Annotated in this window: 43 protein-coding genes (2 of these 43 only partly in view); 10 read left to right on the forward strand and 33 right to left on the reverse strand. The window is 49.3% G+C overall.

The window, feature by feature from the left end; genetic code table 11:
* Positions 1-729 carry the 3' portion of an AraC family transcriptional regulator gene (locus tag DFQ01_RS03720; RefSeq protein ID WP_110042536.1) on the forward strand. Its footprint begins 96 nt before the window's first position, so 729 of the gene's 825 nt are visible here — the last part of the coding sequence; the start codon falls outside the window, past its left edge; it ends in the stop codon at positions 727-729.
* Between the two features lie 74 nt (positions 730-803).
* Here the strand turns inward: DFQ01_RS03720 and DFQ01_RS03725 are convergent, their stop codons facing one another.
* On the reverse strand, positions 804-1,418 hold the full coding sequence (locus DFQ01_RS03725; RefSeq protein WP_110042537.1) for an SGNH/GDSL hydrolase family protein: 615 nt from the start codon (positions 1,416-1,418) through the stop codon (positions 804-806).
* Between the two features lie 222 nt (positions 1,419-1,640).
* Here DFQ01_RS03725 and DFQ01_RS03730 point away from each other — a divergent pair, with 222 nt between their 5' ends.
* Positions 1,641-2,633 carry a hypothetical protein gene (locus tag DFQ01_RS03730; protein WP_110042538.1) on the forward strand — a complete coding sequence of 331 codons (993 nt, stop codon included), beginning with the start codon at positions 1,641-1,643 and terminating at the stop codon, positions 2,631-2,633.
* Between the two features lie 76 nt (positions 2,634-2,709).
* Here the strand turns inward: DFQ01_RS03730 and DFQ01_RS32080 are convergent, their stop codons facing one another.
* The 6 genes from DFQ01_RS32080 to DFQ01_RS03755 form a co-directional block, all read right to left on the reverse strand.
* The gene (locus tag DFQ01_RS32080) at positions 2,710-2,874 is read right to left on the reverse strand and encodes a CLC_0170 family protein (protein WP_425452352.1); all 165 of its coding nucleotides are present in this window, start codon (positions 2,872-2,874) and stop codon (positions 2,710-2,712) included.
* A 68-nt stretch (positions 2,875-2,942) separates the two neighbouring features.
* Complete coding sequence (locus tag DFQ01_RS03735; protein WP_245946508.1) at positions 2,943-4,088, reverse strand: Ger(x)C family spore germination protein; 1,146 nt, start codon at positions 4,086-4,088, stop codon at positions 2,943-2,945.
* A 55-nt stretch (positions 4,089-4,143) separates the two neighbouring features.
* Positions 4,144-5,265, reverse strand: coding sequence for a GerAB/ArcD/ProY family transporter (locus DFQ01_RS03740; RefSeq protein ID WP_110042540.1), 1,122 nt, complete (start codon positions 5,263-5,265; stop codon positions 4,144-4,146).
* Position 5,266: 1 nt separating this feature from the next.
* Positions 5,267-6,889 carry a spore germination protein gene (locus DFQ01_RS03745; protein ID WP_110042541.1) on the reverse strand — a complete coding sequence of 541 codons (1,623 nt, stop codon included), beginning with the start codon at positions 6,887-6,889 and terminating at the stop codon, positions 5,267-5,269.
* 134 nt (positions 6,890-7,023) lie between these two features.
* Positions 7,024-10,620: an FIMAH domain-containing protein gene (locus DFQ01_RS03750; RefSeq protein WP_245946509.1), complete on the reverse strand. Its 3,597-nt coding sequence runs from the start codon at positions 10,618-10,620 to the stop codon at positions 7,024-7,026.
* A 168-nt stretch (positions 10,621-10,788) separates the two neighbouring features.
* Positions 10,789-12,015, reverse strand: a complete 1,227-nt coding sequence (locus DFQ01_RS03755) for an MFS transporter (protein ID WP_110042543.1) — start codon at positions 12,013-12,015, stop codon at positions 10,789-10,791.
* A gap of 151 nt (positions 12,016-12,166) precedes the next feature.
* On the opposite strand from DFQ01_RS03755, the gene DFQ01_RS03760 reads away from it, so the two are divergent.
* The gene (locus DFQ01_RS03760) at positions 12,167-13,042 is read left to right on the forward strand and encodes a LysR family transcriptional regulator (protein WP_110042544.1); all 876 of its coding nucleotides are present in this window, start codon (positions 12,167-12,169) and stop codon (positions 13,040-13,042) included.
* A gap of 72 nt (positions 13,043-13,114) precedes the next feature.
* On the opposite strand, the gene DFQ01_RS03765 is transcribed toward DFQ01_RS03760, so the two are convergent.
* Both DFQ01_RS03765 and DFQ01_RS03770 read right to left on the reverse strand, forming a co-directional pair.
* The gene (locus DFQ01_RS03765; protein WP_217490345.1) at positions 13,115-14,566 is read right to left on the reverse strand and encodes an RICIN domain-containing protein; all 1,452 of its coding nucleotides are present in this window, start codon (positions 14,564-14,566) and stop codon (positions 13,115-13,117) included.
* Between the two features lie 275 nt (positions 14,567-14,841).
* Complete coding sequence (locus DFQ01_RS03770; protein ID WP_245946538.1) at positions 14,842-16,290, reverse strand: SulP family inorganic anion transporter; 1,449 nt, start codon at positions 16,288-16,290, stop codon at positions 14,842-14,844.
* A gap of 428 nt (positions 16,291-16,718) precedes the next feature.
* On the opposite strand from DFQ01_RS03770, the gene DFQ01_RS03775 reads away from it, so the two are divergent.
* The 3 genes from DFQ01_RS03775 (at position 16,719) to DFQ01_RS03785 (ending at position 20,256) form a co-directional block, all read left to right on the forward strand.
* Complete coding sequence (locus tag DFQ01_RS03775) at positions 16,719-18,368, forward strand: type 2 periplasmic-binding domain-containing protein (protein ID WP_174812563.1); 1,650 nt, start codon at positions 16,719-16,721, stop codon at positions 18,366-18,368.
* A gap of 91 nt (positions 18,369-18,459) precedes the next feature.
* Positions 18,460-19,350, forward strand: a complete 891-nt coding sequence (locus DFQ01_RS03780; protein ID WP_110042547.1) for an ABC transporter permease — start codon at positions 18,460-18,462, stop codon at positions 19,348-19,350.
* A gap of 15 nt (positions 19,351-19,365) precedes the next feature.
* The gene (locus DFQ01_RS03785) at positions 19,366-20,256 is read left to right on the forward strand and encodes a carbohydrate ABC transporter permease (protein ID WP_110042548.1); all 891 of its coding nucleotides are present in this window, start codon (positions 19,366-19,368) and stop codon (positions 20,254-20,256) included.
* A gap of 118 nt (positions 20,257-20,374) precedes the next feature.
* On the opposite strand, the gene DFQ01_RS03790 is transcribed toward DFQ01_RS03785, so the two are convergent.
* The 13 genes from DFQ01_RS03790 to DFQ01_RS03850 all read right to left on the reverse strand — a co-directional run bounded on the left by DFQ01_RS03790 (position 20,375) and on the right by DFQ01_RS03850 (position 40,427).
* On the reverse strand, positions 20,375-21,619 hold the full coding sequence (locus DFQ01_RS03790; protein ID WP_110042549.1) for an ABC transporter substrate-binding protein: 1,245 nt from the start codon (positions 21,617-21,619) through the stop codon (positions 20,375-20,377).
* A gap of 13 nt (positions 21,620-21,632) precedes the next feature.
* Complete coding sequence (locus tag DFQ01_RS03795) at positions 21,633-23,402, reverse strand: sensor histidine kinase (RefSeq protein ID WP_110042550.1); 1,770 nt, start codon at positions 23,400-23,402, stop codon at positions 21,633-21,635.
* 42 nt (positions 23,403-23,444) lie between these two features.
* The gene (locus tag DFQ01_RS03800) at positions 23,445-25,049 is read right to left on the reverse strand and encodes a response regulator (protein WP_110042551.1); all 1,605 of its coding nucleotides are present in this window, start codon (positions 25,047-25,049) and stop codon (positions 23,445-23,447) included.
* Positions 25,050-25,217: 168 nt separating this feature from the next.
* Positions 25,218-26,285: a rhamnose ABC transporter substrate-binding protein gene (rhaS, locus tag DFQ01_RS03805; protein ID WP_110042552.1), complete on the reverse strand. Its 1,068-nt coding sequence runs from the start codon at positions 26,283-26,285 to the stop codon at positions 25,218-25,220.
* Between the two features lie 69 nt (positions 26,286-26,354).
* Complete coding sequence (locus DFQ01_RS03810) at positions 26,355-27,344, reverse strand: ABC transporter permease (protein WP_110042553.1); 990 nt, start codon at positions 27,342-27,344, stop codon at positions 26,355-26,357.
* A 3-nt stretch (positions 27,345-27,347) separates the two neighbouring features.
* Complete coding sequence (locus DFQ01_RS03815) at positions 27,348-28,394, reverse strand: ABC transporter permease (RefSeq protein WP_110042554.1); 1,047 nt, start codon at positions 28,392-28,394, stop codon at positions 27,348-27,350.
* Positions 28,391-29,926, reverse strand: a complete 1,536-nt coding sequence (locus DFQ01_RS03820; RefSeq protein WP_110042555.1) for a sugar ABC transporter ATP-binding protein — start codon at positions 29,924-29,926, stop codon at positions 28,391-28,393. The genes DFQ01_RS03815 and DFQ01_RS03820 overlap by 4 nt, the downstream gene beginning before the upstream one ends.
* A 187-nt stretch (positions 29,927-30,113) precedes the next feature.
* On the reverse strand, positions 30,114-31,748 hold the full coding sequence (locus DFQ01_RS03825; RefSeq protein ID WP_110042556.1) for a response regulator transcription factor: 1,635 nt from the start codon (positions 31,746-31,748) through the stop codon (positions 30,114-30,116).
* A gap of 30 nt (positions 31,749-31,778) precedes the next feature.
* Entirely contained in the window at positions 31,779-33,593 is a 1,815-nt protein-coding gene (locus tag DFQ01_RS03830) for a sensor histidine kinase (protein WP_110042557.1), read from the reverse strand.
* Entirely contained in the window at positions 33,583-34,632 is a 1,050-nt protein-coding gene (locus tag DFQ01_RS03835) for an autoinducer 2 ABC transporter substrate-binding protein (protein WP_110042558.1), read from the reverse strand. The genes DFQ01_RS03830 and DFQ01_RS03835 overlap by 11 nt, the downstream gene beginning before the upstream one ends.
* A gap of 169 nt (positions 34,633-34,801) precedes the next feature.
* Positions 34,802-36,808, reverse strand: a complete 2,007-nt coding sequence (locus tag DFQ01_RS03840; RefSeq protein ID WP_110042559.1) for a beta-galactosidase — start codon at positions 36,806-36,808, stop codon at positions 34,802-34,804.
* A 209-nt stretch (positions 36,809-37,017) separates the two neighbouring features.
* Positions 37,018-38,616, reverse strand: coding sequence for a response regulator (locus tag DFQ01_RS03845; RefSeq protein WP_110042560.1), 1,599 nt, complete (start codon positions 38,614-38,616; stop codon positions 37,018-37,020).
* A 5-nt stretch (positions 38,617-38,621) separates the two neighbouring features.
* Positions 38,622-40,427 (reverse strand): sensor histidine kinase, encoded by a 1,806-nt coding sequence (locus DFQ01_RS03850; RefSeq protein WP_110042561.1) that lies wholly within the window; start codon positions 40,425-40,427, stop codon positions 38,622-38,624.
* Between the two features lie 256 nt (positions 40,428-40,683).
* Here DFQ01_RS03850 and DFQ01_RS03855 point away from each other — a divergent pair, with 256 nt between their 5' ends.
* The 4 genes from DFQ01_RS03855 to DFQ01_RS03870 all read left to right on the forward strand — a co-directional run bounded on the left by DFQ01_RS03855 (position 40,684) and on the right by DFQ01_RS03870 (position 45,482).
* On the forward strand, positions 40,684-42,021 hold the full coding sequence (locus DFQ01_RS03855; RefSeq protein WP_110042562.1) for an ABC transporter substrate-binding protein: 1,338 nt from the start codon (positions 40,684-40,686) through the stop codon (positions 42,019-42,021).
* 72 nt (positions 42,022-42,093) lie between these two features.
* Positions 42,094-42,984: a carbohydrate ABC transporter permease gene (locus tag DFQ01_RS03860; protein WP_110042563.1), complete on the forward strand. Its 891-nt coding sequence runs from the start codon at positions 42,094-42,096 to the stop codon at positions 42,982-42,984.
* A gap of 12 nt (positions 42,985-42,996) precedes the next feature.
* Positions 42,997-43,821: a carbohydrate ABC transporter permease gene (locus tag DFQ01_RS03865; protein ID WP_110042564.1), complete on the forward strand. Its 825-nt coding sequence runs from the start codon at positions 42,997-42,999 to the stop codon at positions 43,819-43,821.
* Between the two features lie 23 nt (positions 43,822-43,844).
* The gene (locus DFQ01_RS03870; protein ID WP_110042565.1) at positions 43,845-45,482 is read left to right on the forward strand and encodes a glycoside hydrolase family 43 protein; all 1,638 of its coding nucleotides are present in this window, start codon (positions 43,845-43,847) and stop codon (positions 45,480-45,482) included.
* A 79-nt stretch (positions 45,483-45,561) separates the two neighbouring features.
* On the opposite strand, the gene DFQ01_RS03875 is transcribed toward DFQ01_RS03870, so the two are convergent.
* The 11 genes from DFQ01_RS03875 to DFQ01_RS03925 form a co-directional block, all read right to left on the reverse strand.
* Positions 45,562-45,882 carry a WGxxGxxG family protein gene (locus tag DFQ01_RS03875; protein WP_110042566.1) on the reverse strand — a complete coding sequence of 107 codons (321 nt, stop codon included), beginning with the start codon at positions 45,880-45,882 and terminating at the stop codon, positions 45,562-45,564.
* Positions 45,883-46,100: 218 nt separating this feature from the next.
* The gene (locus DFQ01_RS03880; protein ID WP_110042567.1) at positions 46,101-46,670 is read right to left on the reverse strand and encodes a DUF2231 domain-containing protein; all 570 of its coding nucleotides are present in this window, start codon (positions 46,668-46,670) and stop codon (positions 46,101-46,103) included.
* A gap of 100 nt (positions 46,671-46,770) precedes the next feature.
* Positions 46,771-47,604, reverse strand: a complete 834-nt coding sequence (locus DFQ01_RS03885; RefSeq protein WP_110042568.1) for a M56 family metallopeptidase — start codon at positions 47,602-47,604, stop codon at positions 46,771-46,773.
* A gap of 3 nt (positions 47,605-47,607) precedes the next feature.
* Positions 47,608-48,024 (reverse strand): BlaI/MecI/CopY family transcriptional regulator, encoded by a 417-nt coding sequence (locus DFQ01_RS03890; protein WP_425452353.1) that lies wholly within the window; start codon positions 48,022-48,024, stop codon positions 47,608-47,610.
* Between the two features lie 161 nt (positions 48,025-48,185).
* Positions 48,186-48,803, reverse strand: coding sequence for a GNAT family N-acetyltransferase (locus tag DFQ01_RS03895; protein ID WP_110042798.1), 618 nt, complete (start codon positions 48,801-48,803; stop codon positions 48,186-48,188).
* Positions 48,804-48,916: 113 nt separating this feature from the next.
* Positions 48,917-49,987: a hypothetical protein gene (locus DFQ01_RS03900; protein WP_110042569.1), complete on the reverse strand. Its 1,071-nt coding sequence runs from the start codon at positions 49,985-49,987 to the stop codon at positions 48,917-48,919.
* 142 nt (positions 49,988-50,129) lie between these two features.
* A complete protein-coding gene (locus DFQ01_RS03905; RefSeq protein WP_110042570.1) occupies positions 50,130-51,902 on the reverse strand; it encodes an ABC transporter ATP-binding protein in 1,773 nt (590 codons plus the stop codon).
* Between the two features lie 3 nt (positions 51,903-51,905).
* Entirely contained in the window at positions 51,906-53,687 is a 1,782-nt protein-coding gene (locus DFQ01_RS03910; RefSeq protein ID WP_146216832.1) for an ABC transporter ATP-binding protein, read from the reverse strand.
* Between the two features lie 16 nt (positions 53,688-53,703).
* Complete coding sequence (locus DFQ01_RS03915) at positions 53,704-54,348, reverse strand: TetR/AcrR family transcriptional regulator (protein ID WP_245946511.1); 645 nt, start codon at positions 54,346-54,348, stop codon at positions 53,704-53,706.
* Between the two features lie 80 nt (positions 54,349-54,428).
* The gene (locus DFQ01_RS03920; RefSeq protein WP_245946539.1) at positions 54,429-55,076 is read right to left on the reverse strand and encodes a 4'-phosphopantetheinyl transferase family protein; all 648 of its coding nucleotides are present in this window, start codon (positions 55,074-55,076) and stop codon (positions 54,429-54,431) included.
* Positions 55,077-55,136: 60 nt separating this feature from the next.
* A protein-coding gene (locus tag DFQ01_RS03925) for a non-ribosomal peptide synthetase (protein WP_110042574.1) crosses the window boundary here: on the reverse strand, positions 55,137-57,671 show its 3' portion. The gene runs 1,053 nt beyond the window's last position; the window shows 2,535 of its 3,588 coding nt (coding positions 1,054-3,588); its start codon lies beyond the right edge, outside the window; it ends in the stop codon at positions 55,137-55,139.

The raw sequence follows: 57,671 nt of genomic DNA on the forward strand, positions 1-57,671 counted from the left end.
GTTCGTCCGAACGGCTACTTGTACCAATGGATTCAATGCGTGGAAGGCGAAGGCGAGCTTCAGGTGGAAGGCAAGACGCATCGAGTCAAAGAAGGGATGGTCATGCTGCTGTTCAAGGGCGTTGCCCATGAATATTACGCGATAAGCCCGACTTGGATCGTGGACTGGATCGTCTTCGACGGCCATCAGGTGGAATCGTTCTTAAAGAACGCAGCGGGGATCGCAGCATCTGGTGTGTTATACGTATCGAAACCTGATATTTTCACAGCTATCAATCAGTCCCTACTCGATATTGAGCATTCTGATATTCCGCTGCGAGGCGTTCAGAGCTCCAGCATCATCTACACGCTCTTGACGAGCATGATGCAATACACGTCCAAGCAGCCGAACAACAGCGCGACCTATTTGAATAGCAGGCTGAAGCCGCTGTTTCAATATATTGAGCAGAACATTGCAGAGCCCCTCACGCTGGACAATATGGCTGCAATCACGGACTATACGCCCCAGCATCTGTGCACGGTGTTCAAGAAATCGACGGGCATTCGAATTTTCCAATACATCAATTCCGTTCGCATGAAGAGAAGCAAGGAGCTGCTGCTGCAGCATCCTCACATGCAGGTAAAGGAAATCGCGGCGCTCGCGGGATTCGAGGATGTGAACTACTTCTGTACCGTGTTCAAGAAGCATGAGCAATTGAGTCCAAGCCAGTACAGGCAGATGCATCAGTAGAAGGATACTCGTTTATACACACAATAAAAAAAGCTTGCCGCGGTTTCGCGATAAGCTTGCAGTTAAACGTAACTCTAACCTTCCAAGCATCCTTGCAAATACCCAGCGATAAAAGCGGCCTGCGAGCAGCATACTTCCTCCGTGAAATGCACATGATCACAATACGCGCTCGTTCCGAAAATGCGAGTAAACGTATAAAGATCAACTATAGATACATCATGCGCACGCATGATGACATCCGCCGCTTCATTGTAGGCAACCACATCTTCATGAAAACGATGGAAGGACGCAGAACGGGCATTGTGGACTTCCTCAACGGCATCCGTTGTACGAACCCAGATCAAAAAGTTTGACATTTCTCGGGAAATAATGACGATTTGTTCGAGGTTGTCCCGATATTGCTGGAGAGGAACCTGCTTGTCACCCGTTGCCGGATCTGTCTTGATATCGTGCAATCCGCAGTTAATTAACAACAAGTCATAATGAACCCCTTTACGCTGTTCACCCTGCAGGTATGCAAGAACCATACTGCTGTCTCCGCCATTCGCCCCAATAGGGTTATCTAGGTTGATGAACGCATCCTCTTCTCCACGCTTGCGGTCATAATGGAATCGATGCTCGATCATTCTTTTCAAGTACGGACCATACTGAATGGATATACTGTCACCTACTACGTAAAGACTCCTCATCCTGTCCCTCCCCCTGTTAATCCCGCTTTAACTGGACTTCATATCGTCGCTATCTTATCATCGCGAATCCCGAAGGACAATCGTATTTTACCAATTTGGAAAAATGCCGCCTCACTAGAAAAACGGTCATTATGACATATACTCCAGTCCATTGTCATATAGCTGGTCACACCAAATTACTCTAGAATAAAGACATCCATTCAGAAATGAGGACATTCACTTATGACTGACATTAGGCCTTTTCTAGCCACAATACGGCGTTCGATCGCTGCACATCGAACAGGTGCAGCTGGCGGCCATCGTCGTAAGCTCTCCGATTCCGTACACGCAGCGGATTTGTACGGGACGGCAAACGCGGTCATTTTGCTATATACGCTTAATGAATTACCGATGACAGGGACGGACGAGCATCGTGACTTCGTCACTGCGCTTCAACAGTTCCAAGATCCGCACACCGGCCTGTTCAACGGCATCGGACATCACCCGCTCCACGGGACGGCCTTCGCGATCTCAGCACTGGAGCTTCTGGACAGCAAACCGTTGTATCCTCTGACCGACTTGCAGAAGCTTAAAGATCCGGCTGCTCTATATGATTTTCTAGACAACCTAAGCTGGGTCAATCAGCCTTGGGCAGAATCGCATAAAGGAGCAGGCCTCTATGCGGCAATGGTTCTCGCCGGCGAAGTAGACGCTTCTTGGGAAGAGGCTTATTTCAATTGGCTCTACGCGGAGACCGACCCGATAACCGGTTTGTGGCAGAAGGGTGCGATGCATATGGCGGGCAGCGCGCCATTGTTCCACCACTTGGCCAGCTCGTTTCATTACTTATTTAATCTCAATTACCGCAATCGGAAGATGCGGTTCCCGGATGCTTGGATTGACACCTGCTTGCAGCTGCACGCAGCGGGCGAGATTCCGTTAAAGGCAGACGCGTTGTCGTTCGTCGAGCTGGATGTGCTGTATACCTTAATCGCTGCAGGCGAACAAACCGACTATCGATCGGAGGAGCTGCGCGCCATGATCGATGGCATCTGCCATCATCTTCTGAAGAACATCGAATCGCTCTCCACAGAATCGGAGGGCGAAGTCTTCGACGATCTTCATGAGCTGTGCGGTACGACCTGTGCGCTCGCGTTGGTTCAGTCTGCGATGCCGGAGCAGGTAGATTCGGACCGTGTGCTGCTGAAGGTGCTGGATCGGCGGCCTTTTATCTAACCTAGGTATCCATACTGCTGGTTTTTACGCCAAAAGGCACTTATCTCTCGTACAAGAGATAAGTGCCTCTCATGCTTCAGAACAATACCATCCTAAGTACAAAAAAAGAAAAGGCTAACACGATATTCGTCACGCCGAGGAAAGTCGAGAACTTTTGCTCTTTGCTCATCTTCTGCTGCTTGAGCTCCGCACGATCTACGCGAAGAATCATAAGCCCCGAGAAGAGCAGCAGAGGAATCACGTAGCCGATAAAATTAACAGTATAGCCAACTAATAGGCTCAGAACGATCCCCTCCCCTCTTGACGAAGCTACTTAGCCTTCATCCCTACGCGTCTAACATTAACATCTGTCTTAATATCAAACGTTATGTCCTTATATTGCTCCTGCCATTGCTCTTTCGTCTTGACATGGGCGTTCCAATAGCGTGACTTCTTGGCTCGGATGTATTCCCCGAATCCGAAAATGTCGCTGCTATTTTCCTGTGTTTGTGCGAGAAGCAATTTGCAGGCTTTCGTGGTGCCCTCAGATAGTTTAAGCTCGATCTGACGAAGAATCTCTTCCCTATTGATGTCGAAGTCCTGATCCATCTTCTCTTCGATATTTATTTCCAGCACAATGTCGATATCAAAATGAGGATGCCCCTCCTTGATGCTTGACTTCCAACTGACATGTCGGCTCGTAGTGGAGATCATAATCAGCTTCGAAGTTCCGTCGAGTGTTATAAAAACACGATAGCCTGCCGGATTGATGCCTTTAACCGCCATGAATGTTCCGATTTGAATGGGCTTCGTTTTACCTACCATTTTGGCCCCTTTAAAGTAAGCAAGACCTTTGATTTCGATATTCTGTTCCTTCTGCAGCTCCACGTAAGGGAGATAGCCCTCTTGACCTTTCTTCGTTGAATTGCTCCAGAACGTACCGATGTAGTCTCTTGGAAACTTCCCCATCTTGATGCCTTGATCCAAAGTAGTCATCAGATATAAGGTAGGAATTCGCTCCAACTTGGGAGCCGCCTTCATCAACTTCATTGCATTCCCTTTGGCAATCATCATCCATGCCATTCGACGAACCTCGGAGTTCCGCCGAAAGAAATCATTGATGTTATCCATCCCTTTCTTCGCTACTGCCTCGGATACGATAATAACCCGCAGATGTCCAAAGAAAAGACGGCTGGAAGTTTGCTGCTGCAATCGCATGAACGCATCATCGAGCGAATGACCGAACGTATCCAGGACCCAGACGGTTTGCGACGAATCGGTCGTCCCGCCTCCGCCTTCGCCTGGACCAAGCGGGATCCTTCCGGGTAATGCGATTTGCACAGCGACATGGTAGTATCCTGATTTAGGGGAAGGGATCGCACCGCTCATATGGGTTACGGCATCATCCTCAACGCCATCGGACTTCACCGTATCAATGGATACCCCTAGAACGACCGCACGATCTTCGATTTCCAATCTGTCCCAGCAACCCGTCAATAAAGGAAGGACAAGCAAAGCTAGCATCGAAAACTTAGTGAAGGGGCTCCATAACGTTGTCACTTGGCTGATTCCCTCGTTTCTTGCGGACTAGCGAGATGATCAACAACAACCCCGGATATGCAATCGTGATGTACAATCCAACACGACCAACATCCTCGATGACGGCATAGAGCTGAATAATATTGGTTGGGAGCATCGCCAGTATGAATACAAATGGCAATAAGAATGTCGATATCGCTTTATGATCCTGCAGTCGGAACATTTCGCTAGCCATTCGAATGGTGAGAAAATAACTAGAAAGCAGCGTTGTAAATACGGCTGTAACCCAGACCGCAAGAAATGCAGCATCAAGCCGCTCCAATACATTCGCGGGCAGCGTCGTGGCTTTGGCTAATTCGAGTGTCGGCCACAGCAAATTTTTTATCTCTTCCGAACCGAAAACGCCGACTGCCGCGACCACAATCGCTACATACAAACCGCCAGCAATAAGCAATCCAACAAAACCAGCGAGCAGCGCTTTCTGCGGTTTCCTCATAGCAGGAATCACCAATGTCATAATAAACGTGCCTTGAAACAAAGCCCCGATCGTCAGAACACCTGTCAGCATATGACTTGGATCATTGCCGATGATCGGCTGCAGATTAATGAGATCCGCGTTCTTCATCGACAGCACCACGATGCCCAACCCCGGAAACAAAATCAGTGGAAAATAAAAATGGTGGAGGTAGGTGAAGGTGATAATGTTATTGCGACAGGAGAACGATGCAAGCAGCAGCATCACGATTACGGTGACTTCTACCGGCGTGCTCTTCAAAACTGACGTAACAACGACTTCGCCAAATTCCCGAGCGGCAAGCGAGGTCAATACAGCAAAGAAAACAATCGCAAACAAATTTCCGATCCAAGCAAGCCATTTGCCGATAATCACTTCGCTATATTGAATAATGGACTGGTCCGGGAACCTCATCCCAAGAATCGTAATGGCGAATAAACCCACATAGCCTACCATTAACCCAAGCAAAGTCACCAGAGGAGCGCCCGAATCTGCAGCCCGGACAGCAATGAGCGGCAGTGCGAGTACACCGACTCCGATAATCGTACTGACTTGAACCGCCGCTGATTGGATCGTCGTAATCTGACGCATATTTGACATCTCACGGATCCTCCTTGTTCGCCTTTGGACCAACTATATCGGGCTTCGTTTTCTTGATTTCATCGATGGACGCTTGGCTCATTCTTTTCTTATCCTTCGGAAGGAGGAAGGCTGGCCGTTCCGGCATCCAGGTTAGCGGTGCACGAATGAGCAAATCCTTCATCCCTTGAAAGTTGCCAGGTACTAGCGGAGTCAAATACGGCATGCCAAAGGACTTTAGCGCCAACATATGATTCGCAATCAAGATGCAGCCGATCATCACACCGTAGAGACCAAAGATGCCCGATATAATGATCAACGGAAACCGCAGCAGCCGTAGGGCGAGCGCCGCGTTATAGGCAGGTGTCGCAAAGGAACCGATTGTCGTAAGCGCGATAATGACCACTGTAATTGGGCTTGAGAATCCAGCTGCAACGGCAGCTTGTCCGATGACAAGCACACCGACAATGGAGAGCGCGCCGCCTACCTGCTGCGGAAGACGTATCGTTGCTTCACGCAGCACTTCCATTGAAATCTCAATAATAAGCACTTCAACAACGGCTGGAAAAGGAACGCCGGCTCTGCCCCCCGCAACGGCAACCGCAAATTCGGTTGGAATCAGCTCGGGGTTGAACGAAATAATCGCCACATACAAGGATGGGAATATGAGCGAGAATACAAGCGCAATTAGCCGTGCAATTCGGATTGCGCTCATGAGAAGATAACGCTCGGTATAATCTTCAACCGTCTGATAGAACTGATTGAACACCGAAGGTACGATCAGTGCTAATGGAGAGCCGTTAACGAGAATGGCCACCCTCCCCTCCAATAAGTTCGCCGCAACCTTGTCTGGCCTTTCGGTGTACTGGACTTGAGGGAAAGGTGAATGATGATTATCTTCGATGAGCTGCTCCAGGTAGCCCGAATCCAGCACCGCATCGATATCGATGACGGACAATCGGCGAAACACTTCATTGACTAGTTCAGCGTTAGCTATATCCTCTAGATAACAGACAGCTACCCTCGACTTGCTTCGGCGACCAATCTCCATCGTCTTGATTCGCAGCTCGGGGGTTAGCAGCCGGTAGCGAATCAAGGCAATATTTTTATCCAACATTTCAATAAAGCCTTCGCGAGGTCCCCGAATGACTTGCTCGGTCGCCGGCTGGTCAACCGATCGATTCTCAATGCTGCTTGTATTGATAATAATGGCCCGAGTCAGCCCATCAATAAGAACTATCGTGTTCCCCCGTAATAGTTCTTCGATGACCGCCGTATATCGGTCATCTGTATTCACCTGACTGTGATACAGCGTGTCGTTCAGAATGACGTCATGCAGCTGCTCGGTCCCAACTTTCTCAGACGGCATTTCCTTCATCAAAGGCTTTAATACATCCTGATTGACCATCGTTTGATTAATCATGCTGGAATAATAGATGAGGACAGCCGGATGCTGCGCGAATACATGGAAACGTCTGACTAATAAATCATCTTCATTCTGCATGACGCCTTGAATGACTTGAAGCGTCTCCTCCAGGGAGTTACTTATCGTTTGATCTTGAAGCTTCTCCAAGGAGGGGGATGCCGGCTGTGGTGAATTTTTCGTTCCATTGTTATTGCTTGTAAACCAGCTGTTAATCGGCATTGTTATCCCCTCCTGTATAAGTAATCTCACATACTAATATGTGGCATTTAATGATATTTATTCTTCACGCAAAAAGCTGGCACAGGTCCAAGACCCGTGCCAGCTCTAATGCTGGTGCTTATAAGAATGACTTGTTACGCCTCGGTCCACTTCGCAATCAGCGCTTGCGCATCTGCGAGGAGTACAGCCTTCACCTTGCTGTCTACGGCCTGCACCGACGTATTATTCAGGTGCTTCACGAAATCCTGCATATGCTTCGCCGCTTGATCCGGCCGATTCATGTCCAGCTTATGCTGCGCTTGATCCAGCGCATTGTGCAACTGCTGGCTCATCGAATTGTTCAAGCTGGATTGGTAACGCGCGAGCAATTGATTCATAGAATCGAGGCTCGTGGTCACGTTCAGTTGGAAGCTCTGCTGAAGCTTGTTGCCCGCTGCATCCACTACCGTAATCGCGGCGTCATAGCTGCCTGGCTTGCCGGCCAAGTCGACTATGACATCATTGCCCTTGGTCAGATCAACCGGATAGACTGTACCATCGATCACGATCTGTGCTGAAGCTGCGCCGGACAGATCGTCCGCAGCCCGGAACGTTAACAACGCGCTGTCCTCGAACGTACCTCCCTCTCCAAGCTGCTGCCCATTCACCAACAGCTCGAAGCTTGGCTGTGTCTGGTCGAGCAATACGGATACGGCATCCGACAGCGCCGATTCACCCGACAAGCTGGTGCTGCTGACTTTGTAGGAATAGTTCACCGCAGGGCTAATGCCACTATCTGTGTAGGACAGAGCATTTCCGGTATAAACCGGAGCATATGGCCCCTCGGCACTTGCCGATCTGTACAGCGTATAGGAGGTTGCTCCAACTGCTTTATCCCAAGCGAAGGATGCTGAATCCGACGTTGTTGCGGTAACTTGGAGCCCTTGGAGCGGATCAGCTGCGATCGTCAGATCGTTATCGACAATCATAATCCAGTTAATCAACGGGTCCTGTGCCGCCGTATTTCTGACCGTTACATCGATCACGCCATCCGTAACGTTAACCGTGTTTGCGTACACTTGGTTAGAGATAAACGTAATGGCTGTCTTTTTCTCACCGTTGATGTACAAATCGGCTTTACGCGATGAATTGCTCCAAATATCGTTGAAGCCTGTATAGACCGTGTACGAGCCGTTGTGTACAGCAAACTTGTAGGTCAAATCCGTCCCTGCAGCGGAGCCTGAGACATTGCCGCCATTCAAATAACGGAGCGTGCTGAATATGTCACCATCCGCAGTGCCTGCCGGGTTCGACTGTGTCCCTGTATAGCCCCAAGGCGCTGCATCGCTGGCGTTATAAGCCTGCTCCGCAACGGATTTATTGATCAGTGTCTGCTGCATATACGAAGTCATCAGGTTGTAATCGCTTGTTGCCTGCCCCCCGCTGTTGACGAAATAAACCGTCTTCTCCGGGATCGCACTGATCGTGAAACGAAGTGCTTTGTTGTTGAATGCCGTCAACTTCGCATCCAGCGTGTAGGTGCCTGGCATTGCAAACGTACTTGCCGTCACCGGCTGTGAATTAACAGACCAGGTGACCGGTGTTACAACAGAAGATGATGATCCAATTGGCGTAACCGGAATTTCGGTCGGCAGCGCAAGCGTAGAGCCCGTTGTGATGACCTCAGGCAGTTGGATATTCGCCTGTACGCCGACCATTTTGTCCAGCAAGTCCTTCGTCCAGCTGCTGTACCATTTGATCGTCATCTCGGAATCTTGACCGAACTCAATCGGCAGCCATACGTACTTCGCGGCGCCATTCGCGAACGATCCGCCGTTCCAATCGTCACCTACATAGATGAACTTGCCGTTGGCAGCATCAACCGGAATAACCGACGACGTCTGAGAGTTGAACGCCTTCTTCGGGTCGGGATCGGAGGATAACGTTCGGACGAACGGATCAGACAAGGTAGACCATGTTCCCAGCATGCTGTCCGCCACACTGTACATGTTGACGTTCGGAGTCCATCCCGTAGCGCCTGATGTTAGCAGATAATACTTCCCGTTATACTTGAATACTGCCGGAGCTTCGCGCACACCGCCCGGGAAGACGCGGATATAATCCGTACCGTACACCGCTTTATAGGACGTGTCGCGAACCGGATTGCCGCTAGCATCGACATTGCCGTCCTTATGCCAGCCAGCTACGTCCGAGTAATCGTCCAGCAGCTTGGAGATGTATAGCGTCCGGTTCTCTTCGCTGGAGTAGATCAGGTAGGCGGTGCCATCATCGTCCTTGAACAGGTTCATATCGCGCGCCATCCCTTTATCCGATGGGTAATAATCCGTCTGATCTGCCGGAGTCATATCCATCCGATAGCTTCGCTGATAGACGAACGGACCCGTAGGCGAGTCGCTGATCGCATAACCGGCCTGCGCTTTACCATAGTTCTGCGCATCGTTATCCGCACTCTTATCGCCGTCGATGTGGGCCCACATCACATACTTGTGCGTCTTCTCATTGTAGATGACTTTCGGACGCTCAACGATCCGCCCTACTCGAATGTCCGCCCATACGTTATACGTATCGGTTCTGCCCGCATAAAGCTGGGAGATGAGCGGGTCATTCGTGAAATCGTCCATCGACTTGACTAACGTCAGCGCCATGCCTTCGTCCTTCCAATTGTATAGGTCAGTAGACGAATAGACGCGAACACCTTGTCCAGGCCACACCCCATTATGGTACTCGCCGTACCAGTAATATTTGCCCGTCTGCTCATCGTACATAAAGCCAGGTCCATGCGCATCGATCACATTGCCATCGGTATCCCGCATAATCTGATCCGGCAGGAATGATGTGTTAGGCTCCATATGGAAAAGCGCCGTTCGTGCAGCGGCAAGCTTGCTCAACTGATCTCTGATCCCGCCGGTACCGATCTGGGCAGCGTCCGAGTCGATCGCAACGACTCCGTTAGACACGCTGTCTGCCCAAACTTGCGTTGCAGCCAGCGCAGCATTAGCGGATGCAATCGTACTGGAGGTGTAGTAATTCGTGCCGTCTGCATTCGTCCTCGCGATCTCCGTCTGCAAGTCCGCGATCTGAGCTTGCAGATAGGACAATGGAATCGCAGTCTGCACGGTAATCAGCCCCACCATCGGATCATGATATTGATCATAAGGAGTAGTAGAAGGCGCTTTCACCGCAACGTTCAGTTCACCGTCGGTGACATGCACTTTATAAGAATATTCGACGAGTGTCGTTTGCGGCATGCTCAGATCGCCGGAGACGTTCGTTCCTTCCAGCACAATGCTGAAGCTCCGTGCACTCCACGGGTTCTTGACGCCGACCGTTACATAATAATCGCCCGCCTCCGGCAGCTCAAAGCTGTAATTGACGGCTGTGTTAACGTTGTGCGTGCTGCCCGAATAATAACGAACAGAAGAATACTTATCGCCCGAAGTGCTTGTCCCCGTGCTCGAACCGTATCCCCACTTCTTGCCGGTTACCGAATCGGTACCATACGCCTGATCCGTTACGCTCTGGTACAAGCCCATGACATCGCCCGCGTCGGGCTCGCTTGGACTCGCGTCCGCGGCGTCGGCGTAATAATAGGTGTAATGATGAGCGGCAAGTTGTTCATCCGAGTACCCGCTTGCGGACGAATCGGCCGCTGCCGCTATCCCTGTCAAAGCCTGCGTGAAGGTGAGCGACGAGAGCAGAGGCAGCATCAAAAGCTTGGACTTCATTCTCATAAGTTCATCCCCTCTTTCCAAGTATGTATGATGGCATCCCGTACAAGCATCAGTATAGAGGGAGGGGTACGGCGAAGGGGAGTGAAGGATTGTGTGATGTCTGTCCATATTGCAGGGGCAGCCTATGAACAATTCTGACGAATGTGAACAAAAACGACAAAAGGGAGCCTAACGCCCCCCTTGTGCTGCTATTCCTGCAATGTTCTTCCTTTTTCCTGCAACCGACAGGCTCACCAATCGCTCCACTAGACAAGCTAGCATTAAGATTGTTGCGACCATCCCAACAACGCCGCCCCATCCGAAGTGGTTCCAGAATACGCCTCCCATGAACCCTGCCACGCTTGACCCTGCGTAGTAGAACAGCAGATAGAACGAAGAGGCTTGTGCGCGGCAGCCGGCCGCTAGCTGCCCAACCCATCCGCTAACGACCGCATGTGCGCCGAAGAAGCCAAACGTGAAGCAAGCAAGACCGGCGATCTTAGCGTACAACGGGGACAGGAAGGTCATCAGGCAGCCGGCGAAGGCAATGATGATTGCCATTCGTAATGTTCGAGATCGGCCAATGCGGTCCGCAAGCTTACCCATCCATGCAGAGCTGAACGTACCCGTCAAATAAACGACAAACACGAGGCCAACGATCGTCTGGCTCAAATGATAAGGCTCACCCGTCAGCAGATAGCCGGCATAGTTGTACATCGCAACGAAACCACCCATTAATAGAAAACCAAGCGCGTAAAGTTCAATGAGCGAACGGTTATGCAATGCTAGGAGCAGCTTGGTTCGAAGTTCAGCACGGGAGATGCGCTTAGGCTCGGAATGGCCGGGCTTCGGCAGGGCGCGCCAGAACCAGAGGGCGATTGCTAGATTCAGCAGACCAACGACGAGTAATGCGATGCGCCAGGAGAAACCATCCGCCAATGCACTTATGGCAATCCGTCCTGCCATCCCCCCTACCGTTGTTCCGCTGACGTACAACCCCATCGCACGGGCATTTTCCTCCGGAAGGAATTCCTCGTTGACGTAAGCCATCGCGATGGAAGGAAATCCTGCGATCAGAATCCCTTGGATCAGCCGAAGAACCAACAATAATGCGAAGCTCGGCGAGCAGGCGATCAGAACCGATAATGCCGCGGACGCCACGAGCGATACGCTCATGACCCGTTTGCGTCCCCATCGATCGGAGATGCCGGCAACGAAAGGAAGCGCTGCGGCCAAGCCGATCGTCGCAACGGACAGCGATAAACTAGATAAAGCCGGGCTGACCTGGAAGCGATCAGACAGCTCCGGCATTAGGGGCTGGGTAGCATATAGCTCTGCGAAAGTGACGAAGGCGCCTCCGAACAATGCCAGCGAGGCGCGCGTGTATTCGGGCTGGCCCGACTGAAGATACGACATATTGAACATCTCCCGAGTGAAGATTTACAGCGTAATGTAATGTAACGTCTTGACAATCTAACTGTACGCCTCCCTTATAATGATGTAAAATTTATAATATTCATCATTTCAATGCATTTTTGTAATGATAACCTCAGGGGGTATCCTCTATATGGAATGGCAGCAGATCCAATATTTCCAGACGCTTGCCCGTCTTGAACACGTCACAAGAGCAGCGGAACGCTTATCTCTCTCCCAGCCTGCACTGAGCCGCTCCATCGCTCGCTTGGAGGAAGAATTGGGCGTGCCTCTGTTCGATCGGCAGGGCAGAACGTTGAAGCTAAATCGGTACGGGCATCTATTCTTGAATCGAGCAGATCGAATCCTCTCCGAGCTCGACACCGCCAAGAAAGAACTGCAAGATATCGTTCACCCGGAGCATGGCGAAGTAGCTTTCGGCTTCCTACATACGTTAAGCGCCAGCGTTATTCCTGATTTCATCGGTGCCTTCCGCGACCGCTCCCCTGGTATCCGCTTCGATCTGAAGCAGAACCACAGTTACTCGCTGCTCAGCCATCTCTATGCGGGAGAGCTGGATCTCTGTGTAATTGCGGAACCGACCGACCCAAGGCTGCCCCTCGAATGGATTCCACTTTGGAGTGAAGAAATTTTCGCCGTACTGCCGACCTCGCATCCGTTAGCGGGCGCCGACAGTCTGTCGTTGAAGGAGCTGGAGAATGAGCCTTTTATTTTATTGAAAAAAGGGTATGCGATGCGCGACACCGTGGACCGGCTGTTCCAACAGAGCGGCATCCACCCGCGAGTGACGTTCGAAGGCGAAGAAGCCTCCACCGCTGCCGGCTTCGTGGCAGCGGGACTTGGTGTCTCCCTGCTCCCCGCAACCGGACTTGATCCGCACAAAACAAGCCAGGTTCGTGTGAACGATCCGAACAGCAGAAGAATAATCGGGCTAGCGCTGCTAGCAGGCAGGTACTTGTCTCCCGCAGCCGCTGCGCTCAAGCAGTTCACGATTGATTATTGGAAGTGAACGAAGAAGCTCACCCTTGCATTCGCAATGGTGAGCTTCTTGAGCTTCTATTAAACATTCGCTACATAACCGTTAGTTCGCCTCAACGATCTGCCACTGCTGATTGGACCCGCCGTTGTCGGTCCACGCAATTGCATTCGCCCCATCATCAAGCGAACCCGATGATATGTCAATCAGCTTGCCCGAAGCTCTGTTCTTCAGCTTATAGAACCCGCCGCCTGCATCAACCAGCTGCCAATGCTGACTGGTCCAGCCGCCATCGCTCCATTGCTCGATGATGGTACCATCATCCGTACCACCGCTTGTTAGTCCGAGAATGAGGCCGCTGTTGCGATTCTGGATTTTGTAATAACCGCTTCCGGCATCAATGAACTTCCACTGCTGGCTTGTAAGATCCCCGTCGCTCCATTGCTCGGCGTCCGCCCCTGACTCTGTCGAGCTTCCTCTTACATTCAACAGCTTGCCGCTCTTCCGGCTTACCAGCTCATAATACACATTCGTATTAATGGAGAATGGTACGCCGGTCACCGTACCTGCCGCCGCATCGATCGTCAGCTTCGGATACCAAGTCATCGACATCGTCGTTGACGTCGGGAAGCTTAACGGCAGCCATACATATCTAGACGTGTTGACTGGACCGCTCCATGCGCCTGCCCAGCGATCCCCCATATACAAGTACGAGGTCGTAGACGAGCCCTCCACCGGAATGACGTAAGTCGATTGCGACCCGTAAGTCGTGCTATCCGCCAAATTCGATAGCCCGCTCCACGTTCCCGCAATGCTGGATGCCGTCGCGTATTTCGCTTGGTTCGGAGCCCATCCCGTTGCACCGGAGGTGATGAGGAAGTACGTTGAGCCACGCTTGAACATAGCTGGCGCTTCACGGTACGAGCCAACCCACAACGTCTGAACAAGCGAATCCACGCTTAGAAAGTCAGATGACAATTTGTAAATGTTAATATCAGCGTTCACACGCGTAGCCGAGATTAGATACGCCGTTCCGTTATCGTTAAAGACCGTCATGTCACGCGAGTCATAGCCAAGCGGCTGGAAGCTGCCATGATACGTATATGGGCCTTCGATATTGGAGGAAGAGGCGACGGCGACACGAGCCTCTCCATAATCAACGCCGTTCTCTTTATGCGCCCACAACACGTACTTCTGCGTTGCGGCATTATAGATGATTTTAGGCCGCTCGATATTGGCTGTCGCGAGCTCAGCTGCAGATGATTTGGACAAAATATTCGCACGGAACTCCCAGTTCACAAGATCGGTTGAGCGATACAACGATACGTAATTCGTCCCGTCTCGGTTCTCTCCGACCCAATAATAATAGCTGCCGACCTTGATCATCCCGCCGCCATGCGCCTGAACAATCCCTCCCGACGTATCCTTGAATTGAATCGCGTTCTGCAGGCTTAACGCCGCCGCTTGCGCTGTCCCTCCCGGCGGTATCAGCCCAAGCGTAACCGTCAGACACATGATTAGTACGAGTGATACGTACAATCTTGCTCTAATCATCATTCTTCTTCCTCCTCACGATTGATTCACTCATCTAACACGAACGCTGTTACGTTTGCTTCTGCAGCCCTCCTCTCATCTGACTTTCAGCTCTACTTTTACGCAAGCCATAACGCTTAGATAAGTGAACAATCACTGCTTTTATGAAGAATCCCGTCATTCCAGGAATGAACAAATTGCAACTCCGAGAGGCAAGCCTCCTCTCTGTCACTTCACATCACGTTGGATGAACAAAAAAAAGCACGCTGGGCGCTAAACCCGAGGCGTGCTTGTTCTATTTAATGATTCATTGGCACTGCAAGGCCAACCTGCTCGATTAACTTCTTACTTTCTTCATTCAAGCCGATGACCTCGACTTTCTTATTCAACTGCTCATATTTCGCAATGGTCTTCGCGATAGCCGTAACAGCCGAATGGTCCCATACATGCGAAGAGCTGAAATCAATGACGACGGATTCCGGATCGTTGCGGAAATCGAACAAATCTACAAACTGCGTCATCGTTCCGAAGAAGAGCTGACCGGTAATGCGATAAGTTTTCTTCCCGTTGTTCATCGATGCGTGCGCCTTTATGTGTGCCAGACGCCACCCGAAGTTAAGCGCGCTCAGGATAACACCTGTAATCACACCGATCGCCAGGTCAGAGGTCGTAACAACAACCGCTACCGTAACAACCATAATAACAGCGTCGCTGCGCGGGATCTTCGTTAGTGTTCTTATAGAGTTCCAATCGAACGTACCGATCGAAACCATGAACATAACGCCAACGAGTGCCCCCATCGGAATTTGCTTCACTACATTGCCTAATACTAGGATCAAGAACAGCAGGAAGACGCCGGATACGAGCGTAGACAGACGTGAACGACCACCTGACTTCACGTTAATGACGGTTTGTCCGATCATCGCGCAGCCTGCCATCCCTCCGAACAAGCCGGAGACGACGTTCGCGATGCCTTGTCCTTTGACCTCTCTATTCTTATCACTCTTCGTTTCCGTCATTTCATCCACGATCGTTGCCGTCATGAGCGACTCTGTAATCCCTACGACCGCAAGGGCAAGCGAGATCGGCAGAATCGTCCACAGCATATCCAAGGAGAAAACAACGTCAGGAAGATGGAAGAACGGCAGCTTCTGCGTAATTGCTCCCATATCGCCAACCGTGCGCAAATCAAGGTGCAGCGAAATCGATACGATGGTCATAACGATAATCGCTACGAGTGCAGAAGGGACAGCTTTCGTTACTAGCGGCAGCAAATAAATAATCGCCAGCGTCGCCGCAACCATCACATACATGACCCAGTTCGCATCCTCGAAGCTCGGAAATTGCGCCATGAAGATAATAATGGCCAATGCATTCACGAAGCCTGTGATGACCGAATGCGGAATGAACGTGATGAACTTGCCGAACTTCACCACTCCGAGCAAATACTGAATGATACCCGTCAAAATCGTCGCTGCGAATAGATACTCGATTCCGTGCTTAGCCACTAGCGGTCCCATTAAGGAAGCCATAGCGCCAGTCGCCGCCGAAATCATCCCCATCCGACCTCCGACGATTGAAATCGTAACGGCAATACAGAATGAAGCATACAGACCGATCATCGGGTCTACGCCAGCAAGAATGGAGAACGCAATCGCCTCCGGGATCAGTGCAAGCGCAACGGTTATCCCAGACAGCAAGTCCCTTCTTACGTTGAAAAGCCAAGCATTTTTCAGTTTTTGGTACAGCAAAAAAACTCCCACTCCTTCAATCTTTATTTGTCCGCTCAGATAGGATGCAACAAAGTAAGTACGCATGACTTTCCACTCTCAGAAAAGTCGGGTCCGATAGTCAACGTTCTCCATTATACATACGATGCGTGTTTTTCTCTATATCAAATATTGGAAGGCCGGAATACGCATTATCCAAACAAGTAAAAGAAGTGAATCAATAAGTAAAGGAATTGCAAGAGCGGCTCCGCTCGCCTCCTGCTCCTTATCTGGAAGTAAAGAAAGCAAACATGACGGTAAAGAACGTTGATTTTAAACGACCAGACACCTGCACTACAATGACCCTACCGGCGATTAATCACTCAAGAAAATAGGCGAGGCAAGTTTAGACAAGCCACACAATAAGAATGGTTGATATCGCCAATTACAAGTAAATGGGGGTTCATATGGTCAAGATCAAGAAACTTACAAGTTTAGTTTTAATGGCAAGTCTGGTTATCTCGTTAGCTGCCTGCGGCAGTGATTCATCAAACAAGGATACATCCCAGTCGGAGGATCCAAATACAACATCCGAGATCGCCGATGATAACGTAGACCCTGCTTTCGGCGCCTACAAAGATACGGTTACCATTCATACCGTAACGAGCGAATCAGCTTCCGCAAGTTATCCGGAAGGCGACAATGTTACGAAGAATGAATGGATCAGAGATTATAAAGAAAAATTCAATATCAACGTCGTTACGGATTGGGTCAGTGACGAATATGATACGAAGCTCAATCTCGCGATTTCGTCCAATCAGCTTCCAGACGTCTTCCACGTCAACGCAGCTCAGCTGCAACAACTTATCGATGCCGACATGATCTATGATCTTACGGATGTATTCGACCAATACGCATCAGACCGCTTGAAGGGCTATATGCAAGCTGATGAAGACAGCTACAAATCAGGTATGCGCGATGGTCGACTGTACGGCATCCCACAAATGCACTGGGGTCTGATCGATCAACCCGACTATATCTGGATTCGAAACGATTGGAAGGAAGAGCTTGAACTTTCCGATCCGAAGACGATTGACGACGTCAAGAACATCGCGTTGAAGTTCATGGAGAAACATGGCGGTTACGGTATCGCTGTCGACCAGTCGCTCGAATATTTGAACCTGCTTGCCATCGCATGGAATGCTCATCCAGGTGTATGGATGAAAGGATCTGACGGCAAAATTGTGTACGGCTCGGTTCAACCTGAAATGAAGACCGCGCTTGCAGCTTACGCCGACTGGTATAAGCAAGGCATCATCGACCCTGATTTTGCGGTTAAAGACTTCGCTAAGATGAATGCAAACGTCGTGGCCGGCAAGGTCGGCATGCAGCCATTTTACCAATGGTGGGGCTACAATCCAGGTGTTGATACCGTTACGAATCAGGGCAAAGACGCTGTTTTCTATCCGTATTTGATTCCAACCGCTGACGGTACGCCTGCAACTCAATCGATCTTCTTCGCCAATGGCAGCTACACTGTCGTAAGCAAGAAATCCAAGAACCCTGAAGCGGTGCTTAAATTGCTCAACTACTATGCTTACATCGTTGACGAAGGGTACGGCAAGGAAAGTAAAGAGAAGCTGTCCGCTTTACTCGATAAAGACATGGCTCACGTCGTCGGGGCATTCCGCGTGCTCAATCCGAACTCCGATTATGAGCAATTTGAACATGTGACCGAAGCGCTGAAGTCCAATGACACGTCCGGTCTTACGACCAGCGGCATGTGGCAGAAGTACAACAACAGTGTAGATTTCATGAAGAACGCTACACCATCGTCGACGGGCGACTATCTGCAACAAGGTTCTCCAAAACCCGCTTACGGACTAGCCAAGCAGGTTCTGGACAATAACCAATACATTAAAACCGCACTATGGGGAGCGACACCGGAAGCGCTTATTAACTATGGTTCTACCTTGAACGATCTTCTGAAAGAAGGTTTCACCAAGATTATTATGGGCAAAGAAAGCGTCGACTACTTCGATAAGCTGGTCAAAGCATGGCAAGCTGCAGGCGGAGATGAAGCGACCCAAGCCGTTAACGAGGCATACGGAGGATAATCAGCTTGCATGAAAGGGGGGCGAGGGCAACCTCGCTCTCCTCTTTTGCATCCTCTAGACGCTTGTCCTATAGAAATGGAGGGTTTACGACATGTTACATAAACTAAGACAGCAGAAGGCCTATCATCTAATGTTGATTCCAAGCGTGCTTCTCGTATTTATTTTCAGCTACATCCCCTTTTATGGACTGGTCATCGCCTTCCAGAAATATAACCCCGGTCTCGGCTTCCACTCCCCGTGGGTCGGGTGGGACAATTTCCAACATGTATTTAACCAGCCCAACTTCGTGCGGACAATCTGGAACACTTTATATATGTCTTTCTTCAAAATCATTGGGGGCATTATCGTCCCCGTTACTTTCGCAATTCTGCTGAACGAAGTCGCTCACAGCGCTGTGAAACGTACCTTCCAGACGTTAGTTTATATCCCGAACTTCCTCTCCTGGGTTATCATGGCGGGTATTCTACTCGATATTCTAGGTTCAGACGGGATCATCAACAGCTTTCTTAGCGTTTTTGGTATAAAGCCCGTATCGTTTCTTGGCAGTCCTTCCATATTCCCTTGGACGATGATTGTCAGCGACATCTGGAAGGGCTTCGGCTTCGGGACCGTCGTCTATCTGGCTGCTTTAACGAGTATAGATCCGGGTCTGTACGAAGCGGCTCTGATCGATGGTGCAAAGCGTTGGAAGCAGACCCTTCATATTACCCTGCCGCTGCTTATGCCGACGATCGTCCTGATGTCCGTCTTATCGCTGGGCAACGTTCTGAATGCGGGATTTGATCAAATCTATAATCTTTACTCGCCGATTGTCTATCAATCTGGCGACATTATCGATACCTATGTCTACCGCCTCGGTATTCAACAAGCGCAATATTCGGTTGGCGCGGCAGTCGGCTTATTCAAATCTGTCGTATCTTGTATCATGATTGTCCTATCCTATGTACTTGCCAACAAAGTTGCCGGATATCGCATATTCTAAAGGAGGTGCTCGAATATGGTTCAAGATCGAAGTTTAAGCAGAAGAGCATTTCTAGTCTTCAACTATATCTTTCTGCTTCTAACCTCTGTCCTATGCATTTTGCCTTTTGTTAATCTCTTGGCCGTTTCCTTCAGTGGCAGCGCTGCCGTATCAGCCGGAGAAGTTGCATTCTGGCCAGTCGATTTTACGACGAAAGCCTACGAATTCGCCTTGTCGGGGGATCGATTTATTACGGCTCTCTGGGTCTCGGTGGAGCGAGTCATTCTGGGAACCGCTGTGAATTTGATCTTATTGGTACTAACCGCTTACCCCTTGTCCAAAACGAAAAGCAAGGTGATGGGAAGAAATCTGTATATGGCCTTCTTTATGATCACTATGCTGTTTAACGGCGGATTGATCCCGACATACCTAGTAGTGGTGAAGACGGGTCTCATCAACTCCATATGGGCGCTTATCCTTCCTGGGGCGTTGCCCGTATTCAGCATGATCATTCTAATGAACTTCATTCGAGGGCTTCCGGAAGAAATCGAAGAATCGGCGGTCATCGATGGCGCTGGCCCACTGCAGGTTCTAGTCCGAATCTTGTTGCCGCTTCTCAAGCCGGCACTTGCTACTGTCGGTCTATTCAGTATAGTAGGTCACTGGAATTCATGGTTTGATGGCATCATCTACATGAACGACATGTCCAAGTATCCGATACAGAGCTATCTGCAGACGCTGTTGCTCAACTTTGACGAGATCATGATGAAGTCAGGAACCGATTATACAGAGTTGTTATCCAAGATGAATGCGAGAACTGGACGAGCTGCCGAGTTGTTCCTTGGAGCGCTACCGATTCTAGCCGTTTATCCATTCCTCCAAAAATATTTCACAACCGGTCTTGTCCTCGGAAGCGTGAAGGGGTGAGCAACCCTCTATCGAGGTCTTTCTTATAAATTCTTATGAGGCAACAACAGAAGGGCTCATCGTATGTGTAAATACGATAAGCCCTTCTCGCGTTATGGAATCATGCATATTCGAAAGGTTATTTTTTTGCGGAGTCAATCACAGACTGCATTTCGTCCAGTACTTGATCCAGCGCTTCGCCTTTCAGATAACGATTGATCATTTCAAGCAGTGAAACTTGAAGGGATTCAGTCGATATAGTGTGCGGCCAATACAATGCAGCATCTTTGCTAGTAATAATACCAGCTAGCTGACGAACGACAGGATCGTCTACCTGTGCTTCCTTAATCGACGGAACCGCTAAAGCCTCTCTCGCCACTTCTTCCTGAACTTCTCTTCCGTTCATGAATGCCAGGAAGCGTTTCGCTTCTTCTGGATGTTTGGTTGCGGCACTAATCACTTTATATGAACCAACATTGAGATTCGGTACCATCTGCCCATCGCCAGGCACCATCATGAAGCCGATGCTCTGTTCCGGATTTTGCGCGATCATATCGCTAAGGTCCCAAGTTCCGTCAATGATCATCGCTGCCTTGCCTCTTCCAACCATATCGATGGACTGATCATACTTCAACGTCGTCCAATCCTCCGGTACATAACCTCTGTCAATAATCTCCTTGGTCTTCTTCATGGCATCGACAAGAATTGGATTGTTCACCTTCAGCTCACCGTTCTCCAATTTTCGGGTCCAAGAAGCATCGGCCCCATTGTTGGACATAATCGATCCGAACAGAAACTGTGGAACCCACCATTCGGAGTTAAGCGCTATAGGAATGATTCCGTGTTGTTTCAGGCTTTCGCACACCTGCAGAAATTCTGCCCACGTATGCGGTTTCTGCAATCCCAGTTCCTCAAACATTGTCTTATTGTAGAGCAGCCCGTCCGTGTGCATAACACCTGGTACGCCATACACCTTTCCTTTGATTGTTACCGCTTCCAAAGAGGAAGGAAGATAATCGCTTAGAAATTCCGAACCGGTTAAATCAAGATACACAGAATCATCAAGCCTTCGAACTTCTTCAAAAAGACTCGGTGACCAGACGTCGAACACATCTATCGGTTCTCCCCCCAATAGTCTCGTCTTCAAGCCCGCCGTGTATATGACTCTCTGGATATAATCCATCTCGATCCGGATGTCCGGGTTCTGCTTCTCGAATTCGGCAATCGCTTCTGTTTGAGCGGACCCAAGCGCAAAGCTTGTATATCGCAGCACGATAGGTTCTTGCTCATCCGCTGAATGGACATCGATTCCTCTCTGTTCGGCAACGCCACAGCCTGCAGCCAGCATCATGAACAGACATCCAGCCGCAATTTTCCATGTCATTCATGCGTCCCCCCTATCTATCGCTGCGTGTACCTTCCTCTTTGCTGATCGTAACTTCTGGCATAATAAATCGGAATACGGTTCCCTTGCTTGACTCACTCTCTACTTCAATGCCATATTGCTGTCCGAAATGAAGCTGCAGGCGGCGATTCACATTATATAATCCGATTCCCTTGCTTCCATCTTGGCGCTCTGTCCAGCTAGCCCTGAGGCTCCGAACCGTTTCTTCATCCATTCCGACTCCGTTATCCCGGACTTCGATTCTAACATGATGGCCTTCTCGATCCATCCGAAGCGTAATGATGCCGTCCTCTTCTTTCTCCGCTAATCCGTGAAAAATTGCATTCTCAACGATCGGTTGAAGAATGAGCTTAGGCATGAGAAGTTCAAACAGTTCCTCGTCGACTTCGCTGATCATTTGAATTCTATTATAATATCTAACATTTTGAATAGTGATGTAATTGTTCAAGTTCTCTAACTCTTCTCGAATTTTCACCATTGATCCTTCGGCCCTCGCTGTATAGCGCAGCATTGAGATCAGCGCTTCCGTCATATCAACAATCTTATCCGCTCGCTGCATAGAAGCGATCCACTTAACCGATCCCAGCGTATTATACAAGAAATGCGGATTGATTTGGGACTGAAGGGCACGCATTTCGGCTTCCGACTTCTCCATCTCTTCCAGCTGCACCCGTTCTATGAGCATCTTAACTTCATAAGCCATTTTGTTGAAACGAATAGATAGCAAACCAAACTCATCGCGCGATCCGATATCCTCCACTTGCTCAAACTGGCCCCTCTCAACCAACGCGATATTACTCATCAGCTTCTTAGCTGGACGCGTAATAATGTTGGACAACAGGATAGAGACAACTGCGGTAAACAGGATCAGCACCCCAGCAAGAAGGAAGCTATTTCTTTGCAGCAGCTCACCCTCAATGGATAATTCGCTCATGGGCATATACAGATAAGTAGTCCATTTCTCTCCGTCAAAAGGAATTTCCACGACGATACTATGGGATGAATCAGGATGCATAGACGGTTCGGCTTTAGAACCGATTCGTTCCAAATCCGCGTTATAGATCACATTATTATCCCCGTCCACTATCGTGAACCTCGAACGGATCGCCTCCTGCAACCTGCTGTTTACAGCATCGATGAATTGGATATCGATACTGACCACCATAACGCCTATCAGTTTTCCGGACGCCATATCGAAGATTTTGCGTGCATGTGTGATCGCAAGCGGCTTGCTTTTCAGCTGTTCGTCAGGATAGGTGTTCCGTGTAATGACCTTGCTGGACGAAGCAACGAAGCGTCGAAACCACTCTTGGCCCCTCGCACTGAAACTGTAATCGACGTCCGTAGAGCTGACAAATAGATCATGGCCATTATGCAAATTATAAATATAAATGGAGAACATGCCGTCCTTCATCGCGATATAATTCATTAGGGAACTGTAAGCCGCATTCTCGCTTGATTCACTTCCTTGCCGCAAATATTCCTGAATCGGAAAGCTTTCTTGACTCGATACGGAGACACTGCTGTTCAGCCCGTAGCTTGAGACAAGCGAGATTTTCTCTACCTCGTTCAAGTACTCCTCAATTCGTATATTGCTTTGCTTAGCAAGGTCGGTAAGCAAGTCCGTGTACTTACGCTCCAACAGTCCTTGCGAGGATGTATAGGTATTAACCGTCATTACAAAGATCGGGACAATAATGACGATGAGGCAAATGGTTATAATCTTCGTCTTAATGCTGATGAACTGCAGCCTTCTTCTCATCCCGTCCCCCTATCTTCACCGTCGGAAGCCTTCCCCCTGCTGTTAACCCCTATATTCTTCAGGACTCACACCAACGATCTTCTTGAAAATCTTGCTGAAGTACGTGTAATTGTGATAACCAACCTTATCCGCAACCTCATATACGCGCAACGTGCGATTCTCTAAGTAAGACTTCGCCCGCTCGATTCGAATACGAGTTAGATAGGACACAAAATTCTCATTCTTCTCCTGCTTGAACACTCGGCTCAAATAGGAGGGATTCACATTAATCTGGCTGGCTACGCTTTGCAGCGTGATGTCCTCTGCGTAATACTGATGGATAATGTCGACGGCCATATCCGCATACGTAAGCTTCTCCTTCGACAGACCATTCGTCTGCAGACATTGCAGCGCATAATCCAGCACGAGTTCGTGAAGGTCATTCCATGTTTCGGCGGTTGATGCCGCATCATAAGGCGTCTTCCCTTCGGACAGAAGAAGCGCCCTGGAAGCTTGGGCAAATTGACTGTTGACGAGCTCCAGCACCAGAAGATAGGCTTTGCGGATCGCGTTCTCGTCAGCCCGGACGTCCTCTAATTCCTTGCGGAATGCATCCAAAAGTTTGCTCAGCTGATCGCTGCTATTGCGCTCTAGAACATGCCGAAACTCGTACTCGCGATCTCGATTCAACGTATAGAGATTGCTCGTTCGTTCGCAGCCCTTCATGGTGTTATCGAAGAAATGAATGCGGCCTGTTCCTAAGAAGAAACGATGCCGCCAAGCGGCATCCGCTTCCCAATAACCTCTCTTCAAAGCCAGCAGATCAGGAACAACCGTGCTTACGCCGACCGAAAAGGACAGATTCATAAAATCCTTCATGGAACCTAAAATCTTCCCGCACAACTTCTCGATATCCTTGCGCCACAACTCTTCGTCCGCCAAGCGTACGTTTCGGATGACCAAATACTCGGATGAACTCTCTACGATGATCTCAATGCTCTGCCTGGAGGGAATTACCTCTTCCATGACGTTCAAGATCGAGAATCGCAGCAGCTTTTCATCCTGTTCCTTGTATTTCTTCTTTACTAGCTCGAACTGGTCGATTTTGCATTTGATAATCGCAAGCTGCTGCGGCTTCAAGCGAACCTGAAGCTGCTCCGCCCTATCGGCAGCCTCCTCGCCGATCGGCAGACCGCTGATTAAGTCCTTGAAAAAGTTCTCCTTCAGATGCGTCAAGCTCTGCGTATAATGAAGCGGTGCCGAGAATAGATTGTCCCGGCTGCTAACTTCCGAGAGCAGCTTCCCGCGAATTCGGGTGAGCAGCTCCGTGAGCGTCGCAGGCGAGATCTCGCTCTTGATCAAATAATCCAAGGCACCTAATCTAAGCGCCTCCTTGACATAGTCGATCTCGTCATAGTTGCTCAGAATGACATATTTACAGGACGGCAGCCGCTTCGATATTTCACGTATTAATGCTAGTCCGTCCATAAGAGGCATTTTGATATCGGTAATGATCAAATCCGGGAAAGTCTCAAGCGCGATCTCCAGCGCTTCTTTGCCGTTCTCGGCTTCTCCAACCAGTTGGAAACCGTGCTCCTCCCACTCCAGCAAAGAACGAATCCCGATCCGCATTAGCAATTCGTCGTCGACAATCATCAATTTATACATCGAAATCCCTCGATTTACCGCGTTTTTTTTGCTCTACTTATTCGGTAGCCACCGCTGATTTCCTGCCCAAGTCGTGTGCGACTCCTATGATTAACTGTACGATAGCGCAATAAAACCCGCGAGAAGAGCACTCATGTAAAGTGCCCTTCTCGCGGGTTTTCTCACTTATTAATAAACCGATTTCCACTCCGCAATGTTTGTCGCATCGAATTTGAATGGATCTCCAAGCATAATTTGCGTCCCGTCACCGTCTTGAACGATTTCTTTCTCGCCGAGCGTACCGGCCGTCACTTTGTCGCCTACCTTGCCCGTAATGGTTCCTTTCACTAATGCATCCGCCGCATATCCTGTGAGGTAGCCCACATCGATTGGGTTCCACAGGTACATCCATTGGCATACGCCGCTTTCGATGTACTCGGCCATTTCACTAGGCAAGCCAAGGCCCGTCAGTTGAACCTTGCCTTTGAGACCTTTATCCGTAAGCACTTTACCGGCAGCAGCAACACCAACCGTTGTCGGAGCAATGATGCCTTTCAGATTCGGATAAGATTTGAGCAGCGCTTCCGTTTCGGATACGCTCTTATCGCGAAGGTCGTCGCCATAAGCAACCTTAACCAATTTGACATCCTTATATTTAGGATCTTCAAGCTCCTTCTTCATCCATTCGATCCACAGATTCTGGTTCGTCGCTTGCGAGGTTGCGCTCAGAATGGCAATTTCGCCCGATCCGCCAATCATCTCTACCATACCTTGCACTAACGTACGGCCAATGCGCTCTGGATCGGCTTGGTTCACGTGAACCTTACGGCTCTGCGCATTAACAGCAGAGTCAAGCGAGAGCACTTGAATACCTGCTGACATCGCTTTCTCCAATGCTGGCTGCAGCGCATCGGGGTCATTGCCTGCGATGGCGATGGCACTGACCTTCTGCGAAATAAGCTCATCGACCATTGCGATTTGGGCTTCAGCCGTCGGTTGGTCAGGCGCTTTGAGAATAACCTCGTTGCCGAGCTCCTCAATCGCTTTCTTGTAGCCTTCCATCATTTTCTCGCCGTACGGATTGCCTGTATTTTTGAAAATGATTGCGAATTTTTTCTTGCCTCCTGTATCTGATGCCGTACTTTCTTTGCCAGTTGAGGATGAGCTTGAACCTTCATCGGATCCTTTGCTTCCGCATGCCGCGAGCATCGCCATCAGCATGACAACCGACAAAACCGTAATCAACACTTTCTTCATTTGTTGTTTCCTCCCCTTTGTTGTCCCCTGTAATATATACAAGCGATCAATGATCGAATGTATCGAGAGCTAAAGCCTGCGAGCTGCGCCTTTGCGACGCTTAAGCTGCGGAATGGCAACCGAGAAAATCAATAACAGTCCAAGAATGATGAGCAGCGTCTGAGCCGTGACATTGACAAGGCCAAGACCGTACCGAAGGAAGCCAATTAGGAAGATGGCGAGGATGGCACCAATCATTCTTCCTTTGCCTCCTGACGTACTGATACCGCCCAGCACCACCATAGCGATTACTTCTAGCTCGTATCCATTGGCGATATTAGGACGCGTGCTCCCCATCCGAGATGTAAGGAACAAGGCGGTTACGGCGGACATCAGACCTGCAAGCGTAAATACCCATACCTTAATCCGGTCGACATCGACACCGGAGTAATGACTCGCTGTCGCATTATTGCCGATCGAATACACGCGTCTGCCGAATGCTGTTTTGTGAAGAAGAAAGCCAAATCCAGCTGCGAATATAACGAATGCAACGAGAATGAACGGTATCGTTCCGACATATCCCCACCCCATGAACTTGAACCATGATGGGAATTTGCCAACCGCCTGATCCTCCAGCAGAATGTACGCGATGCCGCGATAAATGATCATGGTCGACAGCGTTACGATAACGGAGGACAGCTCTTTGAATTTCACGATCAGCATGCCGTTAATCCATCCGCACACAGCGCCAACAACTAAGCAGATCACAACGGCGAATTCCATCGGCATGCCGCGACTATACAGATCCGCCATGATGACCGAGGTCAATGCAACAATGGATGCGACAGAAATATCAATTTCGCCCATCATGATGATGAAGACCATTGGCAGAACTATGAATGCTTTATCGAGAAACCCCATCGTGGCATCTCGCAGATTGTTGTAATCCAGGAAGTATTCCGATAGATTCGCGTTCATCACGAATATCGCTAGCAGCAGCACGACCAGCAGCCATTCCCATTGGAGAAAATAGCCTTTGAGCGAGAATGGTTTCTCGTTCGCGATTGTTCTAGGTTCCATAGCTCAAATTTTCCTCCTCATCAGGTTGTTGCGGTCGATGCCCCGCTTCACCAGCGCGTTGATCAAGACAGCGGTTACAATAATGGCGCCTTGAATGAACGTTTGCCAGAATGGTGAGACATTAATCATCGGCAACGCATTGTTCAGAATACCTAATAAGACCGAACCAAGAATGATGCCGGAGATCTTGCCAACACCCCCAGCGATGCTAACGCCGCCAAGCACGCAGGCCGCGATAACGCTAAGCTCGTAACCAACCGCCGTATCCCCTTGTGCAGATGCATATTTGGATACCCACAGCACGCCGGCCAAGCCTGATAAGCCGCCCATGATCGTATAGACAAGCCAGAGAATTTTCTCATTATGAATCCCGCTAATCTTGGCCGAATCCGGGTTGCTGCCAACCGCATAGATGCGTCGGCCAGTCTTGGTGTAATTAATAAAGTAATAAGACACGAGATAAATAAGAAGCGCTATGACGATCAAATTGTTGACGCCAAACATCGAGCCCGTCGCAATCTGCTTGAAGCTTTCGGGCATTTGATGCGCACTCACCCATTTGCCTCCGCTTACCTGATACGTCATCCCTCTGAATACATTCATCATGCCTAACGTTGCAATGATCGGCAGAATGTTGACCCAAGCGACGAGGACGCCAAGCAGCATCCCGCAGGCAAGTCCGATTCCAACACCGATTGCAATGGCAGCCAGCGGATGAAGCCCTGGATAATGACTAACCATCTGCGCTGCGCTCATCCCCGATAAAGCAAGTGTCGCTCCGATCGAGAGATCGATGCCCCGCGTAATAATAACGAGCATCATGCCCACCGCTAGAATGCTAAGAATCGCTGTATTCGTTGCGATGTCATTCAAATTCTCCAGCGTAAGAAAACTATGATTACGAATCTGCACGCCAATCGATAAAATAACAATGAAGGCAAGCAGCCCTAGCTCTCTGAATTTCGAGAAGGAGGCGCTGATGGAGCCTCCAGCTGTGCCGCTGCCAACTGAGCTCTTGTTCGGGACGGCCTGCGTTGTTACCGTCTTCATGCTCCCGCCCTCCTATCCAATGGTGTATTGGCAGCGCTGTCATCCATAGCCGCCTCTAAGATGGCTTCCTGCGTTAGACCGTCTCGGTCCAATTGGGCTGTAACTCTTCCTTCCCGCATAACAACGACACGGTCACACATACCTAGAATTTCCGGCATTTCAGAGGAGACAAGAATGATTCCGTACCCTGCGCAAGCCAGGTCGCTAATAATCTCATAAATGGCCGATTTCGCGCCAACATCCACCCCTTTGGTTGGCTCATCCAAGATCAGCACATCCAATTCGCCCGTAAGCAGCTTAGCGAACACAACCTTCTGCTGGTTGCCGCCTGACAACGAGCTTGCCAGATCGAATACGCTTTTCGCCTTCACGCTGACCTTCTCGGCAAGGCGTTTGGCCAGATCTAATTCCTTGCGGTGGTTAAGAGCACCCTTACTTGAAAACTGCTCTAACGCAGGCAGCGTAATATTCCTTCCGATTCCCCATTGAAGAACAAGCCCCTGCTTCTGCCGATCTTCGGGCAAGTAGCCGATTCCTTGGCGCATCGCCTCTCTCGGGCTCTTAAACTGTGCTTTTGCACCTTTGAAGAAGATGGTTCCTTTATCAATCTGCGAAATGCCGAAGATCGTCTCGCAAACCTCCGTTCGGCCCGCACCTACCAGACCCGTTAGACCAAGAATCTCACCTCTGCGAAGCTGGAAGGATACATCCGCGAAATAACCCGTTTTGCCGATCCCTTCTACACGCAGCACTTCTTCTCCGACCGTAGTCTCTTTCTTCGGGAAGAGCTGAGAAATTTCACGACCGACCATCGCAACGATTAAGTCTGGATTCGAAATCTCATTGACGTTCCAGGTGCCGATGTATTTGGAGTCCCGGAAAACCGTCACTTGCGTAGCTAACCGATACATATCCTCGAAACGGTGAGAGATGAAAATAATAGACGCTCCATTGTCGCGTAAACGCTCAGCAATTCGGTACAGCTCTTCGCTTTCCGTCTTCGAGAGCGCTGCGGTCGGCTCGTCCATAATGATAATCTTCGCATTCGTGGACAACGCCTTCGCGATTTCAACAATTTGCTGCTCGGCGACGCTCAGCGCACCCATCAAGGTCTTCGGGCTGAAGGTTGCTCCCAGCTCATTCAATAATCGAGCGGCCTCCTCGTGCATCTCCTTCCATCGGATGCGGCGCGTACCTTTCTCTACCTTTTCATGACCCATGAAGATGTTTTCGGTCACGCTGAGATCTGGGTAGCAGGTTACATGCTGATAGATCGCAGCGATTCCCATTTTCTTGGCGTCCGTCGGATTGCGGAAATCCACCTTCGTGCCATTCAAATAGATTTCGCCTTCATCCGGTGTATAAACACCTGTAATGACCTTTATAAAGGTTGACTTACCGGCACCATTCTCGCCCATAAGCGCATGTATCTCGCCACGCTTCAATCTGAAGTACACATTGTCGAGTGCTTTAATTCCTGGGAAAATTTTCGAAATCCCTTTCAGCTCCAACACATAATCCGTCTCTGCCATTGTTAGTCCCTCCTTATTCTAGCGGGCAGAACCTTTGTCTATTCACAAGATACTCCGTTTGACAGATCGACTGTAGGTGACATTCCTCAGATTAGGGGGAGAATATTCGGGTCCTCATAGAAATAAAAAAAGCCTCATCGCTAGGATTAGCGCTGAGACCCTGATGAATCGAACTTCGAACTTTATATTAGGATTGCATATTAGCCCTATATTTGGATGGCGTCTGACCTGACCATTGCTTGAATAGGCCGCTGAAATATTTGACATCCTGATAGCCGATCATGCCGCAAATATCCTGAATTTTTAAGACGGGATCATTCAACAGCTCTTTCGCTTTCTCCATACGCTGCCGCGTTAAATAATCGAGAATCGTCTCGCCGGTCTGCAGCTTGAAGTATTCACTGAAGTAGGTCGGATTCATATGCACGTGATCGGCAATCTTCTTGATTGTCATCTCTTGGCCCAAATGCTCCCTGATCCAGCTCTTCGCCTGCTCGATTGGCTTCATGCTGCCCTGCTCACGAGCTTGGCGAATTTCCTCCACGCCTTGAGCAGCCAATTCCTTGATGAACTGCTTCAGCTCATACACGCTGGCGGCCTTCCTTGCATGCTGGAATTGCTCTTCAATCGCAGCCACCGCCGCTAACCCTCGTTGATTCTCAAGCCGCACAGACTGAATGAGGATAACCGCGTTCTGTACCGCCGTCTGTAAGCTTTCCGGTGACTCCAGCTTCTCTAAGAGAAGCGTATATTGATTGCATAATTCCGCTGCATCGGATGAATTCCCCTGCTCGATGCTTCGCTTCAGCTTCTGGAGGATGGGCAGCAGATCCCGTTCGAGCTTCACTTCGCTTCGATCGCTCATCGTCTCGAGCACGGCCGGCCCGAACACCTTATTGCCGCCGTACAGCAGTCGATAATTAATATTCGATTGACATTGTCTTCTGGCATCAGGCAGTAGATACAAATCTTCTATCGTGCTGCTATAAGCTATCGATACAGAGAAGGGCGTATAGGTTTGAATGCAAGACCTTATTTGCATCGATAGCTCCTCGGCAGCACCCTCCAGATCAACCTCCTGATAAGGGCTGCTAATCAGCACCCAGAAATCCGAATCGCTGCCGCGCCAACTCCAGCCTAGTTGGTCCACTTCGCCCCCTTGGCTGCCGACGACCTCTCCGATAATATTTTCTATCGCGTAATAATAGGCCTTCCAGTCTTTGGACGTATAGGTTCTAGTTTTAACGGGCAGCGTGTCCATTCGGATGCAGAGCAGTACATACTTCCCCTTCGGAAATTCATCGACCCAATAGCCGAGACGAGTGGCATCGATGCCGGCTGACGTTATGTCGCTAAGCGTCTGCGTCTGCTTACTGTGCTTAAATTTCTCTGCTTGCTTCTCGAGCTCGCCGCGCTTCTGATGCTGTAGCCTGCCACCAAGTATGATCGACCGAATATCGATCATGCGAAGGCGAAACTGCTCTCGATCGACTGGCTTAAGCAAATAATCCAATGCACCTTCTCGTATAGCCGATTGGACGTAAGAGAATTCGTCGTATCCGCTAATCAACAGAGGATACAACGAGGAATATCGCTTCTTCGCCTCATGAATAAGGGTAAGCCCATCCATCTCCGGCATTCTCACATCGGAGATTAGCAGATCAATATCGCCATCCAATTGAGCCAAACAGTCCAATGCCTCGATTCCATCCTGCGCCATGGCGACGACTTCCCATCCCTCGCCGCATGACTCGACCAGTCTCGCAATCCCTTTTCGAATCCGAGCCTCATCATCAACGACCATGACTCTAATCGTCTCCACCTGCTATGCCCCCCGCTCTATTCCTGTCTTCTAATCCGATCGTTCGTTCAAAGGAATTCGAATTAGAACTTCCGTTCCAATCCCTTCGATGCTGTGCAACTGAATGCCATAATCGTTCCCAAGCATCATGCCAATCCTTGCATTCACATTCGAAAGGCCGAAGTTAGCGCTTTTGGGTGCAAAAGAGTCCTTCTTTAACGCTTCTTCCAACTGGAACAGCTTCTCAGAAGAAATGCCAGGGCCATTGTCGCTAACTCTAAAAACGATACATGGCTCGCCGGTACGAGCATCAAACTCTTCGCTTACAGAAAGGCAAACCTCCATTTTCCTTCGAACATCGAGTCCATGCTTAATGGCATTCTCGACGACCGGCTGAAGAATAAATTTGGGCGTAAATAGCTGCAAAAAGTGACTATCCGTCATCTTCTTATCGATTCGAAATGCGAGCCTGTCCTCGAACCGAAACTTTTGAATCGTCAGATAGTCCTCCGCATGCTGCACCTCCTGTGCGATCGTCACCCACTTCGACTGATTGCTCACGGAGAAACGGAACATCCGACCGAGCAAAGTGACCATATCGACGACAGCCTCGGTTTCTCCTTCTTCGACCGCCATGCCGATCGTTTCCAGCGTATTGTACAGAAAATGAGGGTTGATTTGAGACTGCAGCGCATAAAGCTCCGCTTCCTTCTGCCGCAGCTCGACTTGATAATTTTTCTGAATCAAATCACGAATCGTACTGACCATGGAGTTGAAGCTGCGTGCAAGCATGCCGATTTCGTCTCTGTGCGGCACCTTCAAGTCCACCTGGAAATTGCCCATCTCGACCGTTTTCATTAATCCGCTCAACCGTTTCAGAGGCCGGGTCATCGACCACGATATCCATACCGCTATCAAGGAGGTGATGACGCTGATCGCAATAAACAGCAGAATCGTAACATTCCGCACCAGATTCGTACGCTGCATTAATTCGCTTAACGGAATGCTGTGCACAAGAGTCCAGCCCGATATGGATGCGGTGTTGATGCTCATTAATTTAGCTCCGCCCGCATGGTTGGCACGGAAGCTGCCGCTTCGGAGCGGATAGTTGTCCTTCTCTGTATCCATCGTGCCGATGAGGCTGCGATCCGAATGATAAATAATTTCGCCTGCATCGCTCATTAGCCACAAATTCGCTCGATTGCTCGACTCGAAATTGTGAAAGATTTTATCTATGAAGGACAGATCAACCGCGATTAACATATCGCCGAGCACTTTACGGTTATCGACATCATAGATTTGCTTCTGAATGAACAGATACGGAACCTCTGCGTCGAACTGAAGATCCACTTCGCTTGGGAGAATAAATTGTGCCTTCCCGATGGAATACGGCTTCTCACTGTACCCACTGAGCGTATTCTGCCAATCAGCCTGCTTGAATTGCTGCTTCGAGCTGTAAAACATTCGTTGATTGGAAAGGATGAATACACCGATGACATTGGCGTTATTCCCTCGGATATAAGTTCGGGATAGATAGCTATTCATATCATATTGATCTTTGTTAAATTCCGAACGCTTCGCATATGTTTCTTTACGAAGAATGCTCAACGCCTGCTCGGAGTTAAACAGCAGGTCGGGAAGCCGCATCAGCTCATCGATCTGTTTATCGATATCTTCATTGGCCTGATGCAAGATCTTCGGCATATATTCACCGATCTGCGCTTCGACCGATCTTGCATATTGCGCGTATGAGATGTAGCCCAGCAGCGACAAAGGCACTACCGTCAGCAGCAGGTACGTAATAATCAATTTGGAGCTTAGGCGAAAGTGACGGAACTGAAAGCTGGTTCGCCTCTTAAAAATCATATTGATTCACGTTCTCCTTGGAGAAATCCAAAGGCTCCCCCATAATGACCATATCCCCTACTACACGTATTTTCCCGACCTTCGGAATATCCTGCCCATCTGCTGGGCGAACGCCGTTCAATAGATTATTCGCAAGTACGACGGTCAGATAACCCAATTTCTTAGGGCTCCATAACGTTGCCATTTGAACGGTTCCTTCATTCAAGTAGCTGCGTGTGAAGTTCGGGTTGGATAACCCGACGACTTTAACTGCACCAGCCTTGCCCGCATCCTTGACAGCATTAGCGGCTGATAGAAAGCCAACGGACGAATTGCCGATAATCCCGTTCAACTCCGGATGCTCCGCTAGCAGCTGCTTCGCTACTTCACCGGCCTTCGTTAAGTTGTCGTCGGTCGCAACGACTTTAACTAAGTTCATTTCAGGATAATACGCTTTGTGCTGCACTTGAATCCATTTGAGCCAGTCGCTTAAATTCGAGGCAGAGATTGCGCCCGTCAGAATCGCGAAATTGCCCTTCTCTCCCATCGCATTCGCAAGCGTATCCATTAGATGTCTTCCGAGCGTTTCGGGATCCACCATATTCACATAAAAATCGCGCACCTGCGGGTCGGCATCCGCATCCCAGCTAATGACCTTAATGCCTGCTTGCCTTGCTTTCTCCAAAACGGGTATAAGCGCTTCAGGATCGTTCGCAGAAACGGCGATGAGATCCACATGCCGCTGGATCATGCTGTCGATAACCTCAATCTGCCCGCTAACGTCTGCCGTCTTGGGTCCCTCGAACATGACGTCGATGTCCAGATCATTCGCCGCTTCTTGGGCTCCTTCTGCAGCAACCGTGAAATAATCAATTTCGGTTCCCTTGGGGATGATCGCAACCGAATATCGTTGGTCTTGCAAGGATGAATCGGGAACAGCCTCGCTTGTCGTCTGCTGCGTATCCATCGAATAAACAATCCGATAAGGGGTGCCCGATCCGCTGCTACAAGCGCTTACAATTATCATCATCGTCATAAAAAGCATTAGTTTCCGGATCATCGCCGTCCCCCGTATCTCTCGTTGTAAACCACACCTATCATAGTCCCTCGATTAATGAAAGCGCAACCTTTACAAGTTGGAAGCCTTGATAAAGCGAGAGGGATGCCGTATGTTCGGCATCCCTCTTCGTATCCTGATCTATGCTAATTGTTCCTATCCCTGCTGCTTTCTACTGCTCCTCCACAATGACAACGCCCCAGCGCTCCAGCTCGATTGTTTCTCCCAGTGGGATTTCCCGGTCTGTGAGCAGCTCAACGCCGTTGCCATAAGGATAAACGAACGACCGCGGTTCTTCTGAATAGTTGAAATAATAGCGTACTTTGTTGCCTTGCTCGTTCACGCCGGATTTCACGATAATCGGGAATTGAAGCTCTTGATCCACTCCCCATATCCCCGCTTCGCGGATGGCGCCTTCCAGCACTTTGCGGACGACCGCTTCGCTTGGCAGGCAGCCGATATAGGTTGCCATCCCCTTGCCGTACCGATTGGCCGTGATCGCTGCATATCGCCCCCAATGCGGATGCTCGTACCAAGCGAGCACCTCCGCCGTTGTTGGCGTAAGAAGCTCCATCCAGACGCTGATGTTGTTGTCCGACGCCTTAACGTCAAATGGATTTCCCTTCAGCGATACCTTGCCCGGCTCAACGAACTGCGAGTAGGTAATGCCGCAAGCTTTCTCGATCAAGCCCGGCTGCGCGCTTGGCCGAACTTTGATATGCTCGTTGGAAAAGCCGCTCTTGAACGTGTACACGACATGTCCGCCGTTCTCAACATATTCGTTCAAGGCATTCAGCAGTTCATCGGAAGCCGTATACAACGCCGGTACGACGATCAGATCATAGCTGCCGAACTGATCGGAAGAGCTCGGATACACAATGTCGCAGCCGATGTTCATCTCATACAGTCGATCGTAAACGAGACGAACGATATCGTTATAACGAACCTCGCCGCCAGGCAGCTTGAACCAGTCCAGCGACGTCAGTGCTTCGTTGCTGACGAGAACGGCTGCGCGATTCTTTTTCTTCAAATTAACCAGCTTGTCCGACAGACGGGCGAAATCACGGCCAATCGTCTTCGCTTCGTCATACGTCGGATTTGGCCCCATGTCATGGCTGAGCAGGCCCTTCCAATACGTCTCGAACGAATTATGAATGGAATGCCAATGCCAGTACTCGACCATGTTCGCGCCAGATGCCAGATGGCTGAACGCCTGCAGCCTCAGTTGACCAGGGTAAGGCGTCCAATTCGGAAACGCCTGCGCTTGGGTTTCGAGCACGAAATAGTTCGAGCCTTTGAGCGAACGCGTCGAGTCCCCGCCGAACGAAATCTCCTTGCCCGTTAGATCATCCTGTGAAGGATGGTAAATATCGACGCCTGCGATGTCCAGCGCCTTAGCCGCTTCGTAATGATCGACATCCGGCTGAACGCCAAAGGAATACCCCCGCCATTCGAAGTCGAAGTTATGCGTGACGAATTGACCCGGACGTTTGTATTCATTCACAATCGCCGTCTGCCACGCAAGGAAATCGGTCACCAGCTTCCGCTGGAACTTGGCGAACGCGGCACCCAGGCTGCCATTGATCGTACCAACGACCGAAGGGAAGTCCTCCCAGCTGTTGATCCGATTGCTCCAATAATCAAGGCCGTACGCCTCATTGAGCTGCTCTACCGTTCCGAACTGCTCCCTCATATGTTTGACGAACTGAAGCTGTACGTTAGGACCGCTCGTCCGGTAATGCTTCGTTTCATTATCGACCTGATAGCCGATGACTGCAGGATGATCGCATACCCGGCTGATCAGCTTGCGGATGATACGCTCGGAGTAGAACAAATACGACGGATGTGTGATGTCCATGATCTGCCGCGCGCCATAACGTCCCGGTCCGTCCGGCGTCTCCGCCAGCACATCCGGATGCTCCTTGACCATCCACGTTGGAATTGCATAAGTTGGCGTGCCAACAATGACATGAATCCCCGCTTCATGCATCGCATCCAGCACGCGGTCCACGCTGGAGAAATCGAATACGCCGTTCTGCGGCTCATGCGTACTCCAAGTCGATTCTGCAATTCGGATAAGGTTAATGCCCGCCGCCTTCATCATTTCAATATCGGTGCTCAGTCGCTCATAAGGCATATATTCATCGTAATAGGCAACGCCATATAATAGTTTGTTCAATGTAATCTCTCCCATGTTGTTATTAAGAGGTCGTTCAAAAAGTCCGCTTCGTGTTCAAAAAGTTCGGTTTTCAGCACCAAGAAGGTTGGATGCAGCAGGGAATGAGGATCGGAGCGTAGTGAAGTGCTACGTGAGAACCGGAAGTCTCTGATGCATTCAAGATTCGATGCCGAATATGCTTCTTGTGATGCTTCGTGATCAAAAGCGGACTATAGGTTATTGCGGTATTGCGTTGGCGTCATGCCGGTATACTTCTTGAACACTTGGAAAAAGTACTTCTCATCCTGATAACCGGAATCATGCGCAATGTCCGATATGCGAAGGCTCGGGTCTCTCAGCAGACGGGAAGCATACTCGATCCGGATGCGGTGCAGGTACTCGATAAAGCTGGTCTGCAGCTGCTGCTTGAACAAATAGCTGATATAACCAGGGGTTACATAAACCTCGCGAGCAACGGATTCCCTGCTTATATCGAGTCGGAAATGCTCATGCACGTAAGCCAGTATGGACTCGAACAGCTTATTGCCGTTCTTGCGCGCTGATAGTTGATCCGCGATCTTCCGTGCTGTTTCCGTCAGCGTAGCCATGATGTGCTCCAGCCCCGAACGAGCCATCATGCGAGGGATTTCATCGAGTCCGCTGCCGAACACCTCATTCACATTGACATTGCGCTCGATACAATCCCGGTAGAGCGCGAAGTAAAGCGCATAGATGGAATTAACGACGCTCTCTTTCGAAGAGCTCTCCGGCTTTAGCGAGGCCAGAAATTCCTGCAGACTGGAGCGAATCGCAGCTTCGTCCCCTTTGCCGATCGCCTGAAGCACGGCCCTCTCGTTCTCGAGCGGATAGGAGGTTTGGGTAAAATCCTCTTCCTCCGCCGCCTCAAGATAATCCGTGATCTTCGCATCGCCTTCATAAAATCTTGCATTCAACGCCTTGTGCGCCTCAAGGAACGACACCCGGAAATGTCGGATGCTCCGGTCGAAGCTGCCAATTCCGATGGAGACGGTGAAGGGGAGGAAACGCATGGCGTTGTGTTGAATCGCTTCGGCGTATGGAACAATCTGCTTCGTATCCAGCCATTCATCCGCATTCATGAGCAGCACGACATCGTCGTTATCCTCGAACGCTGCGGAGTGACATATCGGAATGAACGTCTCCTCGGCAATATTTTTGAGCGCGTATTTGAACAGCTCGATATCAGCGCTGCCGAATTTCTGCTGCACGAGATGCAGGTTGTCAATCTTGACGACAAGGACCCCGAAGAACGGCAGCGGGAAGGAAATATCGCTTAGCATTAAGTTGTTCAGCAGCCGCTCCAGTGGGGGATTCTCGGTCATCACCAGTCGGTTAAGCGCGTACTCCTTCAGGAAAGGAAAGCTCTCTCGAAATCCGCTGCGCAGCCCTTCCAGCTTCTCATTCTCCTGCCGTTGCTTCGCGATATCATTCGTAATCTTAACGACCAAATCCAGAATCTCCTGCCGGCGGCTCGGCTTGAGCAAATAATCGACGGCGCCGGCCGCCATCGCCTTCTGCGCATACGAGAACTCGTCGTACCCGCTCATAATGATGCATTTGGTGGCTGGGGATGACTTGGACACATGTTCAATCAGCTCCAGCCCGTCCATCACCGGCATTCGGATATCGGTCAGCAGAATATCAACGCCAGTACACTTCATGATCTCCAGCGCTTCCGCTCCGTCCCGCGCTTCTCCAACGATCTCAATCCCGTGAGCCGCCCAATCAATCAGCATTCGAATGCCCGTCCGGGCTCTCTCCTCATCGTCCACGATAAGCAGTCGATACATGCTCCTCACTCCTCCTTCATGGATAGAACAGCAGGTATCGCAAGCTGTACCCGCGTGCCCCGTCCAGGCTTGCTGTCGTATATCAATTCAAATTCGTCCTTATAATAATGCTTCAGCCGTTCATGTACATTGCGGACGGCATAGCCGCTTGTATCCTGCGTTACGTTGACATCGTTCTCCTTCGGCATCTCGTTCAACTTGGCCAGCTCTTCTTCGCTCATACCCAGACCGTTGTCCTCAATGATGAACGTCAGACGATCTTCCTCCTGCATCCCCCTTATACGAACGAAGCCTCCGCCCCGCTTCCGTTCGATGCCATGCACGATGGCATTCTCAACGAAAGGCTGCAAAATCAGCTTCAAGATGATGTAATCGCTCATCGCTGGCGGAATATCGACCTCATATTCGAGCACATCGCGGAACCGCATTTTTTGCAAGGAGAGATACAGCTCGAGCAGCTCCCGCTCCTTCGCCACGCTTGTGAAGCTTTTGCCCCGATTGAGACTTAGACGGAACAGCCGTGACAGATTAATAATCATTTCGCTAATCTTGTCCTGCCCAGCAGACTCCGCTTCCCAGAAAATCGTATCGAGCATGTTGTACAGAAAATGTGGATTAATCTGCGCCTGCAGCGCTTTAAGCTCTGCCTCCTGCTCCCTGAGCCGAAGCACATAAGCATCGTCGACCAGCGACTTAATATTTTCGACCATATTGTTATACCCCTGACTTAAATAACCGATCTCATCCCCGTACTTGACCTCTACCTTCTCATCGAACTGCCCATTCTGGAAGCGGCGCATCGAGAGCAATAAGTTTTTGATCGGAGCGGTCAGGAACGAGGTGAGCAGCAGCATGATTGGAATGCTCATAACGAGCCATCCCACAACGAGCAATACGACGAACTGCTTAATGGAATTGAGCTCCTTAGTTAAGACGCTGAGCGGAACCGCGTACAGATACTGCCAGCCGTTCTCCCCTCTGCTATACGTGAGAAGCAGGCTCTCTCCATCCAACCGCACAACCTTCGATCCCGAATCCGAGACGGACGAACGAATCATTTCAAGCTCAGACTGACCTGCCTTGTAAAATGGTTTGCCCGCTTCCAGCAGCGGCTCGCCGCTGGCATCTAGAATAACAAGCCCATGGTCCTTGTCGTACAGGTTCGCCAAGTATTGCGCCTTGATCGTCTCCTGATTGACGCCTACGAATATAAACCCGATCGTATACCCGTTATTCACGTCCCGGACGATCCGAGTCATCCCGATCTTCTCCTTGCGGTTATTCTGGATAAACACGTTGTCCGCAGACATCGGAAACCAGAGCGGCGCACCGCGCAGGTTGGCGGTCAGCTTATAGATTGGGTTAGCCTCGATCTGCTGAATCGTGCCCGAACCGCTGCTGTCATCTGTCGCCACCTGGAACAGAGGCGGTCCCTCCTTGCCATATAAGGCGACATAATCGAAGTTGCCGGTTAACAGCATCTGATTCATCAAGGTCGACGTTGAACCGTTGTACAGCGTTGGATCAAGTGAGCCTTCTGACGGCATCACATCCATCTTGAGCGTGGATTGGATATAAGGGTCCATCACGAATACCGTCACCCAATTGGAGATCGCCTTTTGCATCGACTTCATATTATTGTCAACTACTCGGACGACGCCAAGGTTGGTGGAGCTGACCTTGTTCACAACTTGGGTTTTAGACGTTTCAATCGCATAATACCCGAGCGCAACGGAAAACACTGTCATAAGCAGCGTGAACAAAATGATGATTTTGAACTTCAGGCTTAAATTGAAATAAGCGCGCAGCATAAGCGATCACAAGCCTTTACTATATGAGGTTGTTCACAAAGTCCGCTGACAACCGAACGTTTTGAACACGTATTATAAGCTTTTTTTGTCATTCTAATCTTCTCCAGCAGCAATCACAATGACTCGAGTGAAGGTTTCGACAAACGTCTACCTTCGTCTTTTTTTCTCTACTGACCGGCCATTATTCCACTTGTTATGATCAGTGCAGGCAAATGAGATTGCCAGATTCCTTAAACAACCATCAGGGGGAATAACGATGAAGAAATATTCCAAGTTGGCGCGTGCGTCCATTCTAACACTTGCTATTGCATCCGTAGGAACGTTGGCTGCATGCGGCAGCGATAACAGCTCGAGCACGTCGGACAGCAGCAGCGGCGCAAGCGGCGAAGGCAAAGTAACGCTCCGCTTCTTCTCCAACCTGCCGGATCGCAAATCCGGACAAGGACTTGCTGAACAAACGGTTATCGATAATTACATCAAAGAAAATCCGAACGTCAAGATCGAAGTCGAGACGCTTGCGGAAGAGCCTTTTAAGAACAAGCTGAAGGCTTACATGTCCTCCAACGAGCCGATTGATATTACCATGGTTCACGGCGGCGCCGAGCTTAATACACTCGTACAAGCTGGTTACGTAAAAGAGCTGGATCCGAAGGAATATGAAGGTGAACAGTATAACTTCCTGCCAGGCGTATACAAATCGTTCACGTTCAACGACAAGCTGTACGGCTTGCCGCGCAACAGCGACTATGAAGTGATCTACTACAATAAGAAGCTGTTCGCAGACAACGGCGTGAAAGTGCCAACGACGCTTACTGAGCTGCTCGACGCTGCGAAGGCGTTCCGCGATAAAGACATCGCTCCGATGTCCATTAACGGCAAGGACCTATGGAGCTTCGGCGAGATGTACCAGAACCTCGTGCTGCGTTATAGCGGCAATCAGAATCTGATTCTCGATGCGATCGATAAGAAGATCAAATTCGCGGATGACGAGAACTTCCTGAAGGCTGCACAATATCTCGCCGAAGTGCGCGATTCGAAGATGTTCCAAGATTCCTTCATGACGGCTGACTACGGCGCATCCCAGAACCTGTTCACGCAAAGCAAAGCCGCGATGTGGTACATGGGCTCGTGGGAAGCAGGCATGGCGACGAACGAGGCTCTTCCCGAGGAATTCCGTCAAAATCTTGGCGTAATCAAAGTTCCGGTTGCCGATGGCGGCAAAGGAACGGCTGATGATCTGCTTGCTTGGAACGGCGGCGGTTATGCGCTCGTAAGCAGCTCGAAGCAACCGGAGGAAGCGAAGAAGTTCTTCGATTATCTGATGAGCGCTAACCAATGGGCGAAGACGGCATGGGATACGGGCGCTGCCGTACCTGCGCAGAAATATGAATTGACCGGCACGGAAAGCGAAGTCCAGAAGACGCTGACCGACATTCTGGTCAATGCATCGTCAACATCCGGCGCTTCTGCCATTGACTACGGCACACCGAAGTTCAAGGACGACATCCAGAATGCGCTCGGCAAGTTCTTCTCCAGCAAACAGACGCCTGAAGAATTGCTTAGCGCGCTCCAGACAGCGGTAGACACCCAATAAAGGCATAGAAGGAATCGGATAAGGACAGGGTGAGCCTGTCTTTATCCCTTTCTAAAGGATGGAGTGATTATCATGCATCGCGTGTTTAGAAACAAAACAGCCATTTTTCTATTCGTAGCTCCCGGTATGCTGCTGTTCGCGCTAACCTTCCTGGTTCCGATTATCGTCAGCGGCTACTATTCCTTCACAGATACACTTGCTCCAGGGACGAAGGTCACAATGGTTGGCTTCGACAACTACACGAACCTGCTCTTCCATGACGAGCGATTCTGGCTTGCGCTTCGCAACGCCCTGCTGCTTGGCATCGGCTTTATCGTCATTCAGCATCCGATTTGTATTTTCTTCGCGATCCTGCTCGACCGGCTTGGCGGCAAGGCGGAGAAGATTTTCCGTACGATCTTCTTTATTCCGTGCGTCATCTCGGTTGTCGTAATTTCGAAAATGTGGCTTTCCTTGCTCGACCCAACGTTCGGCATGCTGAACAAGCTGCTGGACCTTGTCGGACTTGATTCCTTGAAGCACGCTTGGCTCGGCGAGAGCAGCACAGCGCTTGGCTCCATGCTGTTCATTCTGATCTGGGCAGGCTTTGGCTGGGGACTTCTGTTCTACTATGCAGGCGTTAAAGGGATTTCCGAGGATCTGTACGAGGCAGCTCAGCTCGACGGCGCTTCCGGCTTCCGTATGCATCTGAAGATTACGGTACCGCTCTTGAAACCGGTTATCGCCGTTCAATTCACGCTTGCCATCATTACGGCACTGAAACAAATGGAGACCGTCTTCCTCACCACGAACGGCGGACCTGGCGACTCTACGCAATTCCTCGCGGTTTATTTGTACAACAAAGCGTTCTCGGCCAGCCAATACGGCTATGCCAATGCCATATCGGTATTGTTCGTTATCGTATGTTTACTTGCAACATATTTGAGCAATCGTCTCACTCGCAGTGATGCGACGGATTTCTAGGAGGGCGACAACATGATAGCACGCAAAAAAACGGCAATCTGGATCTTCTTTCTGATCGTCGCCGCAGGACAATTATTTCCGCTGATCTGGCTTGTGGACTTCTCGTTCAATTCAAGCGCAGACTTTTATTCCAATAGCATTCTGAAATGGCCTAGCTCGCCTCAATGGCACAACTACGTGAATGCCTGGGTGGATGGGAAATTTTTAAAATATCTCAGTAACAGCTTGCTTGTTTCCGTAGTGACCATTGCGTTGACGGTCGTTTTGTCCCTCACGTTGTCCTACGCGTTCATCCGTATGCAGTGGAAGCTTCGTTCGTTGTTCTACACGATTCTGCTGCTCGGCATCATGATTCCGATTCATGCAACATTGCTGCCGAACTTCGCGATCTTCAAGGCGCTTGGTCTTACCGACTCCTATTTCGGACTTATTCTTCCTTATACGGCTGTGTCCGTTCCGCTTGGAACGTTCATGCTCAGCGGCTTCCTGCGCAGCATTCCGAAGGAGCTCGAGGAATCTGCTCTGATGGATGGCTGCAGCATCTACCGCATCGTGTTCCAGATCATTGCGCCGCTGCTTAAGCCAGCGCTTGTCACCGTTATCGTGACAACGTTCCTGAACTGCTGGAATGAATTCATTATGGCTTCGACGTTCCTGAGCAAGGATGCACTCAAGACGCTGCCGTTCTCGGTCATGAACTTCGCGGGCCAATATTCTTCCGATTACGGCTCCCAATTCGCTGTAATGGTACTCACTTCGATCCCTGCCATCATCATCTATGCGGTGTTCAATGAGCAGATTACGAAGGGCGTTACGGCTGGCGCTGTCAAAGGCTAATCGAAGCAGAAGGAGAACAACGCATGATTCAGAACCCTATCCTCAGAGGCTTTAACCCCGACCCTTCCATCTTGAGAGTCGGGGACGATTATTACATTGCGACTTCAACGTTCGAGTGGTATCCCGGCGTACAGCTTCATCATTCCAAGGATCTCGTGAACTGGCGCGTCATCGGCTATGCGCTGGACCGTGAATCCCAGCTGGATCTCAAGGGCATCGAGGCTTCGGGCGGCGTATGGGCGCCATGTCTAAGCTACGACGAAGAGGCCAAGCTGTTCTATCTCATCTATACGATTATGCGCAGTACGAACGGCAACTACTTCGATCTCGACAATTACGTTGTAACCGCAACCGACATTACCGGGCCTTGGTCCGATCGTACGTACTTGAACAGCTCCGGGTTCGACCCTTCCTTGTTCCATGACGACGACGGCCGCAAATGGCTGCTCAATCTGGAATGGGACAACCGCCCCGGCTATGAGCATCCCGGCTCTATCGTCATTCAAGAATACGACGCGGACAGCCGCGAGCTGATCGGCTCCCCCGTAAGCATCTTCCGCGGGGCTACCGATATGGGCTGTCTGGAGGCACCGCATATCTACAAGCGGAACGGCTATTACTACATGATGGCGGCGGAAGGAGGCACGGGCTTCGGGCATGGCGTAACCATCGCCCGCTCTAAGTCGTTGTTCGGTCCGTACGAATCCGACCCTTGCAACCCGATCATCACCTCTGCCAAGGAGATCAACCTGAATCGGCGAGGCGTCGACGATTACTTAAAGCCGTATCAATACAATCCCGAGTCTATCCTGCAAAAAAGCGGCCACGGCTCTCTCGTCGAAACGCCGGCAGGCGAGCCGTACATTGCCCATCTCACGGCGAGGCCGCTCGCCTCTAATCAACGCAGCATGCTCGGACGCGAGACCGCCATTCAACGCTGCGAATGGACCGAAGACGGCTGGCTCCGCCTCGCTTCCGGCGGACAGCGGGCTGAGCTGACGGTCCAGCCTCCTCTGCTTGCATCAGCGCCTTGGGAGACGGAGCCTTCCCGCGAGCACTTCGACAGCGGCGAATGGAACGTGCATTTGAATTCGCTGCGCGTGCCGCTAAGCGAAGATTGGGTCAGCCTTTCAGCGAAGCCAGGTTATATGCGCCTTCGCGGCCGTGACTCTCTGTTCTCTCTTCACGAGCAAAGCCTGATCGCCCGCCGCCTGCAATCCGTTCATGCGGTTGCCGAGACCTGCGTGGCGTTCGAACCGGACAATTTCCACGAGACCGCTGGCCTGACGTTATTTTATGACCAAAACATGTTCTATTACTTAAAGATCTACTACAGCGAAAGTCTGGGCAGCAAAGCCTTAACCATTCTGTATGCAGATAATGGCGTTAAGGTCGAGCTTCGAGAGTGTCGTATGCCGATCGCTGGCTGGGATCGGGTTTACTTGCGTGCCGTCATCGAGGGCGAGGAACTGCGCTTCTACGGTTCGCCTGACGCCGAGGAATGGACGCAGGTCGGCCCTGTGCTCGATGCGAGCAAATGCTCGGACGAGTACGCCAAGTACGGCCACTTCACCGGTGCATTCATTGGGGTGTGCTGCCAAGATTCGTATCGCAAACGGAAGTATGCGGATTTTGATTATTTTGAATACAAAGAGCTGTAAAGAAGTTAGGCAAATAGGAATAGCACAGGAACGCCCCTCTGGTGAAAAGCGCTCCTGTGCTATTTATTGTAATAATGGGTTATGCGTGATCGCGGTCGCGGCTGCGGCTTCTCATGCCGGCAAGACCGAATAAGCCGAGAAGACCAAGCCATCCCCAATCAAAACCTCTATTGTCAGTGGCAGTGGCACGGTAATTATTCGTGCGGACGTTATTCCCGGTGCCGACGTAATTCAGGTCCGTGCCCAATGCACGGTTTGTTGTGTTAATTCCTTCATTAACCCCGTTTCGAAGCTCATTGCCTGGCGTGTTGTAAGTCGTTGTTGTGTTGGCAAAAGCAGGAACAGCGGAAGACATCGTCAAGCATGCTGCCAAACTGAAGATCGCTAACCACTTTTTCATTTTCATGCCCCTCTTCGATTAAGGTATAAGCATTGATTATTTTCTATCTACAGGGCAGCGATTATTCTCGGAATGGATAACAACAATTTGACAATTGATTTACCGCTATCAGTGAGCCGCTGATCGGTCCGGTCCCGTCGCGCTAAAACAACAAGCGGCGCTTGGGAGAGTTCCCAGCGCCGCCATCTACACACGATTGAAGTATCATCAGATTTGCATTATTGGTTCGTACTTGGAGCCGCCGGCGCTGCGCCATCTTGACCTTGATCTTGGCCTTGCCCTTGTGCCGGCATTTGGCCTTGGCCATCGCCTTGCTGCGGGAATCCTTGTCCTTGGCCTTGTCCTTGGCCTCCACCCATCATTCCTTGCGGGAACTGGCCAGGCTCGAACGAGCGATGCACCATCTTGCCGCCCAGATGCGCCGTATACATAACGAGAACAACGGCGACCAGCGCCACGATCAAGTAAATCGGGTTGCGGCCAATGTCTCTCTTCTTCCAGAGCATGATGCCGCCCCGAACTACGCTCAGCACGATGGCGAGATACATCGTAAACGTTCCGTAGAGCTCGTGGGTTTCGACGGCCGAATTTTGCATCATCATTTTCGGTCCCGTCAGTACCGCCGCGATCGTGCATACCGTTCCGAGAACGAGGCAGGCCAGGGCTGCCGTATGCCAATCTTTTTTCTTCCAGATCAGAGCCGCCAGGTCGAACAGGAAGCTCACGAGCAGCAGCACGATCGGAAAATGCGTAATAATGAAGTGCTTGTTGTCCCACAAATAATTCATTGCTTTTCCTCCTTAGTAGTTACACTACATGTTGTAGTTCTTATGTACAAAGGAAAACGCCATTGTCCGCGGAACGGCAAGACGTTCTCTTGATACCGGATTATACGCCGAAGGCGATGAAAGCAAACACAAGCGCGGATATGGCGCACGGGAAAATGGGTGGCGTCAGCGACGGCTTAAAATGAGGGTCAATCAGCTGCTTAAGACGCAGGTTGATTGCGTTGTCAGCGAATGATGCGCTGCCGAGAACGACTGTCGACGCTTGTCCGCGCTTCAACAGAACGAGAAGCGCGCTGCTGAGGTCGGCCGCACCGCCCGTAGCTTGAACGGCATAACGATCGGCCATCAGCTCGATCAGAACTTTATACTTCTTGATGAACCAGTTGTAGATTGGTATGTACCACAAAGCGATCCCGATAAGGGATAAGAGGAAAACCGCCAGCGGATGCCGTCGTTTCAAGTGGAACTTCTCGTGGGCGATCACGGCTTGAAGCTCGGTCTCGCTCAGAGCCGCGATCAGTCCTGTCGACAGTACAATACGGGGACGGAACAGCCCGATTGTCATCGCTATGGAGTCCTCATGATCGAGGATCGTGATCTCGGTGCGGGCTAGTCCATGCTCTTCTCCGATGGCACAAGTCAACGCCTCGTCGAAACGGCTTCGTTCCGTTCGGTTCCATCGTGAAGCGGCAACGCTTTCGCGGATGGCGACTGCGATCGAACAGAGCAGCGTCGAACCGACGAGGAAGAACATCAGATTGATTCGCACGGGAAAGCCGATGAAACGGAGAAACTCGGCACATTGATTAAACAAGTTGATTGGTATTCGCACATGAAATATAAATTGGATTAAAAAGAGCGACATCTGAGCATAAACGAAGCCCGCGGACAATAGGACAACAGCAAGCAGTAAGCCGGAACGCTTCTCGCTCATCGGTTATCGATCCTTTTTCCATTGTTCGATTTGACGTTCCAACTGCTTCAACAAATCCGGATCGACCTGCTCCATAGCATCGAGCATGTGTGTAACAGCCAAGGACCCGAATTCCTTCACCAAATCGTAGGACAATTCCTTCGACTGCTCCTCCAGAAACCGTTCCTTCGAGAGAACGGCGCAATAAACATAGGACTTGGACTGCAGCTTCTTCTGCAGCACGCCTTTATCGACGAGCCTGTTCATGACAGTCATGATCGTATTGAAGCTCATCGGCTTGTCCTCGCTAACGACGGTGTTAACTTCCTTAATCGTCGACGGCTTCTCCAGACTCCATATCGCTTCCATCACCTTGGCCTCCAACGGACCGAAGAAACGGCCCAAACCGTTGCCCTGGAATTTGAAAGAGTTCATTTTCACGTTGCGCACGCTCCTTACACTACAGATTATAGTGTTGCATAAAGACCTTCGTCAACAACAAAACATCTGTAGGCTTACCGTCTTAACCTATCCTTAGACTTATGGGGTGAATCATACAAAAACCAGGACCGGATGCAAACCAGCCCTGGTTCAGAAGTACATTAATTTAACAGCGCTGATAAGGACGAATACCCCTCTCCAGCCGCATACTGCCGCTGAAGCCTACAATCAGACCATCCTCTTATCATGCCACATACAATAACTTGATTACGGCTTTCCAAGAAGCTCGATCGTTCCACTTGATACAGATCATAGACTTCCTGCTCCCGGTTAATTGATTCATAGAGTTCTAGTTTAAGATCATTCGCTAATTGTACATACGGCAGCTTTGCTACCGCCTTCTTCGAACGGATATTTTGCTTGCGAACCTTCAAATATACCGTCTCGATCTGATGTTCTAGGAACAGTTCCATGAAGAAGGCTTCTTTCGCACGCCCATTGTACCCCTGGCCAAAATAAGGAGCTCCTATCCAAGTCGCCAAGAAGCCTGTTCCATTCGCAATATCATAGAATTGAATCGTTCCAATCGGTTGTCCAAGCTCATTCGTAATTGTTCTTGAAATCGATGTCTTCTGCAATTCCAGGGTGATCAACTGTTTGGTGATGAACAAATATTCCTCGTAGGATTGGCATTTGTGGCGGACGTAAGGAAAAACTGCAGGATCCGCCATTAAGTTATACAGCGAGCGGCATTCATGCAAATCATGTTTTTTAAGTATGTGAACCACCACCCTACTCCTAATGATTCGAATAGCTCAGACCATCAGTATATAAAGGGACATTGGTGGTTGTATGAACTGTATTGGCGATTTGTATGAATTCTATTTATGGTTTAAGTAAATGAAGGGATAGATAATTGGTCGCTGCTGTTACGGGGTAATAGGAACTCGGATTGATTAAGTAATTGAACTAACAATGAAAGTGATGAACGCTCACATTGTTCGATTGCATCCACAATTGGGATCATACGCTCTATCAAACTCTCTTTTTTCGTAAGCATAAATTTCAACATCATATTTCGAAGATTAAACGCTTGTTCTTCCAGTATTCTGAACGGATTTAACAGCTCTTGTCTATGAACAACGCCATTACGATATAAATATTCGAACAAGTGCACCAGACATCTTTTGTGTTCCCATAGTATAGAGAACGGAAGGATATTACCGGTCGTTTTATTGCATTTCAACAACTCCAGATAATGTTTCAAGGACTTATAAACCTCAATGCCAAAATAAGAATTTCCGAAATAAGAGCCGTCCTTTACTCTTTTATAAGATGGATAAGCATCCAAGTAATCCGTCAACAACATAATAATCATGCTAATATCAACCATTTGATTAACCGTTAGAGGTCGACACATTTGGGAGTATTCAGCCCAGCTATCGTTACTATAATCTAAATGTATGATCGATTGTTCAAAGGAATCATAATCGATTTGCTGCACTTCTAACTTATAAATGCCATTGTACGAATAATCATAGCCGTAAACCAATCTATCCTTTTCATTGTATCCATGAATTAATATATTAGTAGGGCTATGTTCCTTCTTATAGGAATAAGAATGCGGGAGGTAATAGGCATCATAATATAGATAAAGATAATAATCGTCATCGATTGCTTTGTGCATAAAGTCGATGACATTCTGGTTCCGCTTAAAAACAAGATTATGTATATTTTTGATTTCGAGCCATGGTGATGATTCATCGTTTTTGCTTAAAAGATAGAAATCAAGAAAATGATAGTCGCAGTTGGGATCATCAAATAAATTATAAGGCGTGTATAGTTGAATGAAGTTACTAATTACCCAAGGGAAATTAACCTCTTTATCCATCATGGCCAATTTTAGCGCGTGATGTTTATAGCTTTTAACAATAGGTTCATAAATAGGTAACAACTTAGACATCACTTATTCTCCTTATGTCCCGTTTTCTGTTGGAACGAGCCACTGGTATTGTATTCGTGTTGATACCTGCCAAGCGGCTCATTCCTTTTTTGTGGCACTTCATTCAACGTGATGTGCATGTTCCAGCTTCATTGTCCTCATTTTATGAAACGTATTGATTCATTTTGTTATTTCTTTCTTGCACATGATGCAAGCGATTGTATATGCCTCCCGCCACAAGCAATTCATCATGTGTTCCTTGTTCCACGATCTCGCCATTATCGATAACGTATATCGCATCTGCTTGCTTTATCGTAGAGAGACGATGAGCGATCGCAATCGTCGTTTTGCCTTCCATTAATCGTAGGAGACCTTGGTGGACAGCCTGCTCTGACTCCGAATCCAGCGCAGATGTAGCCTCGTCGAGCAATAAGATCGGCGGATTTTTCAAGAATGCTCTGGCAATTGATATTCGCTGCTTCTGACCGCCGGAGAGTCTCGCTCCCCGTTCTCCGACCATCGTGTCATAACCATCCGCTTGTTCCGTAATAAAATCATGTGCATTCGCTGCCCGGGCAGCAGCAACAATCTCTTCGCGTGTAGCGTCCAGTCGCCCATATCTGATGTTTTCTTCAATCGTTCCTTCAAACAGATAGGCATCCTGCGAGACATAAGCCATCTTATCTCTCAGTTCTGATAACGTGTAGTCTGTAAAGCGCTTGCCTTCGATACGAATCTCACCTTGACCGAGCGGATAAAAGCCGAGTAAAAGCTTGAGGATCGTGCTTTTCCCGCCTCCGCTGGGGCCTACAAGAGCGACGACCTGGCCTTTTTTTACCGTAAAATTGATTTCATCCAGTATTCTCCTATCCTGATCATAGGAAAATGAACTGTTGCGAAATTCGATCATACGATGGGAGTCGTCTTCGTCGACATCGTTATTCGCTGCATAATAATATCTTGCTGGCTCTTCGCTCATATCTAACACTTCGAATACCCTGGCGGCGCCGGCCAATGATGATTGCAGTTGTGCCCACACATTACCCAAATGCCGAAATAGATTCGTCACTTGCTCCAGCAACAGGACAAGAGAGAGTAACGTCCCCAGCGTCATTTGTCCGTTAATCAGCATTAATGTACCGACGATAAAAGCTCCGCTGTTCTTCAACCACATGAGCAAATAATTCGTGCTGTTCAGAGAAGCGTATCTGATTGCGCGGGAGACCGTTAATCGTGCCAGCATATGATTGATTTCCTTGAATCTTGCGTTCATTCTGTCCGACATTTGAAAGATTCGGCTTACTTGTGATCCTGCAATCAAATCGTTTAATCTCTCGAATTGACTGCCTGCATATTTTTGAATATCCGCACTGATGCCTCGGAGTGACTTCGCGAATCGCGTATTCACGTAGGTGGACGCAAACCCCATCACAATCATGGCCGAAGCGAATTTCCAGTCGAGATAAAACATTAATGCGGCAGAGTACCCCCCCGTCATAATCGAGGTGATAAGCGATCGAATGTTTCCGGTATACGCATTTTCGACTACGCCAAGATCATTCGTGATCCTGGACATACTATCTCCGCTGTGTGTGTTCTCGTAATAGGAGACGGGGAGCTTCTCCATGTGATGATATAGTCGCAGCCGAAGATCGGCCATGAACGTCTTGATCGTTTTGCCGAACCAATATTGAAATAGCTGCGCCAAAACGCACAGGATGACGATGATGACCGTAAATATTTCACAAATCGTCCATATCGTACTCATACTATTATTCGCTACTGCATCAAGAACGAACTTGACCAACAGCGGCAATACAAGCGGCAAACTCGAATCGATCAGACAACACCCCAACAATCCAAGCACGTAAGCTGCTCCGCTTGGCTTGATCCATCTGGCCAGTCTTCTGATTTCAGAATAATAACTGTTCGTCAACGGTTATGCCCCTTTCCCTTCAAGAAGTGAGACAGCATTCTCCTGATTGATCAATTGTTTATGGTAGAGCCGCTTATAGGTGCCGTCTTTAGCAAGCAGCTCATCATGCGTCCCGCGTTCGACCATGCAGCCGTTATCCAATACAAGGACTTCATCCGCATCAATGATGGTGGAAAGACGGTGCGCAACAACGAGTACGGTTTTCTCCTTCATGACACGAGTGATCGCTTCCTGGACCAGCATTTCGGATTCCGTATCCAGTGCCGAGGTGGCCTCATCCAATAGAAGAATCGGAGCATCTTTGAGAATGGCGCGTGCGATCGAAATGCGCTGCCTTTGTCCTCCCGAAAGCTTTACTCCCCGTTCACCAACAAGAGAGTTATAACCGTTCGGCAGCGTCTGGATATATTCGTGGATGTTCGCCAGCTGTGCAGCCCGTTCTACCTCTTCCATGCTGTAATCACTTTTCCCGCAGGTGATATTATCCGCCAAGGAGCCGGGGAATAGGAACGTCTCCTGCGATACAAGCGAGATCATAGATCGCGCATAGGGAAGATCCCAGTCTGAAAGAGGTTCGCCGAACAAGTTGATGTCTCCGTCTTGCGCCTTATAAAATCCGGATATAAGCTTAAAGACGGTCGATTTTCCTGAGCCGCTCGCTCCAACCAATGCTATCGTTTTCCCTTGTTGCAACGTAAAGCCGACATCATTCAAAACCCGTTTATGCCCATCATACGAGAACGACACTTGGTTGAACGATATTGCAGGTGCCAACGGAGATATTGCCGGCATTTTCCCGCCCTTTCGCTCGGTTTCCTCGTCAAGTATTTCGAACAGATGCCGCGCAGTTCCCACCATTACTTTGTAATCGCTGATTTGGTTGGGCAAAGCGCCCATCCCGTTTACGAGATAATTTAATAACATCGCAAATGATACAAGTCCTCCCGCGGTAAAGTGACCTTTTATGACCAAATAACCGCCAGTAAGGAAAAAGATGAGGAACGGCGCCGTTTGCACGAGTACGCTTACCGATCCCATGATCGATTTTCTCTTTTCGATAAGAAGCGAGTCCGCCAACATTTGATCGAGTAATGCTTTGAATTTATTAAAGAACACTTGAACCAAATTGTAAGATTTCACGATGTGAATGCCGTTGACGGTGTCTTGAACCGAACTGTTCATTTTTGCCAAACTCTTCTGAAGATTGGAGGAGTAGTCGCTAAGAGGACGGCTAAGGGAGTTTGTCAAAATAGACATAAGAGGAAGGATGACCATGCATAGCAGCAGCAGCTGCCAATTCATGAAGAGCATCACGATAATGGTTGTGCTTACACGGATTGCATTAAATAAGATGTACCCAAAATCGCCATTAAAGAAGTTTTCGATCGCTGTGGTGCCATTCGTCATCCGGGAGCTGAGGTCCCCTGAATGATGAGCTTCCAGTGAGGAGATGGGCAGCTTGTCGATATGAGCGCTTAACGTGTCTTTTATATCACGGGTCATACAAGCGCTAAAGCGCCCGGATGAGTAGGTTTCCAAAAAGTTTACGATAATCCCGATAAAAACAGATACAATCATCAAATAAATCGATCTCATTAATTCTTCCTTATCGCCCGATAAGGAAGAGTTAACCAAAATATTCATCACGTATACTAAAAATATGTCATTGGCTGCATTTGATGCCGCACTGAAAATTTTGACCACTACCCAAAAACGATACGGTTTAAGAAACGAAAAAAGCCTTCTCGTCGATAAATCAGATAGATTCGCACTTGCCGCCATCATCCACCGCCGCCCTTTCTTATTCAAGCCCTTCTCTTATCGATAACGCCTGGTACATCTCTTCTACCATCTCTGTAGCCTCTTCGATTTCGAGCGATAACATGTTCGTGTTGATCATCGTGCTGATTCCAAGCCAATAAGCCATTAATTTAAGAAACATCGTCTTTACCTTACTCTCGGAAATCAAACTTAGCCGATCATCGAGCTGCAAAAAAGCGGTGTATATTTCCTCGTTAATTCGGTCCTCATACCTGGTCAAGTAATACTTTCTATAGTCGGAGAGGTATATGGTTCTGAAAAGCTGCTTTTCATTTTGGGCGAATAGAAGGCAACCGAGCACCAGCTTCATGGCAGGAGAGTTTTTGTCATCCTCGTACTGCCTCATGCTCGTAATGGCAAAATCAATCGCCCGGCTATATACATCGTCCTTGAGCTCTTCCATGCTTCCGTATGCGCTGTAAATAGGCTGGGTCGAGCATTTCAGCTTTGTCGCAATGCTCCTGGCCGTCAGAACCTCAAGTCCTTGTTCCCGCGCAATTTCAAACGAAGCGTCCAAAACTTTCTCCTTCGTGATTTCTGCTTTTGGTGGCATTCTGTCATCTCCAAATTCGTAAATTACGACTGTTATATTACACATGTTATATGTAAGGGTATGGAATGTCAAACTTTTTTTAGCCCAAATATTCGGTTTGAATTTTTACAAAAAAAGGACTGACAGCTGGTCAGCCCATCGCATGATTTACTTTATAATTTGCTTATAAGCTCATCGTGCTGAAGCACGAGAATTTGTGCGGGGGGATCAGCAATAGTGGAACAAAAGGCAAGTTTGTAATGATCACTGAGCGACTCGCTTCTCAGGAAGCATTGCGTTTCACCATCACCGTTTCTAATTGTGAGACTGAAATGATTGATGTCATCCTCCTCAAAGGTTATCGAGCGAAAGGGGATGACGATCCCCCTGCTATCCCATTTGACATAGCTCTCTTTCAACGTCCATTGCTTGATGAAATATTCATTTTTTTCCTTGTCCACTTTTCGCTCATACTCGGCAAGCTCGGACTTGGACAAACACCGATTAACAAGACTTTGCTCCACGCACTGGATTTTCTCGACATCGATTCCCACCTCAACATCGGCCAATGCGCAAGCCACCCACTCTCCGGCATGCGTCCAATTCACATAAAGCCCCCGCTGATTCGCTATCTGCGGTTTACCGTAATGGTTGTAGCTGAATCTAACGCTCGCCGCTTCGATGCCTGTTTCCTGTTGAATCATAAAACGAGCGAGAAGCTCAGCAAACAAGGAACGAAGCTGATCCTCTTTCTTGAAATACCCAGTCGTTTTCAATCGCTTTTCGGGGGAGAGCAGCATTAGTAACTTTGTGAATAACATGCTGTCCAATGACTCGGGTATCCGAAGGGCGCAAACCTGAATCATTTTTTCACCCCGGCTTTAGTTCAATTGTAGTTTGCCGATCATATCGTGGATTCTGCTCTCTTCATCCTTGATCTCCTGCAGCAATTGGATGCAATGCTTTAATTTCTTCTCCGAGATCCGTTTCGAGAAAAACGATTTGGCCGTAAGGTTTCGGATTGCCATCCATTTCTCAAGAAGAACGGGCATGGACAACTGTTCATACTCCAATGGGCTTAACAACGATTGTGCAATAAAAGATTGAATCAGCTTGACGTTGTATATCTCATTGAAGGTTTCGAGGAGGTATTGTGACTCCTCCGAATGCTGTGCTGATTCAGGCAAATAGAGCCCGACCGCTTCAGCGCATAAGTCAATATGAACAATTCCACGTTCTATCGTTTCTGCATGATTCCTTACATTCGTTAAATAGGTATGCCTCATTTGCGCGATAGTGGGAGCTGCCGGTGTAAAATCAAGCGAGTAGGAGAAGTAATCGTCATTTCCATCTGCATAACACGCAGCGTAACTTCTGTATGCCTGTTCCACATCTTCGAAAGGCATCGCTCTTTGCCGATAGGACAAGGATTCACGATAGGTGTGCTCGATCACGTAAAATAGACGCTTCTTTTCGTTGGCGCCAAATATTAAGATGGAATGAGGCCAATGCAGCTTCTGGTAAGTGTCTTGTCTGATCGAAGAGTAGAAGGTATCGATCCAGATGATAGGCAATCTTTTGTTACGAAGGTCATCCATAATTTTGTCGCAGACAAAATCAACTTTGCCATCGGATTGCGCGGAAATGCCTAGCTGCCGGAGCATTTCCACTTCCTCTATGGCCGAATGATACTGAACCGGACGCCAAAGCACAGTATCGGATTTTTTCTGAAATAAAGCTTGCGTTTCGTTGACCAGGAAAGGCAGAACGGATTGCAGATGATGGTTAATAACGGGAAACAAAGAATTATAGAAGCAGCTCTTATAAAAATAATCGTTATAAGGCAATATATTAGCCGCAATCGTTTCCTGCTCTTCATGAAAGAGCAATGTGCCCTCGCTCGCTTGGTCCCGATGATCCACCCAATCATAGTCGGCATCCGCAATCTCCGCGGCTCCTTCCGGATGGTCTTCCATCCACTCTGCAATCTCTTGAATGGTTCTCCGTTCGTACACCAGACGAATGGGAATGGATAAGTGTTGATTTTCCATTTCCACTTCTAGTTGAATCATGTTTACGGAATGACCGCCCAATTGAAAGAAGTTGTGGTTAATCCCCACCTCATTCACGTCAAGCACTTGCTTCCAGATCGCCACCAGCTTTTTCTGAATATCGGTTTGCGGCGGCACCGAAACCCCATCTTCCGCAAGAGGAATTTTATCCAATGCGTGCCTGTCTACTTTGCCATTCGGCGTCAGCGGAATATGCGACAGAACTACAAAATCGCTCGGAATCATATAGGACGGGAGCCGCTCGGACAAAAACAGAGCCATTTCCGACTTATCTACGTGCCCGTCTGTTACTGCAAAGCAAATAAGGCTGGAGGACGCCTTCGTTTGCTTATGAATGACGCAAGCATTCGTCAAATTCGGATGCTCCAGCATCCGAGCTTCGATTTCGCCGAGTTCAATTCGGTAACCATTCACCTTCACTTGATAGTCGGCTCTGCCCAAAAATTCAATTTCGCCGTTTACGTTTTTTTTCGCCAAATCGCCTGTCCGATAAATGATTTCGCCCTCCCGCAACGGGTCAGCGACAAATTTGGAGCCGGTAAGCTCTTCCTTTCCCAAATATCCCTGCGCAAGCGTAGGCCCTCCAATACATAGCTCGCCAACCACGCCCACCGGCGCGAGCTGCAAATCGGAATCCCTGACTTGAACGATTACTTCATCGTAAAAATCGCCGAGCATCAAGTCTCCCGCATGCTTGATCGGTTTGGCTGTAATCCAAATGGTCGCTTCTGTGGGACCGTACATATTGTAGAGCTGAATGTGCGGATACGGTTTCATGCGCTCCACCAGCTCTTTGGTAACAGCCTCTCCGCCTACAAGCAGCTCCTTTACGGATTGAAGCCCTTCTGCCGCTCCCCCGTTCAATAACAAATGGAGCCGTGATGGCGTCATTTGCACGATGTCCACGTCATTATCGCTCAGGAAGCGATTGAGCTTCCGAGCATCTCTTTGCTGCTCTTCGTCAGCCAGAACGACGTTCATCCCTTTTGCCAAGGGCACCAGCAATTCAAGTATGGAGATATCAAAGCTTACGGTCGTTAGGGCCGCGATTGAGCGTCCCGCCGTCAAAGCCAATTTGGCGGAAATGCCTGCGATGAAACTGCTGAGCGCGCCATGGGAAATCATTACCCCTTTGGGGTTGCCTGTAGAGCCGGACGTGTAAATCAGATAAGCCAGATCGGCCTCGGAAAGCGACGTGCGCCTCGTGAAGTTTGGTACTGCTTCATCTAACCCGTCGATATTAACGGATATCGCGCCGATTCCCTCCAGCACAGAAAGATGCCGTGTCTGTGTAATGACAGATGAAGCTTTGCTGTCTTCAAGCATATATGCGATACGTTCACG

The organism is Paenibacillus cellulosilyticus (genome assembly GCF_003182255.1).
In the GTDB taxonomy this organism is placed as follows: Bacteria; Bacillota; Bacilli; order Paenibacillales; family Paenibacillaceae; genus Paenibacillus_T; species Paenibacillus_T cellulosilyticus.

What these genes read in the sequence shown, in the direction of transcription:
- DFQ01_RS03725 (WP_110042537.1), bottom strand. Translation starts at nt 1,418, where the DNA reads ATGAGGAGTCTTTACGTAGTAGGTGACAGTATATCCATTCAGTATGGT.
- DFQ01_RS03730 (WP_110042538.1), top strand. Translation starts at nt 1,641, where the DNA reads ATGACTGACATTAGGCCTTTTCTAGCCACAATACGGCGTTCGATCGCT.
- DFQ01_RS03740 (WP_110042540.1), bottom strand. Translation starts at nt 5,265, where the DNA reads ATGTCAAATATGCGTCAGATTACGACGATCCAATCAGCGGCGGTTCAA.
- DFQ01_RS03745 (WP_110042541.1), bottom strand. Translation starts at nt 6,889, where the DNA reads ATGCCGATTAACAGCTGGTTTACAAGCAATAACAATGGAACGAAAAAT.
- DFQ01_RS03750 (WP_245946509.1), bottom strand. Translation starts at nt 10,620, where the DNA reads ATGAGAATGAAGTCCAAGCTTTTGATGCTGCCTCTGCTCTCGTCGCTC.
- DFQ01_RS03755 (WP_110042543.1), bottom strand. Translation starts at nt 12,015, where the DNA reads ATGTCGTATCTTCAGTCGGGCCAGCCCGAATACACGCGCGCCTCGCTG.
- DFQ01_RS03760 (WP_110042544.1), top strand. Translation starts at nt 12,167, where the DNA reads ATGGAATGGCAGCAGATCCAATATTTCCAGACGCTTGCCCGTCTTGAA.
- DFQ01_RS03765 (WP_217490345.1), bottom strand. Translation starts at nt 14,566, where the DNA reads ATGATGATTAGAGCAAGATTGTACGTATCACTCGTACTAATCATGTGT.
- DFQ01_RS03775 (WP_174812563.1), top strand. Translation starts at nt 16,719, where the DNA reads ATGGTCAAGATCAAGAAACTTACAAGTTTAGTTTTAATGGCAAGTCTG.
- DFQ01_RS03780 (WP_110042547.1), top strand. Translation starts at nt 18,460, where the DNA reads ATGTTACATAAACTAAGACAGCAGAAGGCCTATCATCTAATGTTGATT.
- DFQ01_RS03785 (WP_110042548.1), top strand. Translation starts at nt 19,366, where the DNA reads ATGGTTCAAGATCGAAGTTTAAGCAGAAGAGCATTTCTAGTCTTCAAC.
- DFQ01_RS03790 (WP_110042549.1), bottom strand. Translation starts at nt 21,619, where the DNA reads ATGACATGGAAAATTGCGGCTGGATGTCTGTTCATGATGCTGGCTGCA.
- DFQ01_RS03795 (WP_110042550.1), bottom strand. Translation starts at nt 23,402, where the DNA reads ATGAGAAGAAGGCTGCAGTTCATCAGCATTAAGACGAAGATTATAACC.
- DFQ01_RS03800 (WP_110042551.1), bottom strand. Translation starts at nt 25,049, where the DNA reads ATGTATAAATTGATGATTGTCGACGACGAATTGCTAATGCGGATCGGG.
- rhaS (WP_110042552.1), bottom strand. Translation starts at nt 26,285, where the DNA reads ATGAAGAAAGTGTTGATTACGGTTTTGTCGGTTGTCATGCTGATGGCG.
- DFQ01_RS03810 (WP_110042553.1), bottom strand. Translation starts at nt 27,344, where the DNA reads ATGGAACCTAGAACAATCGCGAACGAGAAACCATTCTCGCTCAAAGGC.
- DFQ01_RS03815 (WP_110042554.1), bottom strand. Translation starts at nt 28,394, where the DNA reads ATGAAGACGGTAACAACGCAGGCCGTCCCGAACAAGAGCTCAGTTGGC.
- DFQ01_RS03820 (WP_110042555.1), bottom strand. Translation starts at nt 29,926, where the DNA reads ATGGCAGAGACGGATTATGTGTTGGAGCTGAAAGGGATTTCGAAAATT.
- DFQ01_RS03830 (WP_110042557.1), bottom strand. Translation starts at nt 33,593, where the DNA reads ATGATTTTTAAGAGGCGAACCAGCTTTCAGTTCCGTCACTTTCGCCTA.
- DFQ01_RS03835 (WP_110042558.1), bottom strand. Translation starts at nt 34,632, where the DNA reads ATGATCCGGAAACTAATGCTTTTTATGACGATGATGATAATTGTAAGC.
- DFQ01_RS03845 (WP_110042560.1), bottom strand. Translation starts at nt 38,616, where the DNA reads ATGTATCGACTGCTTATCGTGGACGATGAGGAGAGAGCCCGGACGGGC.
- DFQ01_RS03850 (WP_110042561.1), bottom strand. Translation starts at nt 40,427, where the DNA reads ATGCTGCGCGCTTATTTCAATTTAAGCCTGAAGTTCAAAATCATCATT.
- DFQ01_RS03855 (WP_110042562.1), top strand. Translation starts at nt 40,684, where the DNA reads ATGAAGAAATATTCCAAGTTGGCGCGTGCGTCCATTCTAACACTTGCT.
- DFQ01_RS03860 (WP_110042563.1), top strand. Translation starts at nt 42,094, where the DNA reads ATGCATCGCGTGTTTAGAAACAAAACAGCCATTTTTCTATTCGTAGCT.
- DFQ01_RS03865 (WP_110042564.1), top strand. Translation starts at nt 42,997, where the DNA reads ATGATAGCACGCAAAAAAACGGCAATCTGGATCTTCTTTCTGATCGTC.
- DFQ01_RS03870 (WP_110042565.1), top strand. Translation starts at nt 43,845, where the DNA reads ATGATTCAGAACCCTATCCTCAGAGGCTTTAACCCCGACCCTTCCATC.
- DFQ01_RS03875 (WP_110042566.1), bottom strand. Translation starts at nt 45,882, where the DNA reads ATGAAAAAGTGGTTAGCGATCTTCAGTTTGGCAGCATGCTTGACGATG.
- DFQ01_RS03880 (WP_110042567.1), bottom strand. Translation starts at nt 46,670, where the DNA reads ATGAATTATTTGTGGGACAACAAGCACTTCATTATTACGCATTTTCCG.
- DFQ01_RS03885 (WP_110042568.1), bottom strand. Translation starts at nt 47,604, where the DNA reads ATGAGCGAGAAGCGTTCCGGCTTACTGCTTGCTGTTGTCCTATTGTCC.
- DFQ01_RS03900 (WP_110042569.1), bottom strand. Translation starts at nt 49,987, where the DNA reads ATGTCTAAGTTGTTACCTATTTATGAACCTATTGTTAAAAGCTATAAA.
- DFQ01_RS03910 (WP_146216832.1), bottom strand. Translation starts at nt 53,687, where the DNA reads ATGATGGCGGCAAGTGCGAATCTATCTGATTTATCGACGAGAAGGCTT.
- DFQ01_RS03920 (WP_245946539.1), bottom strand. Translation starts at nt 55,076, where the DNA reads ATGTTATTCACAAAGTTACTAATGCTGCTCTCCCCCGAAAAGCGATTG.